General features: G+C 47.4%; 40 protein-coding genes (2 of these 40 cut by a window edge). 25 read left to right on the top strand and 15 right to left on the bottom strand.

Translation table 11 applies throughout. The features are described 5' to 3' along the window. Positions 1-61 carry the 3' end of a TPM domain-containing protein gene (locus tag PV783_RS30100; RefSeq protein WP_420990620.1) on the top strand. 1,571 nt of this gene lie to the left of the window's left edge, so the window shows 61 of its 1,632 coding nt (coding positions 1,572-1,632); the start codon falls outside the window, past its left edge; the stop codon is at positions 59-61. A gap of 54 nt (positions 62-115) precedes the next feature. On the opposite strand, the gene PV783_RS30095 is transcribed toward PV783_RS30100, so the two are convergent. Together PV783_RS30095 and PV783_RS30090 are read right to left on the bottom strand one after the other, a co-directional pair. Continuing rightward, positions 116-946, bottom strand: a complete 831-nt coding sequence (locus tag PV783_RS30095; protein ID WP_111577959.1) for a DUF6515 family protein — start codon at positions 944-946, stop codon at positions 116-118. A 131-nt stretch (positions 947-1,077) separates the two neighbouring features. Next, positions 1,078-2,031 (bottom strand): ADP-ribosylglycohydrolase family protein, encoded by a 954-nt coding sequence (locus PV783_RS30090; protein ID WP_420990619.1) that lies wholly within the window; start codon positions 2,029-2,031, stop codon positions 1,078-1,080. Positions 2,032-3,518: 1,487 nt separating this feature from the next. On the opposite strand from PV783_RS30090, the gene PV783_RS30085 reads away from it, so the two are divergent. Continuing rightward, on the top strand, positions 3,519-4,415 hold the full coding sequence (locus tag PV783_RS30085) for an aldo/keto reductase (protein WP_420990618.1): 897 nt from the start codon (positions 3,519-3,521) through the stop codon (positions 4,413-4,415). Between the two features lie 66 nt (positions 4,416-4,481). Continuing rightward, on the top strand, positions 4,482-5,186 hold the full coding sequence (locus tag PV783_RS30080; protein WP_420990617.1) for a DJ-1/PfpI family protein: 705 nt from the start codon (positions 4,482-4,484) through the stop codon (positions 5,184-5,186). Here PV783_RS30080 and PV783_RS30075 read toward each other — a convergent pair. Both PV783_RS30075 and PV783_RS30070 read right to left on the bottom strand, forming a co-directional pair. Beyond that, positions 5,134-6,165 (bottom strand): fatty acid desaturase family protein, encoded by a 1,032-nt coding sequence (locus PV783_RS30075; RefSeq protein WP_079470914.1) that lies wholly within the window; start codon positions 6,163-6,165, stop codon positions 5,134-5,136. The genes PV783_RS30080 and PV783_RS30075 overlap by 53 nt on opposite strands. Before the next feature lie 45 nt (positions 6,166-6,210). Then, entirely contained in the window at positions 6,211-7,092 is an 882-nt protein-coding gene (locus PV783_RS30070; protein WP_420990616.1) for a lysophospholipid acyltransferase family protein, read from the bottom strand. Between the two features lie 156 nt (positions 7,093-7,248). Between PV783_RS30070 and PV783_RS30065 the strand changes: the two genes are divergently transcribed. The 4 genes from PV783_RS30065 (at position 7,249) to PV783_RS30050 (ending at position 13,980) form a co-directional block, all read left to right on the top strand. Continuing rightward, entirely contained in the window at positions 7,249-8,082 is an 834-nt protein-coding gene (locus PV783_RS30065) for an N-acetylmuramoyl-L-alanine amidase (protein ID WP_420990615.1), read from the top strand. Between the two features lie 189 nt (positions 8,083-8,271). Beyond that, positions 8,272-8,658 (top strand): hypothetical protein, encoded by a 387-nt coding sequence (locus PV783_RS30060; RefSeq protein WP_079470911.1) that lies wholly within the window; start codon positions 8,272-8,274, stop codon positions 8,656-8,658. Between the two features lie 695 nt (positions 8,659-9,353). After that, positions 9,354-12,536: a SusC/RagA family TonB-linked outer membrane protein gene (locus PV783_RS30055; protein WP_420990614.1), complete on the top strand. Its 3,183-nt coding sequence runs from the start codon at positions 9,354-9,356 to the stop codon at positions 12,534-12,536. Between the two features lie 13 nt (positions 12,537-12,549). Further along, positions 12,550-13,980 (top strand): SusD/RagB family nutrient-binding outer membrane lipoprotein, encoded by a 1,431-nt coding sequence (locus PV783_RS30050; protein WP_111577952.1) that lies wholly within the window; start codon positions 12,550-12,552, stop codon positions 13,978-13,980. A gap of 60 nt (positions 13,981-14,040) precedes the next feature. Here PV783_RS30050 and PV783_RS30045 read toward each other — a convergent pair whose 3' ends face one another. Beyond that, positions 14,041-15,279, bottom strand: coding sequence for a glycoside hydrolase family 88/105 protein (locus tag PV783_RS30045; RefSeq protein ID WP_420990613.1), 1,239 nt, complete (start codon positions 15,277-15,279; stop codon positions 14,041-14,043). Positions 15,280-15,413: 134 nt separating this feature from the next. Here PV783_RS30045 and PV783_RS30040 point away from each other — a divergent pair, with 134 nt between their 5' ends. After that, positions 15,414-16,067 carry a hypothetical protein gene (locus PV783_RS30040; RefSeq protein WP_420990612.1) on the top strand — a complete coding sequence of 218 codons (654 nt, stop codon included), beginning with the start codon at positions 15,414-15,416 and terminating at the stop codon, positions 16,065-16,067. 4 nt (positions 16,068-16,071) lie between these two features. Here the strand turns inward: PV783_RS30040 and PV783_RS30035 are convergent, their stop codons facing one another. Continuing rightward, a complete protein-coding gene (locus PV783_RS30035; RefSeq protein ID WP_420990611.1) occupies positions 16,072-16,857 on the bottom strand; it encodes an SDR family oxidoreductase in 786 nt (261 codons plus the stop codon). Positions 16,858-16,962: 105 nt separating this feature from the next. Further along, positions 16,963-18,084: an acyltransferase family protein gene (locus tag PV783_RS30030; protein ID WP_111577948.1), complete on the bottom strand. Its 1,122-nt coding sequence runs from the start codon at positions 18,082-18,084 to the stop codon at positions 16,963-16,965. Between the two features lie 187 nt (positions 18,085-18,271). Between PV783_RS30030 and PV783_RS30025 the strand changes: the two genes are divergently transcribed. Next, positions 18,272-19,327 (top strand): 1,4-beta-xylanase, encoded by a 1,056-nt coding sequence (locus tag PV783_RS30025; protein WP_079470904.1) that lies wholly within the window; start codon positions 18,272-18,274, stop codon positions 19,325-19,327. A gap of 44 nt (positions 19,328-19,371) precedes the next feature. Here the strand turns inward: PV783_RS30025 and PV783_RS30020 are convergent, their stop codons facing one another. Continuing rightward, positions 19,372-20,202, bottom strand: coding sequence for a YitT family protein (locus PV783_RS30020; protein WP_079470903.1), 831 nt, complete (start codon positions 20,200-20,202; stop codon positions 19,372-19,374). 1,105 nt (positions 20,203-21,307) lie between these two features. Between PV783_RS30020 and PV783_RS30015 the strand changes: the two genes are divergently transcribed. The 6 genes from PV783_RS30015 to PV783_RS29990 all read left to right on the top strand — a co-directional run bounded on the left by PV783_RS30015 (position 21,308) and on the right by PV783_RS29990 (position 29,825). Beyond that, positions 21,308-22,150 carry an energy transducer TonB gene (locus PV783_RS30015; RefSeq protein WP_420990610.1) on the top strand — a complete coding sequence of 281 codons (843 nt, stop codon included), beginning with the start codon at positions 21,308-21,310 and terminating at the stop codon, positions 22,148-22,150. A gap of 353 nt (positions 22,151-22,503) precedes the next feature. Then, entirely contained in the window at positions 22,504-25,083 is a 2,580-nt protein-coding gene (locus PV783_RS30010) for a phosphoenolpyruvate carboxylase (protein WP_420990609.1), read from the top strand. Between the two features lie 148 nt (positions 25,084-25,231). Beyond that, positions 25,232-26,650, top strand: coding sequence for an NADP-dependent phosphogluconate dehydrogenase (gene gndA / locus PV783_RS30005; protein WP_420990608.1), 1,419 nt, complete (start codon positions 25,232-25,234; stop codon positions 26,648-26,650). Positions 26,651-26,674: 24 nt separating this feature from the next. Then, a complete protein-coding gene (gene zwf, locus PV783_RS30000; RefSeq protein WP_420990607.1) occupies positions 26,675-28,180 on the top strand; it encodes a glucose-6-phosphate dehydrogenase in 1,506 nt (501 codons plus the stop codon). Positions 28,181-28,225: 45 nt separating this feature from the next. Beyond that, positions 28,226-28,951 (top strand): 6-phosphogluconolactonase, encoded by a 726-nt coding sequence (gene pgl, locus PV783_RS29995; protein WP_111577944.1) that lies wholly within the window; start codon positions 28,226-28,228, stop codon positions 28,949-28,951. A 115-nt stretch (positions 28,952-29,066) separates the two neighbouring features. Continuing rightward, positions 29,067-29,825, top strand: coding sequence for an amidohydrolase family protein (locus PV783_RS29990; RefSeq protein ID WP_420990606.1), 759 nt, complete (start codon positions 29,067-29,069; stop codon positions 29,823-29,825). Positions 29,826-29,873: 48 nt separating this feature from the next. Here the strand turns inward: PV783_RS29990 and PV783_RS29985 are convergent, their stop codons facing one another. Beyond that, complete coding sequence (locus PV783_RS29985) at positions 29,874-31,457, bottom strand: FMN-binding glutamate synthase family protein (protein WP_420990605.1); 1,584 nt, start codon at positions 31,455-31,457, stop codon at positions 29,874-29,876. 379 nt (positions 31,458-31,836) lie between these two features. On the opposite strand from PV783_RS29985, the gene PV783_RS29980 reads away from it, so the two are divergent. The 4 genes from PV783_RS29980 (at position 31,837) to PV783_RS29965 (ending at position 40,009) form a co-directional block, all read left to right on the top strand. Next, a complete protein-coding gene (locus PV783_RS29980; protein WP_420990604.1) occupies positions 31,837-34,449 on the top strand; it encodes a family 20 glycosylhydrolase in 2,613 nt (870 codons plus the stop codon). Between the two features lie 174 nt (positions 34,450-34,623). After that, on the top strand, positions 34,624-36,807 hold the full coding sequence (locus PV783_RS29975) for a DUF5916 domain-containing protein (RefSeq protein WP_420990603.1): 2,184 nt from the start codon (positions 34,624-34,626) through the stop codon (positions 36,805-36,807). Positions 36,808-37,005: 198 nt separating this feature from the next. Beyond that, positions 37,006-38,373 (top strand): TlpA family protein disulfide reductase, encoded by a 1,368-nt coding sequence (locus PV783_RS29970; protein ID WP_420990602.1) that lies wholly within the window; start codon positions 37,006-37,008, stop codon positions 38,371-38,373. A 940-nt stretch (positions 38,374-39,313) separates the two neighbouring features. Continuing rightward, positions 39,314-40,009 (top strand): LytR/AlgR family response regulator transcription factor, encoded by a 696-nt coding sequence (locus PV783_RS29965; protein ID WP_079470890.1) that lies wholly within the window; start codon positions 39,314-39,316, stop codon positions 40,007-40,009. On the opposite strand, the gene PV783_RS29960 is transcribed toward PV783_RS29965, so the two are convergent. The 4 genes from PV783_RS29960 to PV783_RS29945 all read right to left on the bottom strand — a co-directional run bounded on the left by PV783_RS29960 (position 39,999) and on the right by PV783_RS29945 (position 44,659). Further along, positions 39,999-40,715, bottom strand: coding sequence for an AcvB/VirJ family lysyl-phosphatidylglycerol hydrolase (locus PV783_RS29960; RefSeq protein ID WP_420990601.1), 717 nt, complete (start codon positions 40,713-40,715; stop codon positions 39,999-40,001). The genes PV783_RS29965 and PV783_RS29960 overlap by 11 nt on opposite strands. 62 nt (positions 40,716-40,777) lie before the next feature. After that, entirely contained in the window at positions 40,778-43,357 is a 2,580-nt protein-coding gene (locus tag PV783_RS29955) for a phosphatidylglycerol lysyltransferase domain-containing protein (RefSeq protein WP_363440695.1), read from the bottom strand. A gap of 248 nt (positions 43,358-43,605) precedes the next feature. Beyond that, positions 43,606-44,046, bottom strand: coding sequence for a universal stress protein (locus PV783_RS29950; protein WP_079470887.1), 441 nt, complete (start codon positions 44,044-44,046; stop codon positions 43,606-43,608). Positions 44,047-44,086: 40 nt separating this feature from the next. Continuing rightward, positions 44,087-44,659: a TetR/AcrR family transcriptional regulator gene (locus PV783_RS29945; RefSeq protein WP_111577938.1), complete on the bottom strand. Its 573-nt coding sequence runs from the start codon at positions 44,657-44,659 to the stop codon at positions 44,087-44,089. Between the two features lie 667 nt (positions 44,660-45,326). Here PV783_RS29945 and PV783_RS29940 point away from each other — a divergent pair. The 5 genes from PV783_RS29940 (at position 45,327) to PV783_RS29920 (ending at position 53,240) form a co-directional block, all read left to right on the top strand. Continuing rightward, entirely contained in the window at positions 45,327-47,123 is a 1,797-nt protein-coding gene (locus tag PV783_RS29940; RefSeq protein ID WP_420990600.1) for an alpha-L-fucosidase, read from the top strand. A 23-nt stretch (positions 47,124-47,146) separates the two neighbouring features. Next, the gene (locus PV783_RS29935; RefSeq protein WP_420990599.1) at positions 47,147-49,306 is read left to right on the top strand and encodes an alpha-galactosidase; all 2,160 of its coding nucleotides are present in this window, start codon (positions 47,147-47,149) and stop codon (positions 49,304-49,306) included. A gap of 37 nt (positions 49,307-49,343) precedes the next feature. Then, positions 49,344-50,687, top strand: a complete 1,344-nt coding sequence (locus PV783_RS29930) for an alpha-L-fucosidase (protein WP_420990598.1) — start codon at positions 49,344-49,346, stop codon at positions 50,685-50,687. Between the two features lie 148 nt (positions 50,688-50,835). After that, positions 50,836-52,296, top strand: coding sequence for a sulfatase (locus PV783_RS29925; protein WP_420990597.1), 1,461 nt, complete (start codon positions 50,836-50,838; stop codon positions 52,294-52,296). A 341-nt stretch (positions 52,297-52,637) separates the two neighbouring features. Continuing rightward, on the top strand, positions 52,638-53,240 hold the full coding sequence (locus tag PV783_RS29920) for a DNA-binding response regulator (protein ID WP_420990596.1): 603 nt from the start codon (positions 52,638-52,640) through the stop codon (positions 53,238-53,240). An 11-nt stretch (positions 53,241-53,251) separates the two neighbouring features. On the opposite strand, the gene PV783_RS29915 is transcribed toward PV783_RS29920, so the two are convergent. Further along, the gene (locus tag PV783_RS29915; RefSeq protein WP_420990595.1) at positions 53,252-53,917 is read right to left on the bottom strand and encodes a siderophore-interacting protein; all 666 of its coding nucleotides are present in this window, start codon (positions 53,915-53,917) and stop codon (positions 53,252-53,254) included. A 229-nt stretch (positions 53,918-54,146) separates the two neighbouring features. Beyond that, the gene (locus tag PV783_RS29910; protein ID WP_079470880.1) at positions 54,147-55,028 is read right to left on the bottom strand and encodes a helix-turn-helix domain-containing protein; all 882 of its coding nucleotides are present in this window, start codon (positions 55,026-55,028) and stop codon (positions 54,147-54,149) included. Between the two features lie 460 nt (positions 55,029-55,488). On the opposite strand from PV783_RS29910, the gene PV783_RS29905 reads away from it, so the two are divergent. Continuing rightward, a protein-coding gene (locus tag PV783_RS29905; RefSeq protein ID WP_420990594.1) for a glycosyl hydrolase family 95 catalytic domain-containing protein crosses the window boundary here: on the top strand, positions 55,489-57,671 show its 5' portion. Its footprint extends 340 nt past the window's final position; 2,183 of the gene's 2,523 nt are visible here — the first part of the coding sequence; it begins with the start codon at positions 55,489-55,491; the stop codon falls past the right edge of the window.

Raw genomic sequence — 57,671 nt, 5'->3', positions numbered from 1 at the left:
CTCTTCTTCCAGCTGGGGTGGCGGATCTTCGGGCGGCGGTGGCGCCAGCAGCAGCTGGTAAAAAAAAGAGCCGGTATAATACCGGCTCCCTGTTAATCTGAATAACTATATTGTTTTAATTATCGGCATTCATTTTACCAACCACTTTATATCCTGCGATAGAATTATCGCTGTTCAGAACAGGCTGATAGTACATGCCGTCTGGTGATAAATAGTACTGCTGACCGTTGATATTTACGGAGCGGCTGTTATCCGGTAATTGTGAAATCATATCTGTATTACCTGTGCCGTTGTCGGGGTTGTTATTTCCCTGGTCATCAGTAATGGTCACTGTCTTATCGCCTATTTTACCATTTTTGCCCACTACTATATAACGTCTGCCGTTATCTGTCATGGACTCCTGGTAATAGGTACCATTCAGTTCGTAATAGGTGTTTCCGTCTACCTGTATTTCCTCTGCACCTTCCGGCAAATCCGGTACTGCTGCGCCGAGGGGAGCTTCTACCACTTTATAGCCTTTGGTATCGCCGGTCGACTGGTAATAAGTTCCTCCGTAGTAGTACATCGGACCAAAGGAGGCGCCCAGGGAGAAGTAACCAAAAGGCAGTGAAGAAACATATAATCCTAATGGCGGGAAGAACGGGTTGTAGTAAGGCCTGTACCAGGGACGTCCGTAATATACGCGTCCACCGTAAATGGGACCACGATAACCGTGATAATACCCCCTGTTTACAGGAGCCACTATACGGGGAGAATACATACGTTGGGAAGTGTATACCCTGCCACTACCGCCGCCGGAACGGAATCCTCCGCCACCGCCATAATGGGAGCCACCTCCACGGCCTCCGCCCTGGCCTGAACTAACACGTTGCGCGTAGGCGTTGCTTACTGTAAATGTGCCCAACAGGCCAACCAGCACAAACAGTATATAAATTCTGTTTTTCATTTTTTTAACATTTGGTAATCGTCTCTTCAGTTTCTCTTTCTCTGTCGTTTATTAGACGGTAAAAGGGGCTTGAAGTTTAACTGCATACCACTTATTGCAAAAATGCGGCCGGTTTGCTGAAATATGCCTGCTTATTGAGGGCTGGTAGTATTAATGGCTGCCATAAAGCGTTTGGCGAGATTCCCTATTTCGGCCGACTTTACCACCTGGCTTATCCATTGGGCAGGCAGCTGGTCATAGCCATAGTGGAGGCCCGCTGCGGCCCCGGCCACCGCACCGGTGGTATCGGTATCTCCTCCCAGGTTTACAGCGGTAAGCACGCAGGCAGGGTAATCCGGTGTATTGAGCAGGCACCAGAGGGCGCTTTCCAGGGTGTATACCACGTACCCGGAGCTGATGATCTGTTGTTCGGGTACGGCGGCTATATCCTGCTGTAATACGCGCTCATAGAGCTTTATTTCCGTGGGGTTGAAGGGCTGTGTGCCCAGGTAGGCATTTACGCTCCGCTGCATCTGCAAATAGGCTTCCCGGAGATCTTTCAGGGACAGCAGGGCACGGAGGAATTCCACGTAAATGAAGCAACCCAGTACCGAACGGAAATGCTGGTGCGTTATGCCGGACACTTCCCGGACGATCTGGTAGCGGATATGGATATCATTTTCGCTGGTGAGGAACAGGGCCAGCGGCATCATGCGCATTAAAGATCCATTGCCGTTTTCAAATTCCTCAAATCCGCCGCTCACCAGCGGGGAAGTGCCGCTACCCACCCTCAGCAACGCCCGGCGGGTGGTATGGCCAATATCAAATACTTCATTATGCGCGCCCCAGTAGCCTTCTGATGACCAGCGTACAAACGACTGCGCCAGGTTTTGAAGGTTGTAACCTGCTATGAGGCTTTCCGCCGTGCAGAAAGTGAGGGAGGAATCATCTGAAAAGGTGCCGGGAGGCTGATTCCAGCATCCGTACCCGGTGAGGGTGGTAATAGGATTTTCTGAGAGATAACTACGCGTTTTGAATTCTACCGGTACGCCCAGTGCATCGCCGATAGCAATACCGTAAAAAGCGCCTGTAATTTGTTGTTGCATGGGATAGAATATCTAACGTTAAAGTATGTATGAAATACGGTAATGAATATACGGTTGATTTGTTAATTCTGACAATCACGCTGCGATATTTATACAATAATTTTTTAAATCGCCGTTGTTCATTTTATTCAGCATTTTTGAGTTCCGTTCAGGATTGTTCATTGTTATAATGGCCATAGAACATGCTTTACGGTAATAATAACTTTCTACCTTTGCATTATCACGATGAACATATCGTTGAAAAGAATTACCGGAAATCTGTTTTTTAGTTTGTCAGGAGCATTATTATAACCTTGTTGTCACAGTTAACCCAGTCACAATAAAAAGGTTATTCAACCATTATTAGCAGCGCGAAACAGCTGGCTATTCCTTGCATTTATTTATTGAAAACGAAAATTAACCCACATGCAATCTTTTTTGTTCAACAGGCATTTTCAAACATGCACATTTCTTGGACATTACCATTACCAGTTATTTCTTTTTGTATTGAATTAGCGGAACAGCTGTTGCTTTCGGTAGGCCAGATCCTGATCAGGGCTAAAGAAGATCAGGCATAGGAAGAGCGTGACAGATCACCGGCATTGATACGCCGGTAACTGGTCAGACCTGGTATTACCAACGGCCGGCAGGGAACAACATGCACACTTGCAGCTTAAGGTATTCATTGTTTGTTCCCGGCTACAGTTAACCAATCAAATCCTATTCACATGGGGTGATAGTACATACAAGAACGGACCGTTTTTCCAGGCAGTCCGGTTTTTAAACATTGAGATGAACATTTAGTTGAAGTCTTTGCGACGCATGCTAAACGGGGCCACTTATTCAGGTAGTCCCCTGATTTTTAATCCCATAAAACTTTTATATGAAAACATTATTGGAGTGCAACATACACGATGGAAGCTTTATGCCCCGGACCGTTTTTCTAAGCGGTCCCCATTACCGGAATCACCAATATGAAGGCGCATACCCTGCATATTGTTTAAATATAAAGCCATACGTTAAAACGGTCAGTGTAGAAACGTGATCATTTATGCTGCGATTGATTCGGAAAACCGGGGGACTGTTTTTCCAGACGGTCCCCATCTTTAAAAACCAGGCTGGCAACAGTCTTACTCATAGAACGCTTTTTCATAGGTTCAATTTGATTTGGGAAAGGAAGGGACCATCTTTCCAGATGGTCCTGATTTCTTCCTCCGGATCATAAAACAAATAACATTCAACAATGGATCGGACATACTAAAAAACAGGGGCTATTTTTCCAGGCGGCCCCATCTCCTGACTAACACATGGTAACGCAGCGGTAATACCGCGCTTACTGCAACATAGCTCATTTTTGAGGTGGACGTAAATAGATACCGGGGCTGTTTATCAAAACAGCCCACTATTTTAAACCGGATTTATAGGAAAAATGAAAGTTTTGGTGATAACTTCGTTACCTGCACTTTCAAAGAAAGTGCCTGTTGATAACATCGTAAACCCGGAAACTCATGCAATATCATCTCCTCGGAAAATCAGACCTCTCTGTCAGTGAAATCGGATTCGGCTGTATGTCGCTCGGAAATGATGATGCCGCCAATGCAAGCCTCATTCATCACGCCTGCGACCAGGGAATCAATTTCTTTGATACCGCCGACCTGTATGAACACGGACAAAATGAAACCACCGTGGGCAAAGCCCTGAAGGACAGAAGATCGTCCGTGATCATAGCCACCAAAGTAGGGAATCAGTGGAAAGAAGATGGCAGCGGATGGGACTGGAATCCCCGCAAAGCATATATCATAGCCGCTGTGGAGGCGAGTTTACAGCGACTGCAAACAGATTATATTGATCTGTATCAGCTGCACGGCGGCACCATTGACGACCCGATAGATGAAACCATTGCTGCCTTTGAAACCCTGCAGCAGCAAGGAAAAATAAGGTACTATGGGATCTCTTCCATCCGGCCCAATGTGATCCGCGAATATGTACAGCGGTCAACCATCGTGAGCGTAATGATGCAGTACAGCCTGCTGGACCGGCGCCCGGAAGAAACAGCTTTCCCTTTGTTACAGGAAAACAACATCGGCGTGCTGGCGAGAGGAAGTGTGGCGAAAGGCTTGCTGGTAAACAAACCCGCCGCGCCTTACTTAAACTACACCGCGGAAGAAGTGGCTGTTGCCGCTGCTGCTGTAAAATCGGTAAGCAGCGCTTCACGGGATGCTGCGCAAACAGCACTGCGGTTTGTATTGCAGCAACCGGCTGTAACCAGCGCTGTTGTGGGCATCCGCACACCGGCGCAGTTGGAGGATGCACTGCGGGCTGTGCAAGCCATCGCATTATTGCCGGATGAAATAGAAAAACTGCAACAGGCAGTAGCCATCAACAGGTATGATCAGCACCGGTAGCAATATACGCTGCTCCCTGTCTTCATGCTGCCTGCATTATATTGTACCCCATTTAAAGCTGCTGTTATGCAAAAACTGAAAGTAGGAATGTTATTGTTCCCCGAGTTAACGGTCCTCGATTTTACAGGCCCTTACGATGTATTTGTAAAAGCGTCCTGTTTTGAGGTGGTTATTATCGGGGAAACAACGGATATCATCCGGGCGGAAGGCGGCTTACTGCTGCAGCCACAGGTGGCGTTGGCAAACTGTCCGCAGCTGGATATTATTTTCGTTCCCGGTGGAAGAGGTGTCAATGCATTGCTCACCAACCCGGTAGTATTACAGTTCCTGCGGGATCAGGCGGTAAAGGCAAAGTATGTTACATCGGTTTGTACGGGAGCATTGGTACTCGCGGCAGCAGGATTGCTGGATGGCTTCAAAGCCACTACGCACTGGCGTTCGCTGGAACTGTTACGGATGTTTGGCGTGGAAGCGGTGGAAGAAAGAGTAGTGCGGGACCGGAGCCGTATCACCGGTGGCGGCGTAACCGCCGGCATCGATTTCGGATTGGTGCTCACAGCCCTCGTAGGTGGAGATGAAGCGGCTAAAATTATTCAGCTGCAACTGGAGTATAACCCGGCGCCTCCGTTCAGGGAAGGATCGCCGCACACTGCCGGTTTGCCGGTATTACAGAAAACAAAAGAACTCACCGGGCTGATGCTGGAAACCAGGAAGAAAATTATCCGGCAACTATTGCAGGATCGCGCTCCCTCCGCAGCTGGGCCCTCCTGATAGTACGTACTTCACGCAGACTGATCATCCGGTTTTGTTCCGGGTCCCATACCTTCAGCCGGAAACAGGCGCATACATCCCGGAAGCCCAGGCTGGTAGTTTTAACACGCTGCATGGCCGGGATCTTTTGCATTACTTCTGGCAAACGGTAAAAGGGAATACGCGCATTCAGGTGATGAATATGATGATAGCCAATATTACCGGTAAACCATTTCATTACCGGATTCATCACCATATAGCTGGAAGATAACAGTGCCGCTTTATCATAGCACCATTCCTTATTTACATTAAACGTAACGCCCGGAAAGTTATGTTGCGCATAGAAAAGATAAGCACCCAGTCCGCACGCAATGGTAAACGGAATCAGGATAAACAGCAGCCAGCTTTCCCATCCGAGGAAATAAGCTACCGCTACGCTGCCACCAATATGGATGATCAGCGCCAGCAAAGAATCCAGGTGTTTACGCGGACTGCTTACAAAAGACTGCACACACATGCCAATCATAAACATCGACAGGTAGCCGGCTGCAATGGTTAGCGGGTGACGGCTGAACAAATAAGTTCTCCTCTCCGCCGGTGTGATGGATTCAAATTTCTTACGGGTAATGATAGGGTAGGAGCCGATGCTGGCGCTGAACAACTTTGAATTATGTTTATGGTGGTAATCGTGCGAACGCTTCCAGATACTGGAAGGCGCCAGTACATATATGCCGAAGGTAACCATGATCGCTTCCGCTAACCATGATTTATGCAGAATAGCATGATGCTGATGATCATGATAAATAACAAACATTCTTACAATCAGCAATCCAGAAAGGATACTGGACATTATTTTCAATACCAGGTAAGGTAATACCAGGGTACCTGTTAAGGCCAGCATCAACAGTAATAATGTTGATATTGTATAGAGCCAGCTTTTGGCTCTCTCTTCGCGCGCATATGGCTTGGTAGCCAGTATCAGTTCTTTACCTTCCAGCATATTGTTGTAGGATAATCTATCTAAAGTTGTTGTTGCGTAAAATGATTAAATAACGGCAGTGCGTTTGTGTTTCCATCTTTTATGCGACCAAAGCCACGTTGCCGGCTGGGAAACAATGTCCTCTTCCAGTTTGCGGGTATGTGCGGAGGTAATGGCGCCGTCTTTTTCTTCAGCGGGTGTGGCGGTCAGTAATTCTGCCGATACGGTGTAGTAGCCTCTCTTTTCGCGTTGCACGGTTACATACACCACCGGGTAATTCATTTTCTGTGCTATTTTTTCAGTACCCTTGAAAACAGGGGTATCCTGGTGCAGGAAGTTGAGCCATTGCGCTGTTTTAGGCTGTGGCGCCTGATCAGCGATAAAAGCAGTGGCATTTACTTCGCCACGGTTTTGCACCATGTCGCGGAAAGTATCCTGCATGGCAATCAGCTTGGTGCCAAAGCGGGTGCGCATGCGATACATGAGACCGTTAAAGTGTTTGTTAGCCAGCGGGTGATAGATCACATACAACTGCTGACGGCACAGGATACTGAATGTATTTCCGGCCCATTCCCAGTTGCCTTTATGTCCCATCACCAGTACTGCGCTCTTTTTCTCTGCTTCAAGCCGGTTAAAAAGCTCCAGTGTAGCCGGTGTAAAGCTACAATGCTTCACCATTGCTGTTTTGCTGATGGTGAGCGTTTTAAACGTTTCCAGGAAAAGATCACACAGGTAGTGATAGAAATCTTTACAGATGCGTTGGATCTCTGCGTCACTCTTTTCAGGAAAAGAATTCCGCAGATTCTGAAGAACCACCTTTTTGCGGTAGCCCATCACGTAATACAACAATACATATACTGCGTCAGAAACCAGGTAAAGCACACGAAATGGCAGCAGCGATAGCGCGTAAATCAGTGGTAACAGTAAGTAGTAGGCAATTGCAGACAATGTGGCACAGGTTTTTGATACTTCGAAAAGTATTATTGAAAATGTAAATGTATATCTTAAAGAACACTTTTCATAGCAGTATCCGTGAAAAAAACGATGCATCAGTTCATTTAGTATCTTTATCGGGTAGTGTTGTCTAAACTTTAACAGTTCCAGATGAAGACCATAGCCCGATTTGCGAGATACGGCTGCCTGCTGGCAGCGATTGGCGGCCTTTCTTATTGCGCCCGTAATCCATACGCCGGTACCAATAAGGTATACCGGCAGGAAGCTAAATCCTACGCGAAGGTGTTGCGTCAGCAACCGGGAGCGCTGAATGGCGCTGGTGGCGCAGAAGCTCCCTCCTGGGTAGGTACGGTGAACTTCAATATGCGGAAACCCAGTCTTGTTATCATACATCATACCGCTCAGAATTCATGTGAACAAACATTGAAAACGTTTACCCTGCAAAGAACACAGGTAAGCGCTCATTATGTGATATGCCGCAACGGAGCCATTCATCATATGCTGAACGATTATCTCCGAGCCTGGCATGGAGGCGTTGCCAAATGGGGCAACCTCACGGATATCAATTCTTCTTCCATCGGCATAGAGCTGGACAATAACGGCAAAGAACCCTTCGATTCCGCCCAGATCCGTAGCCTGCTGGTGTTGCTGGATACCTTGCAGCACCGCTACAATATCCCTGCGACCAATTTCATCGGTCATGGCGATATCGCCCCCGGCAGAAAGGTAGACCCCAGTGCCTGGTTCCCCTGGCAGCAACTGGCGGATAGAGGCTTTGGCCTCTGGTATAAAGACACCAGCACCACCATTGTACCTGCAACATTCGATCCGATACTATCGCTCCGGATTATCGGATACGATGTGAAAGACTCGTCAGCCGCTATCATGGCCTTTAAACGCCATTTTATGCCAGACGACAGCCTCCCCGGTCTTAATGATGCCGGCAGGAAAATAATGTTCAATCTGCAGCAGCAATACCAATGATCTGTTAAGAAGACACCCAACTTTACTTTTACCCCTACGTCTCCACAAGATTATTTTGTGATGTGAGATAAATGTCATATTTTAATAATGAGTTAAAAAGAGATATAAACCAAAATCAGCAATCAAAGAGATCATTTTCCCGGACTTGTTATTATACCTATTCTCCATGTTATACTAATCTTTCTTGTTATGAAACGTTCATTTAAATTCCCGTTACTGCTGGTAGCAGCCAGTGCCGCATTGCTATGCTGGCCACGTGAACAGGCTGCCGCCCAAACAGATCATCCCGTAAAAGATTCTTCCTGCCTGGTAAAAACAGATGTCAGCTACGATTTTGCAGATAATATGCATAAAAAAGTAAACGACATCATAGAAGATAAACTCGCCGGTGGTATCGAAGAAAATGGTAAGGTTACCTGGGAAAATTCTCCCGACGCCCCGGAATACTACCAGGTAGTGTTACGCAAAACAAAGGTGACCATCAAATACAAAGGCACCATCTGCGAAGACAGAATGATCTGGCAGAATATTGAAGACTGTAAAGCAGCCCTCAAAAAACTGCTGGAAGCGAAATAGAATGATCTTTTAATTTTAATAAGATGGAATTTACCGGGCTTTCCCGGTAAATTTCCTGAAGTCGTTGTACCTCTCGTCTCACCCGCTGCCCTCCCTAAAGGCCGCATAAGACTGCTGTCGCCCGCCGCCGAAACATGATCGCATACAGTTGTGCATTGATATGTAAAATCTGTTATTTGAACCGGTAACAGGATTAAAATGCTATGCGGCAACGGGGCTTATCCCTCTTATGCGTTACCCCTGTCATACCCATAAACCTGGATTATTCACATTGTACCTATAGAAAAGACAGTGATAAGCCGTATCTCTATAGGTACGGGTTATCTACGGCTTAGATACGGGTTATCTACGGCTTATCTACGGCTTATCCTATAATAGCGTACACCCAGGCACCAGGCAAGGCAGGTACTAATGATACCGTTTTAGCTTTACATACACGTACTCATAATACCGTTTAAACTTTACATCATTGCCTGCAAATCATCTCCGGACGGCCCTTTTCAGCTAAACATTTAGCAACAATGCAAAGCTGTTTTTACAATCTATATAGTCTATAAATTTTGTAGATTAATAATTGTGCCTTACTTTTGCCGCGATATCACCACTGATTATACACCAAAAAATAAATGCCAAAATCTGAACGGTGTAACCATCTCCGCAAAGATCTGAGTCAACTTATAAATCAAGTACAAAGCATGAATTACGTAAAAAGGCTGTTATGCCTGCTGCCCGGCTTACTGTGGCTGCAGCAGAGCGTTGCCCAGGAAATCAGGGTAAACGGGGTAGTAACATCCCGCTCAGACGCACAACGCATACCCGGCGCAATTATCCAGGTAAAAGGAACCGGACGCGGTACACAATCCGATCCGGATGGAAAATATTCGATCAGCGCCCAGGTAAATGATACGCTGCAATTTTCTTCACTAGGCTTTGAAACAACGTTTGCCGTAGTTGGAAACAATAAAGTGATCAACATCTCCCTGGAAAACAGTAACAGGAAACTGGAAGAAGTAGTGGTTACTGCACTGGGCATTTCCCGCGAAAAAAAATCACTCGGATATGCGGTACAGGAATTAAAATCAAAAGATATTGCTGAAGCAAAGGAAACCAACCTGGTAAATGCATTGTCCGGAAAGATAGCAGGGGTGCAGGTTACAAACAGCCAGGGCAACCTCGGTTCTTCCCGTATTGTGATCCGTGGTGAAACCTCCATCGCCGGTTATAACCAGCCACTGTTTGTACTGGATGGGGTACCGATAGACAACAGCCAGCTCGGTATTGGCACCGGCCGCGATTTTGCCAACGCCATTTCCGATATCAACCCGGACGACATCGCCTCCATCAGCGTGCTGAAAGGCCCGAATGCCGCGGCTTTGTACGGATCACGCGCTTCCTCCGGTGTAATTGTGATTAAAACAAAAACAGGAAAGGATACCAAAGGCGGCATGGGCGTTACCGTAAATTCCGGCGCCACCTTTGAAAAACTCCTGATCCTGCCCGACTTTCAGAACTCCTACGGACAAGGTACCGGCGGACAATTCTCCTATAAAGACGGTAAAGGCGGCGGTATCAACGACGGCGTAGATGAAAGCTGGGGGCCGAAAATGGACGGTCGCCTCATCCCGCAGTTCTTCTCCAACGGTGAAGCAGTACCGTTTGTAGCGCACCCTGATAACGTAAGGGATTTCTATGTAACCGGCTATACACTCAATAACGGCTTATCGGTAGGCGGTACCAACGAAAAACTGGATTACCGCTTCTCTTATAACAACACCAAACAAGGCGGTATTTTACCAAACACCGGTATTACCCGCAATACTTTCACCGCCAGTAATACTTTCCGTATTACACCAAAACTTACTCTCAGCACCTACGCCAATTATGTGCGCAGCGCTGCAGATAATCTGCCCGGTGTGGACGGCCGCCGTGGTAACAGCGTTACCCTCCAGTTCATCTGGTTTGGCCGCCAGGTAGATGTGAGCAAACTGAAAAACTATAAGAATGCAGATGGTACCGATTACAACTGGAACCATAGTTACTATAGCAACCCTTACTGGATCCAGAATGAGAACACAGTAGGTATGCTGCGCAACAGGTTCCTCGGTAATGCCCGGTTGTCGTACCAGATCCAGGACTGGCTCACCGCCAGCTTCCGCATCGGTACCGATTACTACCAGGACAGGCGCAAGTATAAAATTGCTTATTACACCAATGGTACACCATTCGGTTCTTACACGGAAGATGCCTACGCGGTTAGCGAAACCAATGGTGAATTTACATTGAACGCAAAGAAAAAGCTGAACAGCGATTTTGATATCGATGTACTGGCCGGCGCCAACCTCCGCTCCAATCAGCTGGAACAAAACTACCAGCAGGCGCCACGCCTGGCTGTGAAAGGCGTATACACGCTGAACAACTCCCGCGATCCGCTCATCTCTACCAGTTTACTCACCAGGCAAAAAGTATACAGCGGCTTTGCAGCAGCACAGGTAGGTTTCCGCAACTACGCGTTTGTGAATTTAACCGCGCGTAACGACTGGTCCTCCACACTCCCACGGGGTAGCAACTCCTATTTTTATCCTTCGGTAAATGCCAGCCTGGTATTGTCTGAAGCGCTGCATATCCAGGGCGATGTGCTTTCCCTGTTGAAGCTGCGTGGCGGATGGGCACAGGTGGGAAAGGATACAGATCCTTACCAGGAAATCAATACCTATCCTTTCAACCAGCCGTTTGGCTCGCTGCCGTTACTCACCGTATCGGATAAGTACCTGAATAAAGACCTCAAACCGGAAATCACCACTTCCACAGAAGTAGGCGTGGAAGCCGGGTTTATTGATAACCGCGTGCGACTGGATGTTACTTACTATAACTCCCGCAGCCGCAACCAGATCCTGCTGGCGGATGTAAGCTCCACTACCGGTTATCTGAAGAAATTACTCAACACAGGTGAACTCAGTAATCATGGTGTGGAAGTAATGCTGGGACTAACGCCTATCACTACACGCTCCGGGTTCCGCTGGGATGCGAACATCAATTATGCACGTAATGTGAGTAAAGTAATAGAACTGGATGCAGATGGATATCTCACAAACTATGTACTCGGCAGCTCCGGTAATATGCAGGTACTTGCCAGCAAAGGCCAGCGCTATGGCGCTCTTTATGGCACTGCTTATAAAAGAGACAGCGAGAACAGGATACTGGTAAATGCAGATGGTACGCCATCAGTAGATCCAAGTAAAAAAATATTAGGCTACTACACACCAAAATGGACTGGTAGCATCAACAATAATTTCTCCTTTAAAGGTTTTAACCTGAGCTTCCTGATAGACACCAAACAGGGTGGGTCCATCTGGTCGGGTACTAATGCCACCGGTATGAGTACCGGCGTGCTGGCGGCTACTATGCCGGGTCGTGACCAGGAAAATGGCGGGTTGCCTTACTATAACGATGGCACAAAAAATGTGCAGCTGCCGGATCATAACGCCACCGCACCAGGCGGCGCCACGGTAAAGCACGACGGGATCATCTTTGACGGCTACACGGCAGATGGCAAGAAGAACACCGCTATTCTTTCTGCACAAAACTATTACAAAGCCGTATACACCAGCAACCTGAACGAAAGTGCGGTGTATGACGCCTCCTTTGTTAAACTGCGTGAAATAAAAGTAGGTTATACTTTACCGGTTTCCCTGGTGAAGAAATGGGGATTACAGGCGGTGAATGTAGCGCTGGTAGGAAGAAACCTCGGATACCTGCACAAGAATACACCAAACATAGATCCTGAAACAGCCTTTAATACCGGTAATGGACAGGGACTGGAAACGCTGCAGATACCCACCACCCGCAGCTTTGGCTTTAACCTGAATGTTTCATTTTAATGATTGATTGATTATGAAAAAGTTGTTGATACCTTTCTCTTTAATATTCGCTACAGTATGGCTGGCCGGTTGCCAGAAAGACCTGGAGCGCACCAATATAAATCCGAACGAACCCACTGCCGTACAGCCGGATTACCTGCTGAGCAATGGTATTAAAGCCAACGTGGATACTTACTGGGGCAGCGATGCCACAATGGAAACATCCCTGCTGTATATCCAGTACTGGGCTAAAATCCAGTATCCGGATCCGGACCGTTATATTCCGGCCACTACCAACATCCAAACGGTGTGGAATAATTTCTATGCGCAGGGGATTGCTGATTTTACCAAGCTCGCGGAGCTGGGCGATACACTGCATAACCCCAATTATAAAGCCGTAGGCATTATCATGCGTTCGTGGATTTTCCAGGTGCTCACCGATTTGTATGGAGATATTCCTTACACACAGGCGGGCAATATTGATAAGTATCTTACACCGGTGTACGACAGTCAGCGGGTGGTATACAGAGGATTGCTGGCTGAACTGAAGAATGCTGCGAACACTATTTCGCCGTCAGACAATCCTATTCTCGGCGACTCTTTACTGGCCGGAAATATGAATGGCTGGAAGAAATTCGCTAACGGGCTGCGCTCACGCATTGCATTACGGCTGGCCGATCGTGACCCGGCTACCGCTAAAGCAGTGTTCGCAGAACTGGCAGCAGAAGGCAACTTTTTCCTCACTGCCAGCGATCGTGAAGTGAAACTGAACTATCTCACTTCTCCCAATCAGAACCCGGTTGGCAGAAACAGGGAAACACGGAACGACTACCGCATCAGTAAAACGGTAGTGGATAAACTGAAAGCGCTGAACGACCCACGGTTAAGCATATACGCAGCACTGCCGGCCGATACCAATGCATATATCGGCGTTACCAATGGATTGTCTGCCGACTCAGCCTCACGGTTGGGCTTCAGCAAAACTTCCGATGTGGGGGCTGCTTTCACCGCTACCCAGGCGCCCGCCTTTGTATTTACGTACGCAGAACAATTGTTTATCCTGGCGGAAGCGGCGCAGCGTAACCTGATCAGCGGCAATGCAGCCGATTTGTATGCACAGGCTATCCGTGCATCTTTCAAGCAATATGGCATTACCGGTACGCAGGTAGACACTTACCTCGCGCAACCTGCAGTGGCATATGACGCCAATAATTATAAGAAATCAATAGGAGAGCAGAAGTGGCTGGCGTTATTCAGTGAAGGTCTGGAGGCTTTTGCAGAATGGAGGAGACTGGATTATCCGCAGCTGAGGCCAGCTTACACCGGCGCGCTGCAGGGTAAAATGCCGCTGCGTTTAACGTATCCTTCCAGCGAGCAGGCGTTGAACGGCGCCAACTACAAAGCAGCGGTGGCCCGCCAGGGTGCGGATCTGCTGACTACAAAGGTTTGGTTTGATATGTACTAACAACCGTTATTATAAGAGAGGGATTTGCAGAAAATGATTTGCTGCAAATCCCTCTTTTATTTATTTTTTATTATTCGCGTGGTACCGCATAATCTCAATGCCTGCTTCTATCACCGGTCCGATACCGTGAAAATCGTTCAGCTCTGTAGGACGGTTATAGTAAAAAGACAGATCCGCTGAAGTGTTTGTGCCAATGCAAACATCTTTCAGTTGGCCATCTTCCTGAATTTTCTCCTTTACCAATCCTTCCCAACCCCTTTCTGCTATGGAGATATAGCGTTTATCGAGCCAGCCCTCATTTACGCCGCGTGCAATGGAATAAACAAACATTGCGGTGCAGGAAGTTTCCGTATAGGAATCGGTACGGTCCAGTACCTGGTGAAACAGGCCGCTGGCCGACTGGTATTTTGCGATGCCCAGGATTTGCCGGGTAACATCTGCAATCACTTCATTCCTGCCTGGATGATTGGCGGGCAGGTCGTTGAGCAACTGTACCTTTGCCAGCATGATCCAGCCGTTGGCGCGGCCCCAGTGGGCAACGCCCTGTCTTTTCAGGTCTTCGTAATAATAGTGCACATACAATTCATTCCGTTCATCCCAGAGGTAGTGCGAAAAATGTTTTACCTGGGCTACGGCATCATCAAAATAAGCGTTGTTGCCGGTGAGCTTACCCATACGCGCGAGGAAGGGAACACTCATGTACAGATCATCTCCCCAAAGGGTCCATTTATAAGGCGTTGGACGGCATAAGGTGCCATCTGCCAGTCTTTCCTGTACCTTGCTGATATGATTGGCTGCTTTATCGATATAGGCCCTGTAATCGCTTCTTTTTACTTTTTGGTAGACGTCTAACAGGCTGGCACCCATAGCGCCGCAATCGTCCAGTACGCGGGTATTGATTAGCTGATTGAACGGAAAACCTTTGTACTTCACGCCTTTCTTGCTGAGGGCTTCAAAGTAGGCGTAGTTGTCGAATGCAAAGGCAACATGTTGCTGCGCAAAGGCAGTGTATTTTTCGTCTTTCAGGTAATTGCCGAGGTCTGTCATGGCGATGTTCAATACCCCATTTGGATAATGCCATTCGCTCAGGTGGTCGGATATCCTGGCTGTTACGCCGGCTGGTATTTCCTTGCTGGTGTTCCAGGTTTGGTTGTTATCTCCTGTAAACCGGAAGGCGGCATGGGCAACAGCATAGTCTGCTACTTTTTTTACCACCGCTGCGTCAGCGGAATTATCCTGCGCCAGCCCGGCCAGTGGCAGGGTGATGCCCAGGAATAAGAGAAGGGTTTGCTTTTTCATATGTGGAACTTTGTGTGTACAATATAGGCTGCATTCGTCATTTATGCAAACGATTGCAATAAAAATAACTTGCTTCTTAATATAATTTATTTTAATTATGTGTTCTGGAATTAAGTTTAAATTTTATCGGGATCATGCGGAATATACGGTATCGGCTGAACGAAAACAGAAAGCGCGTGTTCAGTATCGTCATGTTGCTGTCGTTAACAGCTTGTCAGCAAAGCAGAACAGAAGAAACGGATAACATCGCAGTAGCGGCGCCCTCGGAAACTGTCCGGCCGCTTACGGAAGACGACGACTCCCTGCAGGAAATACAGCGGAACATTGCCTGGGAGCAGATAGAAGTTTTTCCCTTTGGCAAAGCACTCATCAATAACAAAGTGCCGTTATTTACCAGCAGGCAGCGACTGGAAGCAGCTATTGGAATGGCCGACAGCATTATATCTGCCAATGGCGAGGATATCTGCGGATCGCAGTTTGACGAGGATTTTGATTTTTTCTATAAAGACGGATCTACTTTCGAACACTGCAAAGATTCACTGGCCTGTGAAGAATTTGTTTTTACAGACAGTAATTCGCTGACCTCCGGTAAAATCACCCTTAGCCGCCATACCACCTGGGAAGACGTAAAACGGTTATATCCCAATGCCGTATTGCAGGCAGAAAATGAGGGTAAGAAAGATATGATCATCCTCCGTGATTCTTATAATAAAGACAGCGAAAGCAGCGTACAGTTATATTTTGAAAACGGCAGCCTGGTGCGTGTTGTAAATTTTATTCCCTGCTGATTAGTTACATCACTGGTGTTTTACCGCCGTCTACCGCGGTGCTGGTGCCTGTAATATAAGCCGCAGCGGGCGATGCCAGGAATGCGGCCAGCGCCGCTATTTCACGGGCTTCTCCAAAACGCTGCATCGGAATTTCTTTCAGCCATTCTGCTTCTATTACTTCCGGAGATACGTTACGGGCGGCAGCGCTGCTCTTAAATAATCCTTCCAGTCGCGCGGTAGAAGTAGAACCGGGCAATACATTGTTCACCGTAATGCCATGCGGCGCCAGTTCTGTGGCAAGCGTTTTAGACCAGGCAGCCACTGCCCACCGGGTAGTATTAGACACACCGAGATTTTTTATCGGTGCTTTTACAGAAGTGGAAATGATATTGATGATACGGCCAAAACCGGCACTGATCATACCCGGCACAAATATCTGCGCCAATGCCTGGTTACACAGCAGGTGTTGTGAAAAGGCCGCGGTAAATGCCGTTGCGGTGGCTTCTAAAATGGGGCCGCCTGCAGGCCCGCCGGTGTTGTTAATGAGTATATGCACGGGACCGCGAGCAGCTATTTTTTCCGCTGCTGTTGTAACCTGCGCTACATCTGAAAAATCAGCGATGGCATAACTGTGTTGTTGCCCGTTGGAAGTACTGAGTGTGGGCAGCACCGCTTTTAAGCTGTCTTCATTTCTTGCAAATAAAATACACGTAGCGCCTAACAATGCCAGTTCTGTTGCAGTGGCCAGTCCTATTCCCTGTGAGCTGCCGCACACCAGCGCTGTTCTTCCTTTGAGTGAGAGATCCATCCGTGATAGTTTTATGTACAATTTAGCGAAAAATGTTTGATGCATATAAAAGCAAAGGGAAGGCCATTAAGCCTCCCCTTTGCTTTTATATTTAGTAAGATAACGTTATACGCGGACGTAGATTTTTTTCCTGTCGAGAATAAATCCTACCACCCAGCACGTGAGCATGAAGGCCAGTGAAAACAGCAGCGATCCAAACTTGCCCGGCGACAGTGGCTGGAAGATAGTGTCGTTGATCCATTTATAGAGCGACACGCCATTGACCATAAAGAAATAGAACAGGATGGCCAGTACTTCCGATAGCAGATAGAGGAACAACGGGTTTTTACCGAACACCGTAAAGAAGCCGGTGCCTTTGGTAACGCTGAGGATATCTATCACAAAAATCAGGAGTGATAACAGCAGCAGGTCTATCCCGATGGTGAGCAATACATAGGAGCTGGTCCACAATTTTTTATTGATAGGGAATACCGTGTTCCATGCATATGCCAGCAGCAGGAATAATACGCCGGCGCCAACCATACGGAGTAAGCCGGGTTTTGTTCTGCCCTGTTGCTGAACAAACAGGCCGGTGTAATACCCTGCCACCACGTTTACTACAGCAGGAATGGTGCTGAGTATACCTTCCGGATCAAAGGCAATGCCTTCGCCATGATACATGTGGTTATCTCCCAAAATAAGTTTATCGAGCAGGATGCCGGCATTGCCGCCCATGCTGTACTGTTCGCCGGGAGTACCAAAATACCACATAACGCCCCAGTAACCCAGGAGGAATACGGCACTGACAATCCATACCACTTTCTTAGAGCAGTAGTGAATCAGGAGAGAAGCAATACAATAGCACAATGCAATACGTTGCAGCACACCCAGTATGCGGGTATGACTAAATGGTTTGAATTGAAGCCCGGTATCGGTATGTTCTACAAACGGGAACCAGTACATCAGGTACCCGAGCAGGAAAATGATCAAGGTGCGTTTGAAAATCTTTCCCAGCACCGCTGAATTTCCCAGTTGTTCGTATTTCCTCATGCTGAAGCTCATGGCGTTGCCCACAGCAAAAAGAAAAGAGGGAAATACCATATCGGTGGGTGTCCAGCCATGCCAGGCAGCATGGTCAAGTGGCCAGTAAGTTCCACCAGTGCCGCCTGTGTTCACTATGATCATGAAACAAACAGTCAGTCCGCGGAATACGTCCAGCGGTAAAAAGCGTTGAGAGCTTTGTGTCATTTCCCTTTAATTGTATTGGTTGATAAGATGGTAAGGATAGAAAAGAGCGTTGAGCTGCCTACAATATATACATCTAAATGTCAAAATCCAAATATGAATTCTTTCCGGAAAAACAAATTGAGACATATCGGCTAACGTGAGACACGTATAATCACTATTTTGGAGACTCCACTAAAAAAGTTACGTTATGAATTACAGATTTATTGCGTTGTGCGTGGCCGTGCTTGTTCAGATGAGCTGTAAGCAGCCCGAAAAGGGGCTGTGGTCAAAGGAAAGGGCCAATGCCTGGTATGCGGGTAAAGACTGGATCAGGGGAAGCGATTTCATTCCCAGCACCGCTATCAACCAGCTGGAAATGTGGCAGGCCGCTACTTTTGATACCGCTACAATTAACCGGGAACTGGGTTATGCAGAAGGGATCGGGCTGAACACCATGCGGGTATATTTGCATCATGTGCCCTGGGTGGTTGACTCCGCGGGGTTTAAGCAGCGGATCAGCACCTACCTGGATATTGCAGACAGGCACCACATCTCCACTTTATTTGTGTTTTTTGATGATTGCTGGGACAGTACTTACCAGGCCGGCCCGCAGCGGGCGCCAAGACCGGGCATCCACAATTCCGGCTGGGTACAGGACCCGGGATTAGCTATCCACCAGCGTCCTGCGCTTGTGGATACATTGGAGAGATATGTGAAAGATGTCATGACTTCTTTTGCCGACGACAAGCGAATCCTGTTATGGGACTTGTATAATGAACCCGGTAACTCCGGTCATGGTAACAAAAGTTTGCCCCTGCTGGAAAAAGTATTTGCCTGGGGCCGGGAGGTAAATCCTTCACAGCCATTATCCGCCGGGATATGGGACTGGAAGCTGAAGGAGCTCTCCAAATTCCAGGAAACCCATTCCGATGTAATTACCTATCACAACTATTCCCCGCCGGAAGAGCATCAGCGGGATATTGATACCCTGCGTCCGTTGGGAAGGCCGCTTATTTGTACGGAATATATGGCCCGTACGCGCAGCAGCCGTTTTGATAATATTATGCCGTTGCTGAAAAAGGAAAATATCGGCGCCATTAACTGGGGGCTGGTAGCGGGTAAAACCAATACCAAATATGCCTGGAGCACGCCTATGCCGGATGGCAGCGAGCCTCCTACCTGGTTTCATGATATTTTCCGGCCGGATGGAACGCCTTATAGTGAAGAAGAAGTGAAAGTGATCCGCGGGTTAACCGGTAAGTAATGATGGTTGCCGGCTTTCCTGGTACAGGAAGCCGGCAGCTAATACTATTTTGAAAATCCTCTTCCCAGTACTTCATGTACTTCGTGTATTACCACAAAGGCCTCCGGGTCGGTTTCCTGCACCAGTGATTTAAGTCGCATCAGCTCCTGTTTGCCGATCACTACATACAACACTTCTTTGGGCGCGCCGGTATAGGCGCCATGCCCGTGCAATACGGTGGCGCCGCGTTTCATTTCGCCGGTGATTTTTGCCGCAATGGCTTCCGTGCGTGCGGAAATAATGGTGATGGCGCGTTTGGTGTTAAGACCATCCACGATATAATCCACCGTTCTGGCGCCAATGTATACGGCAATAAAAGTGTACATGGTTTTTTCTATGCCTATAATAAAGGAAGAAGCCATGATCACAACAATGTCGAAAATGAGCATGGCGTTGCCCAGTGTCCATCCGAAATACTTGTTAAATAGCCGGGCTACAATAGCCGACCCGCCGGTGGTGCCGCCGGACAGGAATACCAGGCCAATACCAATACCTACCAGCAGCCCCGCAAAAATAGCCGCCAGCAAAGGATTGGTGGTAACCGGGGCGAGTTTGTTTTCTGTGAGATACAGGAACAGGGAACAGAACAGGATGCCGAGGATGGTATATACCATACTTCTTTTATCCAGGAGCCGGTATCCCGTTACAATGAGGATAGCATTGATGATGAAGTTGGTTACACCCGGTGACCATCCCCAATAGTAGTAGGTTACAATGGTGATACCGATTACGCCTCCCTCAGATAATTTGTTGGGGATGGCCAGGTAGTTGATGCCTGCTGCAAAGATGAAGGCACCTGCTATAATGAGTAAAATGTTTTTCACATGCTCTTTCATGCCGCAAAAATACACTTTTGTCGTACGCGGGCGCTGACTCCCCCCTCCGGGATAAAACAAAAAATCACAAAAAAAATTGCGCAATTATTTGGAATTAATAAAACTCGATGTATATTTGTCTACCAAATCAGTAGACTAATAAGATCTACCACCACAGGGAAGCATCAGGCAAACGCTTCCGGCATCCTTTGACCACCAGCAAGGTGTTGCTGCCATCATTATTGAAAATGTGTAAATAAAAAATACACTATGAAAAGGCACACGCTAACTAGTGGAATGCGTTACCACACGCAAAATATCGTGGTAAATATCACCTGTCCCCGTTACATTCAAATGGCGGGCTGTTATTGCAGCCGCTGTTGAAAAGAAAATCTTGCGTTCTGTAAGCTGTAAATAGAATGCCTGGTCAGGCTTGCGGGAAAGGTGTGCTGCAAATTTATTGGTGGTAAATTTATCAGCAACGTACCTCCCCGCATCCTCCTGGCATTTATCAACTGAAATCTTAAACCGGTCTCTCTCATTTTATTTAACATGAAAACAATCATCAACTGTTCAGCCTTGATGCCTTTACCCGGCAGACCGGTAATAACAGCTGTGTAAGATAATATAACGTATACGGATACACGTATTACGAGTGTATTGGTAACGGAATAGAATTGGGTTACTATCCATTGAAATTAAACGATCAACTTCAGTTCAAAAGGGGCGTTGTCTCAAACAATACTGGTGGGTTTTGTCGGCAATTGCCCCACGGACTGAAGCCATCATCGGATCATTAAAGACTGCTTCCAAACCAACTGTTATTAAGATATTATCCGGAAGCGGTCGGGCAACATACGAAGTAACGTATACGCCTATACTTTTTTCGGAAAGCCTAATTAAAATGAAGGAACCACTTGTTTTCAGGTAAGGTCCCCAGTGCCAGCAAGTCCCGACACGTGTCGGGACTTCTATTTTTAATACTATCTCCATTATATATATTATAGCCTGTTCCATTACCCCGGTTTCATATACCCCGCCCCGTTATCCATCTCCCTGAAAATATATTTTCAGAAACCTTATGGAAAATATTTTACTATCTCATCTAATTAAAAAACATATTACCATGGACTCAGCTAAAATCCCGGGGAATGATTTCCTCGACATTCTCTTCTATGGAAGGAACAAAGATTATGGGGCCTATGAATTACGCAGTCGCTACGACCGGCGTGTTCGCAACGCAGTAATGGGCACCGCTTCTATTATGCTGGTAATGATCGGCGGCTACGTGTTGAACAACACATTGATGGCCGCAGAAAATGTACACCGGCCTGTATTGGCAGAGAAGAAAATTGAATTACAGGCATTGGAGATCCCACCGGAACCTCCTGTTACCATTCCTCCTCCGCCAGTAACTTCAGCACCACCGCCATTAGCTGCTTCTGTCAGGGTAACTACACCGGTGATTGTTGATTCGGATGTTCCACCGGACGAAATGCCTCCGAAGAATGCCGATATTGGAACCAAAGTAGTAGGCTTTACTACCTCAGAAGGAGTGGAAGGAGGTATGGACATTGATCTGAACGCCAGTGGTAACGGCAATTCCGGCGTAATAACAGTAGCAAACAAAGCTGCCGATGCCGACGGCCCGCTTATTACCGTGGAAATCATGCCCGAATTCCCAGGTGGTGAACGTGCATTAGCAAAATATCTCGGTAATAATATCCGGTATCCACACCTCGCCCAGGAAAATGAAATACAGGGAATCGTATATATCCAGTTTGTGGTAAACCGTGATGGCACTATTTCACAGGTAAAAACAACAGGCGCAGCTAAAGGCGGTGGGCTTGAAGAAGAAGCGATCCGCGTAATCAGCAAAATGCCGAAGTGGAAGCCTGGTAGACAGAACGGACAATATGTGGCGGTATATTTTAACCTGCCGGTCAACTTCAAATTAAGCGGCAACTAAGTATCCAGGTAGTTTCACGTTTCTTTCATTTCAATAAACACTTTTATTAATAACCCGGAAAGTTCTGTCATCGTTTGACGGAGTGACTTCCTATATTATTATCTCTTTAATTCTTAATTCCTGTTTATCCGGCTTACATCCATTTAACCTGCGCATTCTGATTCCTGATACCAGTCCCGGCCCGCATATAGCGGCCGGGATTGCTTTTTAATCCCCCTGCTTCTTATTAGATAATATTCAAACATTATCACTTTCTGTAAAACAAAAATCAAAAATCTAAGAAATTAACATAATAATTATTAATTTAACAGCCGCTTAGTCTTCTTCTTTAGCACTATAAACGGATAATTAGTATGGAAGCGCCGGTAAATAATTCGCTGCAACAGTTCAAAAACCTTGTTGGGACCAAGTTTCAGCTGTATAATAGCCTCTTCACCTCTTTGCCTTTCCACCGGGTGGAAAAGACAGGGATCTTCCTGTCCCTGTTCCTGCTTCACTGTGAAGAAGGATATGCCAAAGGCAACAGCCCCCAGGAAATTATGGACTCCTTTTTTTCCCAGTATACCACCTATACGGATGAAAAGCAACGAACAGACCTGTTGTTCCGCTTTGTGCAATACGCTGAAAGACAGGTAGTACTGTTTGATGCACTGGAAGATGCAGCGTTCCGGAATATCCGCGACCTGCAGGGCGCCGGTACTTTGCGCCACCTGCAGTCTGAAGTGATCCAGGAACAAGCCCAGGATAAACTAAAGGATAAACTGAAGGATTTTTCCGTGAGACTGGTGCTGACCGCGCATCCTACACAATTTTACCCCAGCGAGGTACTGGGTATTATCAACGATCTGTCTAAAGCCCTCATCGACGAAAATACCAGCCAGGTAAATATGTACCTGCAACAGCTGGGGAAAACACCGTTCTTCAAAAAAGAAAAACCCACCCCGTATGATGAAGCCATCAGCCTGGTGTGGTTTCTTGAAAATATATTTTACCAGTCGGCCGGCCGCATCCTGTCGTCCATCCGGGCGCAGTTTCCAGGCGCCATCAGCAGCGAGAACTCCGTGATCCGTATGGGCTTCTGGCCCGGTGGTGACCGTGACGGGAACCCGTTTGTGAAAGCGCCCACCACTGTAGAAGTAGCCGCCGCCCTGCGGGCATCTATTATGAAATGCTACTTCCGGGAAGTACGCAATCTGCGCCGCCGCCTTACTTTTAAAGGCGTGGAAAACGTAGTAGCTGCACTGGAATCAAAATTATCCCGCAACCTCTTTATTCCCGGGCACAAAGCAGATATCAGCCGCCAGGAAATACTGGACACGTTGTCGGATATACGAAATACTATTATTGCCGATCTGAACGGGTTGTTTGTACATCTCGTAGATAACCTGATCAGCAAAGTGGAAATATTCGGATTGTTCTTTGCTTCCCTGGATATCCGCCAGGACAGCTCTGTTCATGAAGCCGTACTGGAAGCGGTAGCCGCTAAAACAACCGCACTGCCGGATAATTATACTTCCCTGGGAGATAAAGAAAAGATCAGTGCATTACTGAATATAAAAGAAGCCGCAGATCCAATGGCACTGGAAAACCCACTGCACCAGGATACCCTTCAAACCATTGCTTCCATTAAGGAAATACAGGCTGCCAATGGGGAAGAAGGCTGCAACCGTTATATTATCAGTCATAGTACCAGTGTACTCAATGTAATGGAAGTATACGGTTTGTTTCTCCTGAGCGGCTGGAAAAAAGAAGAGATGACGGTAGATATTGTACCGCTGTTTGAAACCATTGATGACCTGCGTCATGCAGGACAGGTGATGAAAGAGCTGTACGAAAACGCCGAATACCGCGAGCACCTGCGTCGCCGCCAGTGCAAACAAACCATTATGCTCGGCTTCTCGGATGGCACCAAAGACGGTGGCTATCTCATGGCCAACTGGAGCATCTATAAAGCAAAAGAAGAACTCACTACTATCTCCAAAGAATATGGAATCAACGTGGTGTTCTTTGACGGCAGGGGAGGTCCCCCGGCCCGTGGCGGCGGAAAAACGCACCAGTTCTATGCTTCTATGGGCAGGAACATTGCCAATAAAGAAATACAACAAACCATACAGGGGCAAACCATCAGCTCCAACTTTGGTACCGTGGATGCAGCACAGTTCAATATGGAACAACTGATACACGCGGGCATCAGCAATGAACTGTTCTCTTCCCGTGAAGTAACACTGAGCAAATCGGAAGAAGATTTGCTGCAATCACTTGCGGATGAAGGGTATAAATCTTACAATAAATTAAAAACACATCCTCATTTCCTGGCTTACCTCGATCATGCCAGCCCGCTGCGTTACTATGCGGAGGCTAATATCGGCAGCCGTCCCAGCAAACGTAATGCCTCTGCCAAACTCAATCTCAACGATCTGAGAGCAGTGCCTTATGTAGGTGCGTGGAGCCAGCTGAAACAGAATGTACCGGGCTATTATGGCGTGGGCAGTGCGCTGGAACAGCTGGAAAAACAAGGTAAATGGGAGGAAGTTCAGGCATTATACGTGCACTCCCTGTTTTTCAGGACATTGCTCGATAACTGTGTAATGGCGATGAAGAAGAGCTATTTCCCGCTTACTGCTTACCTGGCTAAACATCCGCAATACGGCGAAGTATGGCAGATGATCTATAATGAATTTGAGCTGACAAAGAAATACCTGCTGTTGCTGACCAATGAGCCGGAACTGATGGCTGGCAGCCCGATTGACCTGCTGTCTATCCAGATGAGGGAAAGAATTGTGCTGCCTTTGCTCACTACCCAACAGTATGCGCTTACTCGCATCCGGGAGCTGGATTCACATCCCGACAACGGGCATGGCAGGGAAACCTACGAAAAGCTCATCATGCGTTGCTCTTTTGGTATTATCAATGCCGGCAGAAACTCGGCATAAAAATTATTCATAAATACAACTACGGAGTTATGTGGAAATAGTGACGGTGAACAACATCAGCTGCTATCTCCATATAACTCCGTAATTCGTAATTTGTATTTCGTAATTCTTCCCTACTTTTACACCTCCTTAAGTAACTTCTCTATATATGGCAAACAGCTTATATGACTTTGGAATGATCGGCCTCGGCGTAATGGGCAGAAACCTGTTACTGAATATGGCGGATCATGGCTTTTCCGTTATCGGCTTTGATAAAGACGCTGCCAAGAACAGCGCACTGGAAGCAGCCGCTACCCCCGGTACTACCGTTAAAGGTGTTGCAGAGCTGGCCACTATGGTACAGTTGCTGGAACGTCCCCGCAAATTAATGATGCTGGTACCCGCCGGTCAGCCGGTAGATGACGTGATAGCTTCCCTGTTGCCGCTGCTGGAGCAGGGCGACGTAGTAATAGATGGTGGTAACTCCCACTATACGGACACTTTACGCCGTGTGAAACAACTCCGTGAAAAAGGTATCCATTTTATGGGTATTGGCGTTTCCGGTGGTGAGCAGGGCGCGCGTACCGGTCCGAGCATTATGCCCGGTGGCGACCTCGATGCCTATGCAAAGGTACAACCCATGCTGGAAGCGATTTCCGCCAAAGTAAAAGGTACGCCTTGCGTAGCTTACCTGGGTAAAGAAGGCGCCGGCCATTATGTGAAAATGGTGCATAACGGTATTGAATATGCTATTATGCAACTGATCAGTGAAAGCTATACCCTGTTGCAAAAGGGGGCTGGCCTCAACAATGATCAACTGCACGAAGTATTCAAAAGCTGGAACCAGGGCGCATTACAATCGTTCCTGGTGGAAATTACCGCAGATATCTTCCTCCAGAACGACGATAAATCAGACAAACGCCTGGTAGACGTGATCTCCGATAAAGCAGGTTCCAAAGGAACCGGTAAATGGACCTCACAGGATGCGATGGAATTGCCGGTAGCCGTTCCCGTGATTGATACCGCGGTAGCTATGCGTACCCTCTCCGGTTACAAAGAACAGCGCCTGGAAGCAGAAGCGATCTATAAAGCACCGGAAAATACCATTCATGCCGACGCGGAAATGTGGATCAAACAGGTACACGATGCCCTCTACTTTGCCACCATCCTGAGCTATGCACAGGGACTGGCCATGCTGAGAGAAGCCTCTACCGACCTGAAAATGGAAATCCCGTTACCGGAAGTGGTGAAAGTATGGAGAGGTGGTTGTATCATCCGTTCTTCCCTGCTGGAAATATTTACACAGGCTTACCAGAAAAATGCTGATCTGGCCAACATCCTGCTGGATGAAGGCGTAGCTTATCTCGTACAATCAGTTGAAAGCAACACCCGCAGCGTAATTGCGCAGGCCGCCTCCGCAGGTATCCCTGTAGGCGGATTCATGTCTGCTTTATCTTATTTCGATGCGTTCCGTACGGGTCGCATGGCTACCAACCTGATTCAGGCACAGCGCGATTACTTCGGCGCACACACCTATCAGCGTATTGATATGCCAGGCACTTTCCATACGGAATGGCAGCAGCACTAAAAATGTTCATCTTTAATTAAACATATGCAGATCCATAAACGCCCGCCTGCATCCATCCTGTTCATATTCGGAGGCAGTGGCGATTTAAACTACCGGAAACTAACGCCTGCGTTATATAATCTCTTTTTAGATGAGTGGATGCCGGAACAATTTGCTATTGCAGGTTTAGGCCGTAGTCCATACAGCAACGAAGACTATAATAAACACCTGCTGGAAGGAATCAGCAAGTTTTCCCGCCGGAAGGGCGAGCAGAATGGTCACTGGCAAGATTTCAGTAATCATGTTACTTATCTGCAGATGGATGCGGAAGATCCTGCATCTTACAGCAAGATCACCGATTTTGTAACGCAGAAGGAACAAGAGTGGGGCGTACATCCAACCGTTATCTTTTACCTGGCCGTAGCGCCGCAACTGGTACCGAATATAGCTACCCGTTTGGGTGAGCTGAACCTTTGCTCCGATAAGCATTGCACCCGCATTGTAGTGGAAAAACCATTTGGTCATGACCTGCAAAGTGCGCATGAACTGAATGAACTGCTGGCGAAGAAATTTACAGAAGAGCAGATCTATCGTATTGATCACTACCTCGGTAAAGAAACCATTCAGAATATCCTGGCTTTCCGCTTCGCAAACGCATTGTTTGAACCGGTGTGGAACCGCAACTATATCGATAACATCCAGATCACTGCGGCTGAAAGCGTGGGACTGGAAGGTCGTGGCGGTTACTACGAAAGGGCAGGAGCGCTGCGCGATATGGTGCAGAACCATATCCTGCAGATCATGTGCATCCTGGCAATGGAAGCGCCGGTATCTTTTGATGCCAATGAAGTGCGTAATAAGAAAGTGGATGTGCTCAACGCTATCCGCCGTATTACACCGGATAAGGTGCATGAGCATGCCGTACGCGGACAATATTCTGCCGGCTGGATGAAAGGAAATAAAGTGGCCGGCTACCGTGAGGAAAAAGGTGTAGATCCCAAATCCAATATCGATACTTACGCTGCCGTTAAATTTTATATCGACAACTGGCGCTGGCAGGGCGTTCCGATCTATGTGCGGACCGGTAAGTACCTTCACCAGAAAGCTACCAATATCATTATCACCTTTAAGGAAGCACCTCCTTATTCTTTCCCGATAGAAGCTGCACAAACATGGCGCCCTAACAGGCTCACCATCAGCATTCAACCGGAAATGGATATACGGATCCGCTTCCAGGCGAAACGTCCCGGACAAACCATGACGCTGGACCCGGTAGACATGACCTTTAACTACGATGCCGCCAATGGCGAGCATGCACCGGAAGCATACGAAACTTTGCTGCTGGATGTAATGGAAGGCGATGCTACCCTGTTCATGCGCGGCGACCAGGTAGATGCTGCCTGGAAAGTGATCATGCCTATCCTGGAAACATGGGAAAACCGCACCCCGCAGGACTTCCCGAACTATGCACCCGATTCATGGGGCCCCGACGATGCAGACGCACTCGTTGCCCGCGACGGTCATACCTGGATTAATTTACCTACTAAATAATAATTACGGACCATTTGTGAAAATGGTCCGTAACTTTTTTATCTTATGGAACTACATATCGCAAAAGATCCTGCCCAGCTGAGTGAAAATGTAGCCGCGTGGATCAGCAACTACATACTGGAAGTATTACAAACACAGGAACGGTTTACGTTTGTACTGTCTGGTGGTAATACGCCAAAGCAGCTATACAGCCTGCTGGCGAAAGCTCCCTACAACATGGTGATACCCTGGGAGAAAATACATTTTTTCTGGGGAGATGAAAGAGATGTGCCCTTTGAAGATGAGCGTAACAACGCCCGCATGGCATTTGAATCATTACTGGATAAAGTAAGTGTAAATCCTGAAAATATCCATGTAATGCGTACCGATATCGGCCCGGAAGAATCGGCTGCCGAATATGAAAAGATCCTGAAATCGTATTTCGGAAAGGATGATACCACGTTTGACCTGGTGTTACTGGGTATGGGAGACGATGGGCACACCCTGTCACTGTTCCCCGGATTGCCTATTGTACACGAAAAGAAAGCCTGGGTGAAATCATTTTTCCTGGAAGCACAGAATATGTACCGCATTACCTTAACGGCACCGGTAGTCAATAAAGCTGCCTGTGTGCTGTTCCTCACCACCGGCGCCAACAAAGCCATTACGCTGAAAAGCGTGATCGAAGGCACTTTCGATGCTGAGAAATATCCTTCCCAGCTGATCAGACCGGAAGAAGGCGAGCTGCATTGGTTTGTAGACGAAGCTGCTGCCGGCGCAATGGAAATTTAACAAAACATAAAGCAATTGCTGTAAAGGGCTGAGCGGATTAAGAGATCTACTCAGCCCTTCTGCTTTCTGCTTTCAGCTATTTTCTGTAGCTTGTGATTGTAACAACGATGAGATTATGTTTGATAAGCCCATATTCGACGCACACCTGCATATCATTGATCACCGGTTTCCTTTGCAACCAAACGAAGGCTTTTTGCCATCGGAATTTTCAGTAGCCGACTACCAGCAACAGGTAGCGCCGCTGAACATCGCCGGCGGGGCAGTGGTTTCCGGCTCTTTCCAGGGATTTGATCAGGGATACCTGCTGGAAGCGCTGAAGCAGCTGGGGGCCGGTTATGTTGGCGTAACGCAGATACCAGCCGGTACCAGCGACGAAGAAATTATAGCCCTGCATGAAGCAGGTGTACGCGCCGTAAGATTTAATGTACAGCGCGGCGGTTCCGAAAGTGTAAAACACCTCGAACGGCTGGCGTTACGTGTATATGAACTGGTGAAATGGCATGTGGAGTTGTATGTGGATTCCCGGCAACTTCCCGGGCTGTCTACCACCCTGCATAAACTGCCTGCCGTGGTAATTGATCACCTGGGTTTGTCAAAAGCCGGGTTCAAATATTTATTGCCATTGGTGGAGAAAGGAGCGAGGGTAAAAGCAACGGGTTTCAGTCGTTGTGATTTTGATGTATTAACCGCCATGCGCCAGATTACGGCTATTAATGCAGGCGCTTTATTATTCGGTACCGATTTGCCCTCTACCCGGGCGCCGCGGCCATTTGCTGCCTCGGATCTGCAACTGATCCTCCAGAATTTCCCGGCAGATATTGCCGCTAAAATATGCAGGGAAAACGCACTGGCGTTGTACCGGCCACGTGGTTAAGCATTCCGGCTTTTATCTCTAGCGGGATAGAAGCCGGAATCTTTTGTATTAAATCCAGGTGTCAATTCCCACTGTTTCCATTTCTCTTTTCAGATGTTCCGGCATTAGTCCGTTTAACAATGCACCCGGCGCAGTACTCGGGTATATGTCTTCAAAAGTTTTCACCTGGTTCATAAATACCCGGCGGAAAATATGCCGCCTGGTAATATCATGCGGATCCTTCAAACCTGCTGCACCAGCAAGTTCTATAGCGCTTTCAATAGTATCACGGTGGTAGTTGGCTACGCGGTGTTTTTTGTCGTCCACCACCAGGCCGGCAGATAACCATTTATCCTGTGTAGCCACCCCGGTAGGACATTTATTGGTGTTACATACCAATGCCTGTATGCATCCCAGTGCCATCATCATAGCACGGGCGCTGTTGCAGGTATCGGCGCCCAGGGCCATTGCCCGCAGCATGTGATAGCCCGTGAGTATTTTACCCGATGCAATGATCTTCATATGATGACGGATATTGAACCCGGTAAGCGTGTCGTGTACGAAGGAAAGTCCATCCATGAGCGGCATACCCACAGAGTTGGAAAATTCCGGCGGAGCTGCGCCGGTGCCGCCTTCTCCACCATCTACCGTAATAAAATCAGGATAGATATCCGTTTCTATCATCGCTTTGCAGATAGCGTAGAATTCACGCTGCTGGCCAATGCATAGCTTGAATCCAACCGGTTTGCCTTTGCTGAGATCGCGCAGGCGCTGAATAAACAGCATCATTTCCCGCGGACTGTTAAATGCTTTATGATAAGGAGGAGAGAATACAGTGGTATGTGGTTTTACATGACGGATGGCTGCAATTTCGGGCGTGTTTTTAGCCGCCGGCAATATGCCGCCATGGCCGGGTTTGGCGCCCTGCGAAATTTTCAGTTCTATCATTCTGACTTGTGGTAATGCGCTTTTTTCTGCAAACAAACTATCGGAGAAATTGCCATCATCATCGCGGCAACCGAAATAGCCGGTACCTATTTGCCAGATGATGTCGCCACCCTGTTTGAGGTGAGCTTCACTGATACCGCCTTCGCCGGTGTTATGCGCGAAGTTGCCTATTTTGGCGCCTCCGTTTAAAGCCTGCACCGCGTTGTTGCTGAGCGATCCGTAGCTCATGGCGCTCACATTCAGGATGCTGCCGGAATAAGGTTGTTTACAGTCTTTCCCGCCAAAGGTTACACGCGGGTCCTTCTCCAGGTGATCAAAATTCTGTGGCTGAATGGAATGCGCCATCCATTCATATCCTTCCGCGTATACATTAAACTGGGTGCCAAATGGCTGGGAATCCAGTTCCCGCTTGGCACGCTGGTAAATGGTGGAACGGTCTACCCGGTTGATCGGGCTGCCATCAATATCGCTTTCCACAAAGTACTGGTAGATTTTGGGTCGCAATGCTTCCATCCAGTAGCGCATCCGTCCCACTACCGGGTAGTTGCGGATAATAGCGTGTTTGGTTTGCAGGAGGTCAAGCACGCCCATCACAACAATGGGCAATACCAACACCAGTAACCAGAATACCCAGGGGAAAAATAATCCTAAAACGATGATAACACCTAAACTCACACATGAAAATCCGATAAATGCTTTAACCATAGACTTTAATTTTTTGATTTTTTGATGCTCCTGGTTGCAGGAGATTGCCGAATACTTCCTTAGCTATTGTTCTTATAAATCTACTTAACGTATGGCAGATAAATTTGTTAAATCTTGCGGAGGTTGTCTTTCTCAGGATTAAACTTATTACACTGATTAGCTTGATTTTATTTTTTGGGATTTTTAAAAGATTTGGGGAGATATAAGCGAATATCCGCTTATATCTCCCCAAATCTTTTAAAATCAAAAGTGATCAAATCCCTAAATCAATGTAATAAGTTTAATCCTGAGAAAGACAACCTCCGCAAAAATCTCTGCCTCAGTTTTTAAATTATTTTATTATCTTTCAAAATAAGCCAATCTTCAATCAATCCACCACATGAAAAGATACATTCATCCTGGTAAGCTGGTAGCAACTTGCCTGTTCTTATTTAGTACTGTAGCAGGTGTCCGGGCACAACAATCCACGCCTTATGATGCCGCCCGGCTGAAAACCAGTTGGGAAGTGGTAGAAAACCACTACCAGGGCCGCGACAATTTTCAGTCGGCCTTCACCTTTGTAAATACAGCCGGTAAACCGTTTCCCTCCAAAGGATGGCAGTTGTATTTTAATTTTATCAGGATGGTTACACCGGGCGAATTGCCGGGGCATGTGAAAGTGGAACATATCAACGGTGACCTGTACCGTTTTACACCGGCAGATGGCTTTAATGGTATCGCCGCCGGCGACTCCCTGAAACTTGCCATTACCGGCGATGCCTGGGCGGTGAACTTCACAGATGCGCCTACCGGGTTGTACCTGGTATGGGAGGAACAACCGGAAAAAGGGTTCTCTATTAAAGACTATAGTATCCGTCCTTCAACCACCGCAAAACAACTGATGCGTTACCCCGGTGATAAAACCGCGGTAGTAACGCCAACGGATATATTTAAACAGAATGCTGTAGTGAAAGATATCCCGGCATCGCAGCTGCCGCTGGTTTTCCCTACACCAAAATCATATACAGCTACCGGTAAAAGCCTGGTGCTGGATGCTTTCCCGGAAGTGAAAGCCGATCCGCAGTTGTCTGCCAGTGCTGCTGCACTGGATGCTGAATTGCTAACGTTACTGGGTAAACGAAAAAAAGGGACAACCGTTATCAACCTGGTGTATGACGCCGCTATTACTGCGCCGGAAGGTTACCGTTTGAAAGTAGCGCCCGAAGGAATTACCATTACTGCGGGTACTGAAACCGGCGCTTTCTACGGCATTCAATCTTTAAAAACACTGATTCCTCCGGCCGCATTCGCAGGCAACCAGAAAGCCATCACCATACCGGGAGCAGAGGTTACAGATGAACCCCGCTTTGGCTACCGTGCCTTCATGATAGATGTGGCCCGTAACTTTCATAACAAGCGCGATATGTTACGCATCATCGACCTGATGGCGTTGTATAAATTAAACGTATTACATTTTCATTTCAGCGATGATGAAGGTTGGCGCCTGGAAATCCCTTCCCTGCCGGAACTCACTACTGTAGGCGCTAAACGTGGTCATAGCAGCGATTGGAAAAATATGTTGCCGCCATCTTATGGCTCCGGTCCGGATACTACCAACACCGCAGGCAGTGGCTATTTTTCACGCAACGATTTTATAGAGATCCTCCGTTATGCAACGGCAAGGCATATACGTGTTTTACCGGAAATAGAAAGTCCGGGTCACGCCCGCGCTGCGGTAAAAGCAATGGAATCCCGCTACTACCGCCTGAAAGCGGCAGGCCGCGATCAGGAAGCCAACGAATACCTACTCACCGATTTGCAGGATAAATCTGAATACCATTCTGTTCAATATTGGAACGACAATGTGATGAATGTAGCGTTGCCTTCTACTTATCACTTCCTCGATAAAGTGGTGGAAGAATTGCAGTCGATGTATAAAGAAGCCGGTGCCCCACTTGAATCCGTGCATATGGGTGGTGATGAAGTGCCGGGCGGCGTGTTTGAAAAATCACCTGCCTGTATCGCATTGATGCAGCAGGATAAATCACTGAAAGATGTAAATGATCTCTGGTATTATTACTACCGGAAAGTGAATGACCTGCTGAAAACCCGTGGTTTATCAGTAGCCGGATGGGAAGAAGCCGGAATGCGTAAAACAACTGTCAGTGGCGCATCGCAGAGCATTCCTAACCCTGATTTTGTAAACGACCACTTCCAGCTGAATGTATGGAATAACGTGATTGGCGGCGGACAGGAAGATTTATCCTATCGCCTGGCAAATGCAGGATATAAAGTAATACTGTCTGGTGTAAGCAACTTTTATTTTGATATGGCTTATATGAAATCTTTTGACGAACCCGGATTTTACTGGGGTGGTTTTGTAGATGTGGATAAGCCGTTTTATTTTATTCCTTTCGACTATTACAAAAATTCAAAAGTAGATGGCAGGGGCAATCCCGTTACGCCGGAGTTGTTTGTGGGTAAAGACCGGTTAACAGGTTTTGGCGCATCCAATATTCCGGGTATCCAGGGATTGTTGTGGAGTGAAACAGTAACCAGTTCCGATCGCATGGAATATATGATGTTGCCTAAGTTGCTGGGCCTCGCAGAACGGGCATGGGCGCAGGATCCGGAGTGGGCTACCGAAAATGATTCCGCAAAGGCCGAAGCACTGTATGCGCAGGCGTGGAGTGTATTCAGCAATGTAATGGGCAAACGCGAAATGCCGCGCCTGGATTATTACGAGGGCGGTTTCAACTGGCGCATTCCTACTGCAGGCGCGAAAGTGGAAAATGGTGTATTGAGCGCCAACATCCAGATGCCGGGTTTGGTGATAAGGTACACTACTAACGGTGACGAACCTACGTTGAAGAGCCCGGTATATACTACACCGGTTGCAGCGGGTGGTAAAACAGTGAAGCTGAAAGTATTCAGTACCAAAGGCCGCAGCAGCAGAACCACCACTGTAAAAGTGCCGGTAGCTGATACACAGATGAAGAATAATAAATTATAATTTTCCGGGAGAAAGGAAGACGGTGAGCAACGTGGATCTCCTGTTGCTCACCGTTTTCATTTACCTTCTTATCCCGGCAGGATCATGTAAATCCGCCGCATTTACCCTTCATCCATTTTCTTCTTCCTCCTTTTGCAATTTTTGTATTTTGTTCGTTAAACCCATATCAACCTGATGTTTCGCATAATTCCACTTATTATTAGCTGTTGCGTTGTTGGTTTCTCCGTGTGTGCACAAAAGAAAAATGATGCTTATCAATTGCAGATCCGCAAGGCGGTTTCCCCTGTTAAGATAGATGGCGTAATAGACGAAGCCGCGTGGCTGCAGGCCGATGTTGCTACCGGTTTTCATATGGTGCTGCCAATGGATACCAGCGCCGCCAGGTTGCGTACGGATGTGCGTATGACTTACGACGATAAGAACCTGTACCTGGTAGTGGAAAACTATACGAGTGGCGACGGGCCGTATATGGTGGAATCATTGCGCCGCGATTTTGCTTTTCTGAAGAACGATAACTTCCTTTTATTCATGGACCCGTTTGATGATCAGACCAATGGCTTTTCGTTTGGCGCCAACGCTGCCGGAGCGCAATGGGACGGTTTAATGTACGATGGCGGAAAGGTGGACCTGAGCTGGGATAACAAGTGGACATCAGTAGTAAAAAACTATCCGGATAAATGGGTTTTTGAAGCAGTGATACCTTTTAAAACCATCCGTTATAAAAAAGGAATCACCAAATGGGGAATTAACTTCAGCCGGAACGATCTGAAAACAACCGAGAAGTCGGCCTGGGCGCCGGTACCGCGGCAGTTTCCCACGGCTTCGCTGGCCTATACGGGCAACCTGGTATGGGATGCCGCTCCTCCGGCAGCAGGTGCAAATGTATCGCTGATCCCGTACCTGCTGGGAGGCATGTTAAAGGATTATGATAAGGCTACTCCCACCAAATACCGGCGGGATGCTGGTTTGGACGCTAAAGTGGCGGTTACTTCTTCACTGAACCTCGACCTTACAGTGAACCCCGATTTCTCGCAGGTAGATGTGGATAAACAGGTAACCAATCTTGATCGCTTTGAATTGTTTTACCCGGAGAAGCGGCAGTTCTTCCTCGAAAACGGCGACCAGTTTTCCAACTTCGGCTATTCTACGATCCGTCCTTTTTTCTCGAGGCGTATTGGTCTTGGCGGTGTGCCAATCCGTTTTGGCGCGAGGCTGAGTGGTAAGCTTAATAAAGACTGGCGTTTGGGCGTAATGAATATGCAAACCGGGAAACAGGAGGAGACCGGGCTGCCGGCGCAAAACTTTACGGTGGCGGCTTTACAGCGCCGGGTATTTTCCCGCTCCAACCTGGGTTTTATCTTTATTAATAAGGAGTCGGTAAATTATGATCCGGCGAAAGTAACAGATAAGCCTGTTTACAACAGGTATAACCGGAACATGGGACTGGAGTATAACCTGGCATCTTCCAATAATTTCTGGACAGGAAAGGCCATGCTGCTGAAGTCGTACACGCCGAATAAAACCGGCCATGATGTTGCGCATGCGGCCAACCTGCAATACACCAGTAAACAGTGGAATATTGGCTGGCAGCATGAGTATGTGGGGCGCAATTATAATGCGGAAGTGGGATATGTGCCACGCCAGGGATATATCAAGATAGCGCCGCAGGTGACCCGTCTTTTCTTCCCGTTATCGGGTTCTGTATTGAGCCATGGGCCGCAGGTAACCAGCACCTGGTTTTTTGATGAGGCGAATATGCATCGTACGGATAATGAAACCATGCTCAACTACGGCATTGTGTTCCGGAAGCGGAACACGCTCAACGTATGGGCGTCCAATACCTATATCAAACTGCTGCAACCTTTTGATCCGACCAACACCGGTAAGGATAGCCTGGTAAACGGGAGTCAGCATAATTGGAACACCGTGGGTGCTGATTACGTGTCCAAGCCACAAAGCTTGTTTACCTATTCATTGTCGGCCCGCTATGGAGGCTATTATGCGGATGGCAGCCGGCTGATGACCAATACCGAACTGGGATATCGTTTCCAGCCGTATGTGAGCATTGCATTGAGTGCTAACTATAACAATATCAATTTACCAAAGCCCTGGGGTAATAATTCTTTCTGGCTGGTTGGGCCACGGTTGGATGTAACGATGACCAACACTTTGTTCTTTACGGGGTTTATGCAGTACAATGGTCAGCAGAAGAATATGAACCTGAATACCCGCTTCCAGTGGCGCTACCGGCCGGCGTCCGACCTTTTTATTGTTTATACCGACAATTATCTTCCTGAGCCGTTTTATGTAAGGAACCGGGCTTTAGTGCTGAAGCTGGTGTATTGGTTTAATCTCTAATAAATTCCGTTTCGTATTAACAGTTAAGATTCGATTAACACTTTCCAGTTTTATACCACTTAACATTGCACCACAAGTTTGGCGTAAGGAACGGGTATGTCCGTTAAGATATATATAAAGTTTTCATTTACTATCGTTGTGAATATTATCTCCCTGTGGTTTTTACTACGGGGATTTTCACCATTTTAAAATCTAATTATGAACCGTCCTCCTATGATGAAGCAGCTGCTGCGTATCAGCTGTATTTTTCTGATGCTGGCAGGAACAGCTGCAGCACAATCCGCCACGGTGATTACGGGCAGGGTAGTGGACCGTCCTGTAAGGAAGGTATCATTGTCTTACTGGTATGACCCGGGAATATCTCCGGCAGTTACGCAGGACACCTTATTAAAAACGGATTCTTTTTATTTCCGTGTATCCGTTCCGGTTGAACGGATGATATTTTTTTATGCAGATGCCGGTAATGGATATAATTTTTATGGGATGATCCGTGGGGGAGATAGTTTGCGGATGATAATGCAGGGCGACAGTATCCTGTTTGGCGGCAGTGCCGCGGTGCTGAACAGGGCGGTTTATACGGCTAAGCGGGAGCAGGCCGCAGTGGCGATGCCTGAATTGCCTGATGCGTTACGGCTGGCAACGGCTTACCGGCAGCGGTTACAGGTGGCGGGCAGGGTATTGGCTGTTTACCGCGATAGTATAAATACTGCCACATGGGCGCTGGCGAGAACACATGTGCTGGCGGAAGCGGCATCCGGGTTGGTGAGTACTTTATGGAAAGTGGCTGCTGCGCCGGATAGTACGCTGGAAGAGAGACAGGTGCTTTTTTATAAGGATAACATACTACCTGCATTACCGCAGCTCATTTCTTCGGATACAACGGTAACGTCTATACGTTATTTAAGTTACCTGCTGCATAAAGCAGAGGCAGATTATTTTATTCAGCATCGTTATGAATGTAATAACAGGGCGATTTATGAATGGCTTAAAACGCATTACAGTGGCCGGTTGCGCGACAGGTTACTGGCGCATTCACTGATGCTGGGTTTTGCAGCAGGCAATTCGCCGGAGGAACAGGAGTGGTGTGTACGCGATTACCTGGAAGTGGTGCAGGATGAAGCATGTAAACAGGCCATCGCAAAGCTTTACGGACGATCCAGGAAAGGAATCAGCAAAGGTGTAATGGCGCCGGCTTTTAGTTTCCAGGATACGCAGGGCAACCTGGTGAGCCTGCGGCAATTCAGCGGAAAGGTAGTACTGCTGCATTTTTACAGTGCAACAGATCCGCTGCAGCCTGTGCTTGCAGAAATAAAAAATTGCTTTGATGATAACGTTACGTTTGTGAATATATGCTGCAATGGCAATGCTGTAAAGGGTTTTCCGGGATGGTTATGGCAGCTGGATGAACAACATCGGGATGTGCTTACGCAATACAGTATTAGTAAGTATCCCTCATTTATTATCATTGGAAAGAATGGTAAAGTGTATGCTACGAGGCCTCCGGATCCCGCAGTGGATCACGGTACAGCCCTCACCAACATTATCTATGAAGCATTATTGCAGTGAGTTTTTTTCAGGCTTTTGAGCCAATAAAACCGATGTAAGAACGTTTAGTAAAAGTACGCAGCTAATCCGCATCAGCGCCATTGTTCCGCAGCTAAATTTTCGAAAACCCGTTTAAACCAGATTGTTAATATTTACGTTTAAATATATATATGATAATGCTGGTTTAATAAAGACACAAATCGTATATTCAGTAAATAACCGTTAAGACCCCTCTATGCCACATGCCAAAGCGTTATTTTGACAGACTACAGACCATTGATTACCTCATTAGGATCAAAGGGACCGGTAAGCCCGCTCAGTTAGCCAAGCGGCTTCGTATTTCCGAAAGAACACTCTATGAATTCCTCAAAATGATGAAGGAGTTAGGTGCTCCCATTGAGTACGACCGGTACAAAGAAAGTTACTTCTACTCAGAAAAAGGCGGCTTCAACGTCAGGTTCTCAAAAAACCTGATCGCCGCGAGTACGATGTTTCTTTTATGCTTCCTTATTTGGTAAACATGGTCCGCGCACTGACCAGTTAACCGGCCTCCCTGTTAGCTCTCCCTGCGCCCACGCTGCCCTTTCAGGGCCTTAGATCTGTTGCACAGCTGTGACGCAGCTGTTCCAGGATCTTTTATGTAATCTTCCTTAATGGGTGGACAGGGAAAGTATTGTCTTTCGGGACAGTGGCTTTATCTGTCCACTTTTCTTTTTCCAAAATACTTAACATTCGATTAACTGTTGTCCCCCGGAATAGATCCAATTTTACGACTGAAATTATTGTCAGCTTTGATGAAGATCTTATGTGAACAATAACTTTTTTTTCATAACGCGGTTTAGATTAGATTTTAGATTATACGCGGGTTTCTGTTCAGTCACCTGCCCTACTTGAATCGTCTGCTTCCGTGGCAACTGACTGGAGTAAATTTACGTACCCATATTTGACTTAAATCAGCTCTATGGTACTAAACTGTATTATTTTGGGTAATAACCCGGAGGGATTTGAAGAGCTGGAGGATTTTTTGTCTGCTATCCCCTATGTTTACCTGGTTTGCAGAAGCCGGACGATGGCCGAAGCACGTTTTTGGCTGGAAACGCAAACCATTCATGTACTGATAGCAGGAGATTATGACGATCCGCTTTCCCTTCCAATGACCATTACGGGCGTGTTGCCCGTTTTGATAATGGCGTACAATGATACACCACCCGGTGGATTTGATTTCCTCCCGGCGGCACTTATGCACCTGCCATTTACCGCCGAAGCCTTAAACAATGTGTTCTCTAAAATTTATAAGACTATAGAAATGAACGCAATCACTTACCCCACCAAATATTCAGCGGATTACTTCACGCTGAAAACACAGCACAGCTTTGAAAAAGTATTTTATGAGGATCTGCAATACGTAGAAGTAATGGATGATCATATCATGCTTCACCTCCGCGATCAGAAACTGGTTACCACCGAGAAACTGGACTGGATCATTTCACAGCTGCCAGCCAGCGCTTTTATGCGGGTGCATCACTGGTTTGTGATAGGATTCCGCCATATTACATCACTGGCCGATGATCATGTGATGATCGGAGCAGCCAGGATTGCCCTGACTAAAGAAATGAGAAAGGAACTGGCTAAAAGATATCAGCTGCCTATGGAGTAACACCTGTGCGTAACGCCGCTAGTATCTTACCCGCCACGCCACCGGCATCTTCGTCGTAAGCATGCCCGCCAGGCAGGATCATCTTTTCATACCGGACATTCAACGCTGAAAGGTTGAAGTCTTTTTCTTCTGCCCCAAATACCAGCAGTAATGGTTTATTGATAATTTTATTGATCTCAGCCGGAACACTCATCCCTTTATTACCGGATCTGCCCAGCATATCCGAAAGATGTACTTCGAGATCTGTATAAAGAGACGGCGACAGGAATACCAGGTGTTTTACTTCCCCGGCTATTTCCGGTGGCAGGCTGGTGTAAATAAACGGCAGCACATCAGCGCCCAGCGAATACCCCACCAACACCACTCCGCGGTTACTGCCCCACTGCGCCTGGTAATACGTAATCAGCGAGGTTATATCCTTTGCCGCCTGCTGCGGTGATTTTTTACTCCAGAAATATTTCAGCGCATTCAATGCCACTACGGGGTAATTCTGCTGACGGAACGATTCAATCACGTTCGCAGAAAACTTCTTCATGCCTCCGTCCCCGGTTATATACACGATCAATGGCGCGGTACTGCCTGCGGGAGGCGCTTTGATCACCACCGGCAGGTTATTAACCCCGCTTTGTGCCTTTAACTGAAACGCGGTAAAGAAGAGAAAAAAACTGAGCAGCTTTGCTGCATGAAATAATTTACCTGGTATCATATACTCAACTCAATTAACGCCTCTCTGTAAAACAAAATCCGTTCCGCTATTGTTCGTCGGCCTCAGGGCTGCATTACCTTACTGAGTGCAGAAGGTAATTGTATCAGGTCGAAATCATGTTCGTATACGAGGTATTTATTAGTCCACTCGGTGGCATATTTCTCTTTAAACTCCCGTAAACCCTGGTAATGCCGGAAGAAGCGCAACTTCTCATATGCATACTTCACCATTTTTTCCGCGGTATTTTCCGGCTGGATAATGCCGGACATCGGTACCATGCCCAGGTTCAGGTAATGCAGTTCTTTTTGCTGCGCATCCTGGATCAGTGCAATGATCAGCGCATCCATTACGCCACCCGGTGCATCGGCACGTTTGCGGATCAGGTCATAGGTGCATTCCCCCGGGGCATAGTCAGGGATAATATTGAGGAACGCCGCTACTTTTCCTTCTGCATCAGTTACGGTAATGATGTCCTGGTTACGGATCACATCTTCATCAAATAATCCCTGTGAAAAAGTGAGTTCCTTTACTTCATACTGATGCAGCCATTCATCGCTCACTGCTTTTAAAGCATGCAGCATAGCGGGCGATTGCGGCGCCGCGTGAAAAGCAGTAACATAGCCCTTGTTAGCGAGACTGTTCAAGCCATTACGCAGTGATTTCTTGTCTTTGCCGCTCAGCGTGAAGTCCCGTATATCCATAATCGCTTCCTGTCCGATCAGCATCTTTTTCTTTTTAAGATGACTGAAATAATAGGTACTGTCTTCATCCACCCGGTAGAAAGCAGGCCGCAGGCCCATCTTCCTGCATTGGTGTTCAAATTCTTCCAATACCAGCAGCTTATTATCTTCGCTGCATACCGGTTCTTCCAGTACAATAGCAAAACTGCCTGCCACGCGGTAAGCGATGAAACCTTCGTATTGTTCAGACATAAACAACAGTTTGTCCTGTCCTATTTTGAAGTAATCCATTGGTGAATCGCCATACTGGCTCAGGTAGAACCGCGCTTTCTCCAAACTGGTATTGGTTTGCTGCGTTACATGCAGGTAAGGGCGTATAATGGTATAAAAGAGGAAAGCCCATGCACTTACGCCTAACACCCGGATCGCCGACATAAATTCCTTTCCGAACCGGGTAACGGGTTGCAGGCCGTCGTCTTCCAGCAACATAAAACAATGGAAAGCATGACGGATAGATTGCTGCCAGGTGAAATCGATCCCAAAATGTCTCACATCTAAAAAATAAAAACCGATGGTGCCAAAAATAAGGACGACGAACAGTGTAGCCAATGCCGTTACCACGCCGATATTCACCAGCTGCGGATTACTCTTTACCCGGTATTGCCGCGAAGTGATGAGCAATATTATGCTGGTAACCAGTGCCAGCGAAGCTTCTTCATAATCCAGCGCCTTCCCGATATGACCAAATACCGATAACAGGGAAACCGCCAGCGCCACGATCCAGGCGCTGCGTAAGCCCCGGAATAAAAAGGTGGCGGTTACCAGCAGCACCAGTCCCAGGAATACCACCAGTAAGTTGGTGGCATGGATGGAAGTACCGGGAATATAAGCGCGCAACAGATGCATACGGTTGGCAAGGGGAGGGGTGAGTACAGAAAAAATATTCACCATGCCCAGCAGGAAGATCAGGATAGGAGGCAATAACCGTAATACCAGCTCTCTTCCTTTCAGGGCAAAGGCTATCATCCCTGCAATCAGCGGCAGCCAGAATTCAAACAACCGGAATAATAAAGTGATTTCCAGCGCTTCCAGCGTACTGAATCCATAGTTGCTGAGGATATAGGCCAGCGATAATTCGATGGCGCCCAGTCCGCGGAGAAAAGGGGAAATAATTAGAAAGATGGTAGCTACTATATATCCCACACAAGCCGCTTCCAGCGACGGTGTAACGCCCACTGCCAGCATGCTCAGGTAAAGATGCCCTACGCCGGCCACTTCTATCAGTACAGACGCGAGTACGGTATTCATAAAAGAGGGGACCGACAATTGAAATGTAAATATTTCATCTGCCTGCCGTGCTGCTCCAGGAAAATATTTTACCAGCCACTGATAGGCTTTGCCTTTCAATTGCATGGAACGTACCAGCCATACCACGCCGAGCAGCAGTGCACAGATAGCAATGAGTCCCCACAAAGCATCTTTCATGGTGGCTGCGTGCAACATGGCATAGGCTACTACCGGAATGCCCACCAGGAAAACAGAGAGGATCCCTACAAAGCCATAGATACCGGAAGCCTGGTGGATCTGTTGTTTATGTAAACCGGTGCGGCGTAAGCTTTGTGGCAGATAAGCCAGTGAGCTGATACCGCCTGCCGGGAGGAATACGGATAAAAGATTGCGCTTCAGGAATAGTTCGGTGCTTCTGCCGGTATCCAGTTTTGCGCCCACTGCACGGAAACTGAATACATACATGGCTGCCTGTAATAAAATATAGGCCATCGTTACCACCACTCCCAATACTACCCAGCTTCTGTGTGCTTTTTCAATAGCGGGGATCAGGGAATATAATTCATGACGCTGTGAGCGGAAAAAATAGATGGCCAGTAATATGAATAACACCGCCAACAGCTCTTTCAGGTGGAGCTTACGCAAAAACGCTGCAGTAAAAAATTTCTTTTTCAAAGGTTCGTGGGTTTCGTTAGATCTGTTGTTCGCATTGAACACAAAGGTATACCAACTTTTAAACGAATTCCTGTAGCTGCGGGGAGTTTAAGGGTATTTTAATCTCCCGGCACCAGGTATAATTTTGCGGGAGTGATGTTTTTTCATAGTAATGGTTTAAAAATGAGGAGAAGCGTTTAGTGCATAAAAAAACTCCCGGTAGCACCGGGAGTTTTCCACTGTTGAGTATCAATTGTTGCGTGTTGTGCTTAGTGTTCTTCCTGGTTATAGGGAACAACCAATACGGGTATACGGGAGTGGCGGATGATATATTCCGCATTGCTGCCCAGCAGCATATGATCCAGGCCGGTTCGCCCGTGGGTACCTACCACCAGCATAGTGGCGTTGCTTTCATGCGCCTGTACCAGTGTTTCATTTTTAGGATTCCCGGTGCCTACCACAATGCTGATGTTCTTGTTATCCGGGTAATTTTGTTTGTAGGCTTCCAGTCTTTCCTCCACTTCCCGGATACGTGCCGGAATATCGTCGGTAAATACCGGTCCGCCTTCCGGCAGGCCTATGCCGATGCCTATTTCTACTACGGAGAAAAGGGTAACGGAAGCATTCATTTTATCGGCCAGTTCCAGGCCGGTCCTGATCAGGTTTTCTGAAAAGCTGCTCAGGTCTACTGCGATCATGATGTCTGACATATGCAGAGGTATTAATTTGTGAACATTTATTCATTTATCATTATGCTTTCAGGGCATCCCAGCAAAGGTCGAAAGTACTGTTGATCCGGCTTCTGTTAAGAGTGATGCCACTGTAGTGCGTTTGTTTTACCAGTTCATTCATGGCGCCCAGCATAAAGATGAGCAATAGCCCCGTATCTGTTTGCTTGATAAGTTGTTCTTTCTGCCCTCTTTCCATCAAAGCGTAGAAGGGGGCGGACAGTTGCTGGGCCTTTTCCCTTGTACCGGCAGTGATAAAGGGAGAATGATAACATTGCTCCATAAAAATCACTTCTTCAAAGTGTTGCAGCTTATAGCGCAGGATATTCAGCCAGATATTTTTAAACCCGGGTTTGAAGGGTAATTGCGGGTTGTAACCTTTAAAAGATACCTGTACCGAGTTTTCCCTGCAGGCGGCGAATAAGGCATTGATCAGTTCATCTTTGCCTTTGAAGTAAACGTAGAGAGTCCCTGTGGCAATGCCGGCTTCCCGGGAGATGTCGCCCATTGTAACGCCGGACAAACCTTTTTTAGCCACCAGCTTGAGGGCTGCCTGGAAAATCTGGACTACTTTTTTATCGTCTTTCAGTTTCACCCTACAAAGATAAGCGAATAAATATTCATTTTCAATATCAAAAAAAGCCTCCGCAGTGGAAACCGCAGAGGCGCTGTAGCTAGATGATGATTAAATCAAAAACCCATTGATCGTGAAACCGGTGGGTGATTGTTTAAACGCAACCGGTGTTTACAAAGTGCACCGTCGGCCTGAAAAGGCCAACAGGTAAGATATTTGTTAGTTGTATGCATTTCAGATACTACTGAACATAAAACGGTAAAACAATATTAGCCGGATAGCTGGTGCAGAGCGTTAATTAAACCCAAACAAGAATTGAAATAACGGGGGATGGGTTAAAAAAAGAAACCCCTGCTGATGACATACAGCAGAGGTCTTTAAAACATTCACATGGCACCTGCGGCATTGCGTCAGATGCTGATAACACATTATAGCCTGTTATTAAGCTAAATAAGATGATTGCTGAATTTGGAAAGTTACCATAATGCTTAGTTATTGTAACTTGTCTGGTATCGAAATTAAATATTACTACCCGGAATAATCGTTAATCATTGGTTAATGACGCGATGAGCCCGCCCATTACCTTTGATTGTAGCATTTTCCCTTTCCCTGATACCATTTTCCATGCATTTGCATATGCCACGGGATATGTATATTTTTTACGGGTTGTACTACTAAACTTAGCTATATGTTTCACCGGATTCCAACGTTATTGCTATTCCTATGCCTGCTCACCCCGCTAAAAGGGAATGCCCAGGACATGCCGGATATGTGGAATAAAGGTGCCGTAGCCAATAAGCTCCACCCGGGGCTGAAATGGTTCGGGGAAGCAAAATTCGGATTGTTCATTCACTGGGGACTTTACTCTAAACTCGGCGGCCGCTGGAAAGACAGCAGCTACTACGGCAGTGGCGAATGGATCATGAACCGCGCAAAAGCGCCGGCATCAGAATATGCCAAAGTAGCGCAATCATTCAACCCTACCGGGTTTAATGCAGAAGAATGGGCGGAAACAGCCCGGCAATCCGGGATTAAATATATGGTGATCACCGCCAAACACCACGAAGGCTTCAGCATGTACGATTCCAAAGTAACAGACTTTGATATTGTAGATGCGTCTCCCTATAAAAAAGACCCCATGAAGGCGCTATCCGACGCCTGCCGTGCAAAAGGCATACAATTCGGATTCTATTACTCCCAGTTCCTCGACTGGCACGAACCTGACGGCGGAGGCAATAACTGGGATTTTAAAAATAAAGAGAAAGATTACCAGCAATACTATCGCACCAAATCGATCCCGCAGCTGAAAGAACTATTAACCAATTACGGCCCGCTGGGCCTCGTTTGGTTTGATATGCCCGGCGGGTTAACCTCAGCGCAAACGAAACAAATGATCGATAGTCTCCGGTTACTGCAGCCAGGCTGCTTATTCAGCAGCCGCGTAGGTCATGATCTTGGCGATTACCGCGACTTTGGCGATTCTGAAGTGCCCCCGGTTCCCATCCCCGGCGCCTGGGAATCCATTTATACACATAACGACTCCTGGGGCTATATCCGGCACGACCTGAACTTTAAATCACCTGAGCAAATCATCCGGCTCCTCGGTAATGTGGCCTCCAAAGGAGGAAACCTCATGCTGAATGTTGGTCCCGATGGCAATGGCCAATGGCCCGCCTATTCCATAACATACCTGAAAGCCACCGGTAAATGGCTGCAAACCTACGGCGAAAGCATTTACGGCACTACCTGGGGACTGATCCCGGCACAGCCCTGGGGCGTAACCACCAGTAAGCCCGGAAAGTTATTCCTGCATATCTGGCAAATGCCCGCCAACAGGCAATTACGGGTACCCGGACTCACCGCCAAAATTAAATCGGTGAAAATTATGGGCACTAAAAACCTGCTTGTATGGAAACAGCTGCCGGAAGAAACCATTATCCACCTGCCGGTAACGTTGCCGGATACACGAAGCACCGTGTTGGAAGTGGAATATACGGGGCCGCAAACCGACTTATCACAGCTTCGCACGCAAACCGTGAGCAGCGAATATCCGCAGGCGGAAATCCCCGCTGTATGGGCCGTTTTCAATGGCGCCGCCAAAAGCAAACTCTTTACTTATTCTCATTACTTTGGCGACTGGAAACATGATAACTGCATCACCGGTATGGTAACCCCGGATGATGCCATCGTATTTCCGCTGGAAGTGCAGGACGCAGGCGACTATAAAATTATACTGGATTACGCATGCGAACCAGGCAGCGCCTCGCAACAGGGACTGGTAACCCTCGGCGGACAACAACTGCCTTTCCTCACGCTGGTAACCGGTAGCTACGACAGCCACAAACCCATGAACTTTATTCAACACGCAATAGGCATTATACATATCGATAAGGAAGGAAAACAAAACCTGACAGTGAAACCGGTTTCCGGTAACAAAAATGAACTATGCTGGTTACGGAAAGTAATCCTGCAACCAGTGAAATAATAATTTATCAGAAGAACAAGAACATGAAAAACACACAACTCCTGTTTGGACTGGTTATCAGTCTTTATTCCGGTATAGCGATCGCACAGGTGAAAGCCCCTGCGACCGACTGGCTCATCAGCCACCAGTCGTATACCGCCATGGTAACTGAAAAAGATAAGGAAATTACGCTCAGCAACGGGTTGCTGAGCCGGAGTTTTCGTATAACCCCTAACGTGATATGCACCGACTACCGCAACCTGGTCAGCGGTGAACAGTTGCTGCGCGCCATTAAACCGGAAGCCTGGCTTACTATTAACGGGCACGACTATATGATTGGCGGCGCACAAGGGCAGAAACAACAGGCGTACCTGCTCCCCGCGTGGCTGGACAACCTGAAAGCCGGTTCAACAGATTTTATATACAGCGGCCACCAGGTAACCTCCATCTCTCCCTATTTAAAATGGCAGGCAAACGGCTGGTGCAGCAATCCAAAGCAGCCCACCGGCAAGGAGCTTACCTTTTTCTATGAAGCGCAGGCGCCTGAGCTGAAAGGGATCCATGTTAAAGTACACTACGATATATTTGATGCTATTCCACTCATCTCGAAATGGCTGGAGATCACCAACCAGGGCGGGCAACCCGTAAAGCTGCAACAGGTAGTGAATGAAATACTGGCAACACCGGAAGAAGAATCTGCAGTAGTAGGCGGTGTGAATAAAATGCAGGTGCCGCACGGAATTTATATTGAAAGTAATTATGCTTTCAATAATGCCATGAAGGCAAATCTCAGTGATCAAACCACGCACTGGAAAGCAGATAGCACCTACACCTCCCAGGTAAACTATGATCTGCAAACGCCCTGCCTGCTGGAAGTATACCCGATTGTACCGGTAGGCATTACCTTAGCTGCCGGTGAACATTTTGAATCTATCCGCACCTACGAACTGTTGTTTGATAGTTACGACCGCGAAAGAAATGGATTGGCTAAAAGAAGATTTTACCGCACCATTGCACCCTGGACCACAGAGAATCCCATTTTTATGCACCTGGTAAGTACCGACCCGGTGAAGGTAAAGGCGATTATTGACCAGTGTGCTGCAACCGGCTATGAAGGCGTGATCCTTAGCTTTGGCAGTGGTTTGAATATGGAAGATACCGGTGCTGCCAACATCGCTAAGTTCAAAGCACTGGCGGATTATGCACATAGTAAAAAGATACTGCTGGGCGGTTACTCCCTGTTTTCGAGCAGGCGTATCAGTGAGGAAGATGACGTAATTAACCCGGCTACCGGCAAAACAGGCGGCGCATTTTTTGGCAATGCTCCCTGTATGGGAAGTAAATGGGGCCTGGGTTATCTGCAGAAAATTAAAAGTTTTATCAGCGCTACCGGCTTCGATATTTTTGAAAACGATGGCCCTTATCCGGGAGATGTTTGCGCATCCACCACACACCCCGGTCATACCGGCCTGGAAGATTCCCAGTGGAAGCAAATGCAGCTACAGAAAGGACTTTATCACTGGCTCAATGAAAAAGGCGTGTATGTAAATGCGCCCGACTGGTACTTCATGGATGGTACCAACAAAATAGCATTGGGTTACCGGGAAGTGAACTTTTCCCTGCCGCGCGAAGAACAACTGATCCTAAACAGGCAGAATATTTTTGACGGCACCTGGGAGAAAACCCCTTCCATGGGCTGGGGCTTTGTACCGCTCAGCGAATACCAGGGCGGTGGCGCAGCTGCTACCCTTGAACCGCTGAAAGATCACCTGGACGCGTACGACCAGCTGATGGCACAGTACTACGGCGCCGGCGTTCAGGCGTGCTACCGCGGTCCGCGTTTATACGACACCGATAGTACCAAAAACCTGGTGAAGAATATGATCAGCTGGTATAAAAAATACCGTAACATTCTTAATACTGATATCATTCACCTGCGCAGGGCTGATGGCCGCGACTGGGACGGGATTATGCACGTAAGCGCACAATTGCCGCAAAAGGCCCTGGTGATGCTGTATAATCCAACTCAACAGGCCATTACCCGTGAAGTGGCTTTGCCCTTGTATTACAGCGGGCTCACACAAAGCGTACGTATCCGGGAAAAAGAAGGGCTACTAAAAACGTATACCCTTGACCGTAGTTATAACGCGCATGTTAAAGTAACTATCCCGGCAAATGGTTACACCTGGCTGGTAGCCGAATAACCTTGTATCAAACCAAATTTGTATAATTTATTTAGTTATGAAGAAACTATCGCTTTGTATCCTCACTTTCCTGGTTTTCCTGTCGGCAGTAAATGCACAGGAGAAGAAAATATTCAATGAAACGGATGCACAAAAAGAACAGCGGCTGGCGTGGTGGGTGAACGACCGCTTTGGCATGTTTATTCACTGGGGACTGTATTCCATGCCTTCCCGCCATGAATGGGTAAAGAGCAATGAGCATATCACCGACAGCGCTTATCAGAAATATTTTGATCTCTACAATCCTGATCTGTACAATCCACGTGAATGGGCCCGGCAGGCGAAAGCTGCAGGTATGAAGTATGCGGTGATTACCACTAAGCATCATGAAGGCTTCTGCCTGTTTGATTCCAAATACACCGATTATAAAGCGCCTAACACCGCAGCTAAAAGAGATCTGATCAAAGAATGGGTCGACGCTTTCCGGGCAGAAGGATTGAAAGTAGGCTTTTACTATTCGCTGATCGATTGGCATCATCCGGATTATACCATTGATCGGGTGCATCCGCAGCGCCCTTCCGATCCAAAGGATTATGAGCAGCTGAATAAAGGCCGTGATATGGAAAAATACCGTACTTACCTGAAGAACCAGGTGAAGGAACTGATGACCAATTATGGAAAGATAGATATCCTCTGGACTGACTTCTCTTTTCCCGGTGAACATGGGAAAGATCATAACGACTGGAATTCGCTGGATCTTATTAAAATGATCCGCAAACTGCAACCGGGTATTATCATCAACGACCGCCTGGACCTGGGCGAGTACGAAGATGGTGGTGATTTTGCCACGCCGGAGCAATATAAAGTATCTGAATGGCCTACCCGCAACGGTAAACGTATCCATTGGGAAACCTGTCAGACTTTCTCCGGTTCGTGGGGGTATTACCGTGATGAAACATCCTGGAAAGATAACAAGCAGTTACTGGTGCTGCTGATTGAGTCCGTGAGCAAAGGCGGTAACCTGCTGCTGAATGTAGGGCCAACCTCCCGTGGTACTTTTGATGCCCGCGCACAGGACAGGCTGAAAGGAATGGGCGAGTGGATGCAGGTGAATGGCCGTTCCATTTACGGTTGTACCGAAGCTCCCGCAGAGTTCAAACGTCCGGATAACAGTTTGCTTACTTACAACCCAACTACCAAACGTTTATACGTGCATCTGCTGGATTATCCGTTACAGCGTTTCGAGCTGCCGGGCATGAAAGGCAAAGTGAAATACGCGCAGTTACTGAATGATGGTTCGGAAGTGAAGATGCGTGGCACTGATAAAGGCGACCTGGCGCTGGAACTGCCGGTGCGCAAGCCTGATGTGGAGATTCCGGTGATAGAATTGATTTTGCAGTAAGCGAAGGTTGTCCTGGTTCAGGAAAATCAGCCTAATCCTGAACCAGGACAATTTACCATCGCCGAAGGCGATCTCATAAATTTTTCTAGAAAATCTCAGGAAGATGTATATTTTTATACTCACCATCTTTTATTGTTAAACGTCCCGGATGAAAAAAGCTTTTTTTTGCCTGAGTACATTAATACTGGCGGCTGTATTATTCAGCTTTGCAGCACCGCCGCCGGTAGCAAAAAAGCCGAATATTGTAATCATCTTCATGGATGACATGGGTTATGGTGACCTTGAATGTTATGCCGGTACTCCCTGGCACACACCTAATATCAACCGTATGGCCGCACAGGGCATGCGTTTCACTTATTTTTATGCGGCGCAGGCAGTTTGTTCTGCATCAAGGGCGGGGTTACTCACCGGCTGTTATCCGAACAGGGTAGGCATTAATGGCGCCTTGTTTCCAATGTCTCCTATTGCGCTGGACACGGCCGAACAAACCATTGCATCTGTTTTAAAAGCACAGGGTTATCACACCGGGATGGTAGGCAAGTGGCATTTGGGTAGCAAGGAACCGTGGCTGCCTTTGCAGCATGGATTTGATGAGTACCTGGGGCTGCCTTATTCCAATGATATGTGGCCGGTGCATTATGATGGGAAGCCTTATTCGGATACCTCTACACATCCGCGGAGCAAGTTTCCGCCGCTTCCGCTGATAGAAGGTAACAAGCCACTGAGATATATTAAAACACTGGAAGATCAGTCGCAGCTCACCATGCTTTATACGGAAAGGGCCTGCCGTTTTATAAAGAATAACCGGCAGCAACCGTTTTTCCTGTACCTGGCGCACAGCATGCCGCATGTGCCTATTGCGGTTTCAGAGAAACATAAAGGAAAGAGTAAGGATGGACTTTTTGGAGATGTGATAACAGAAATAGACTGGTCTGTTGGCCAGGTATTAAAAACGCTGGAAGAGAATGGTTTATCTGATAACACCCTGGTGATTTTTACCAGTGATAATGGTCCGTGGTTGTCTTATGGTAATCATGCCGGAAACACTGGTGGCTTGCGGGAAGGGAAAGGTACTTCCTGGGAAGGAGGTACGCGGGTGCCGTGCATTATGCGGTGGCCCGGGAAAATTCCTGCCGGTACTGTTTGCAATAAGATGGCTGCTACTATTGACCTGCTCCCCACTGTGGCCAATTTATGCGGGGCTGCATTGCCGGTCCGCAAAATTGATGGAGTGGATATGAAGTCATTATTATTTAATGAACCGGAAGCAAACCCGCGGGATGAACTGGCCGTATATTACCAGGTGAATAGTTTGGAGGCCATCCGGAAGGGGCCGTGGAAACTGGTACTCCCGCACAAAGGCAGAACGTATAAATTAAATCTGCCGGGATATGATGGTTTCCCCGGGGCACAACCGGAAGTAGATGTGCCTATGGCACTGTATGATATGCGACGCGATCCGGGTGAGACATTAGACGTGCAGAAGCAGTTTCCGGAGGTGGTGAAATCCTTGCAGGAAATAGCAGAAAAGTACCGGTTAGCGCTCGGAGACGACCTCACCGGCGCAAAGGGAACTGAGCGAAGAGCAGCCGGAAAGGTACAAATGTAATATATATGCTAAAGTATAATTTGTTTTAAATGAGAGAAGTGCCGACTTTTAAATAGTTGATTAGTAATTGATTGTATTCCCGTTAATCCTTTAAAAGACTACCAGATACCACGTTATATTTTCGTTTTATTGCTAATATAAAAGGAATTGTATATTAATATTTATTGAAAAACCATATATGTATCCGATTGACTGCTGCATCTAATTGTTTCAAATTTGTTACGGGTATGGGAACCGTGTAATCTTTCCATTTATAATTTATCAACCATACCAGCTTCCGGGAACTTGCAGTTATCAATGGGAGATTTCATATGAATTATATATAACCCAAAAGGAATATTATGAAAAAAGTGCGGCCTATAAGTCCTGGTAGTCTAGGAGGAGCGCGTGTTTTGGAAGTTTCAGGATTGCACAGCGAATCATCAGAAACGTTACAACAATTAGCAAAAGATATCTGCAACCTGGTTTTTATGGATATAGAGATACCCGGATTGACCGCGATAGAAGCCGCCAGCATAGTAAAAGCAGCTTACCCTGATATAAATGTGCTATTGCTTACCCTGAACGAAACGGAACAGGGATTAACGCAGGTGCCGGCAACAACCGAGGCGTTTAAAATGGATCATGTACCGCCGGTCTCCCTGACTGAGTTTATTTCTCAGATTTATGAGACGGCCCTGCAGTCGAATTTAGTGGCGGTTAACAAAGTACTGGCCTTTTTCCGTAAAGAGAAACAGGTTTATCAGGATCCCTATGGATTGTCGCCGCGGGAGAAGGAAATTTTACGTTGCCTGGTAGATGGCGACACTTACAAGCAGATAGCCGAAGGGTGTCATATCAGTGTGGGAACAGTTCGTTCCCATATCATGAATATTTATCGCAAGCTTGATGTAAATTCCCGCTCCAACGCTATTGTAAAGGCAATGAAAGAACACCTGGTCTGATGCCATATGCTTTAGCCCCAGAAACCCTGCGCCTTTACTTGCTTGCCTTGCTGACGTAACGATTTACGCACCTGTACCACCATCTGCTGGTTACCTGCCACATAATAAGTTGTATCTGCCACCGGGAAATCATAATGGTACAACCATTCATGCAGATCGGTGAAATAATGTCCGTTATTGGAAAGCGGTTGCACCTGCATTTGTAATAACTGCTTCGTAGCCGGATCTTCCAATTGCAGGAAACAATGAAATTGCTGTTGGGCGGTTTTACGCAGATACAAAGAATGGAAGTGCCCTGCGGCGCTGGCATCGCCTATGCATACCAGGTGTTGTGCGCCGGAGGGCTGATGCAGGCCACCACCGGGCCCTGCATAATACACTTCATCACCCGGCTGAAGCCCCAGCGCCCAGGAGCTGCCCGCCCCTTCATGTCCGCAATCCACTATCAATGTGGCGGTTTGTGCAATGGTATTCCAGGATGCAACGGTATAGTCGCGGTAAGTATATGGAGCCACCTCACATTTGAGGTGCTGGGTGCTGCGTTCGGGCAATGCCTGCGGCAGCTGCAGCTCTATCTTCAATAAAAAATTTCCTATGCGCGCTACGCTTAGTACGTGCGCAGTTTTCCCTATGCGCGACATCAGTAAACTGGTCGCCCTGTCTTTAATTGAAGGCATTTATTAAATGTATTTGATGATGATAATGCGCCGGCTTGCGGCGGGGTAAGCTTGCAGAACAAAGAGGCTGATATTTCCCGGGGCCAGTGGAAAACCGTTACAACGCTTCTTCCGGGGTTTGCCCGTTTATTTCCGCAGGGCTAGCATCGGCTATAAAAAGTACTGATGGTTTCATAAGTCAAAAATTATTTCTGCAAAACTACCGGACCCGCGCTTCTCCGTTATTACACTATTCCGGGTTATAGTTATACTTTTCCCGGCTCGAGATCCGGAAGGCTACCGGCGTTTGACCGGTATGCTGTTTAAAGAAACGGTTGAAGTACGTGACTTCGTTGAACTGCAGGTACCAGGCTATTTCCTTGATGCCGTGCGTGGAATGCAGTAACATCCGCTTCGCCTCCAGTATCCGTCTTGCAGCCAGTAAAGCAGAAACCGTTTGTCCCGTTTCCTGTTTTACTACTTCATTCAAATGGTCTGTGGTTACATGCAACGCCCGCGCATAGTCTCCCGGGCTGCTCCAGCTCAATAAGTGCTGCTCCATCAGTTCACGGTAACGGGTTAATAACTCCGGTTGTAAGGAGGATCTCCGGGTACTTTCCGGAAGATAACGCATAAACTGGGTCAGCAATACCGCCAGGTAATGCTGTAGCACCTGCTCCTGCAGCGCCTTGCGCGTATTGAATTCCCGCAGCAGCTGCGCGCACAAATGCCATATTTCCTGGTAAGCAACACTGTCGGGCGTTACCGGGTGCTCCATACATAGAGGCAATGCAGGGAAGCCGGCAGGTAAAAAATCAGTAGTGAAAGAAATCAGGTACACATCCAGCACCTGGTCTTCATCCGTTGACAGGTGCACCTGCCACGGCGCCAATAAAAACATGCTCTCCGGTGGCATGTCTATCAGTCTGAAATCTACCATATGCCGGCTCCGCTGTTTGCCTGTTACCGCCAATGTGTAAAACTCGTGCCGGTGGGCCATTGTGAAATCAGCATTGGGGTGGTGGACCGGTTCCCCGGCCCGTTTATAATGAACATCTATCATCAACCCCGGAACAACCAAAAGCTCTTCCAGCCGGTATGATGCAATGATGGATTGTTTTCCTTTTTTCATAATAACATCCTCACCCTATTATCTGACGATTGAACAAAACAATTATTGTATAATTTTATTTTTTTGCTTTTGCAGAACAGAAAGATTACCCGATCTCTTCTTTTTTGCGCTGTCTTAAAAAGATACCTGAAATGGGTAAAATTGCATACATTTATTTGCAACCGATTGCATAGTTTCGGACTATATTAGCACAACAAAGTTTTGGAATACCTGTAGAAGTGATAGTAATGCTGATTTAAGATGCTCAACGGTATTGCAAACGTTTGCTGAAAACCAATGAATTCCATGATGAAAGAACGAATGTCAGGTAACTGATACACATTCCCCTTTCTCCAACATACCACGAAAAGAATTAATAAAGAATACCCACCTGCCTGATCATCATAGTTGGATGGTACAAAATCCGGCTGGTGCAGGGGAATGGAAACAGGCAGGATTCAACCTGAAAAATAATATATTGATGATAAAGTATCTGTTAGCAGTTTCACTGATGTTCCTGGCCGGAAACACCGGCGCGGCCACCCCGGCAGATTCCCTGCTAAAGCTCTGGTACCGGCAACCAGCCAAACAGTGGGTAGAAGCGCTGCCCGTAGGAAATGGCCGTATTGGCGCCATGATCTTTGGAGGCGTACAGGAGGAAGAACTGCAGCTTAATGAAGGCTATCTCTGGTCCAGTGTTCCCCGCGATGGTAATAATCCGTCCGCTAAAGAACTGCTGCCTGTTATCCGCCGGCTATTGACTGAAGAAAAATACATGGAAGCAGACCAGGTGGCCCGTAAAATGATGGGTACCTACAGCGCCCGGTATCTCACACTGGGAAGTCTTTTTATAAGTAATGATATACCGCAGGAAGCCACACAATATAAACGTGAACTGGACCTGAACAATGGAATAGCCCGCGTTAGTTACCTTGCTAACGGTATTGCCTATACGAGAGAAGTGTTTTGCAGTTACCCGGCGCAATTGCTGGTAATACGCTATACCGCCGGCAAAGCCGGGCAGCTTAGTTTCAGCACCCGCTTTGCTAACCCGATGCCACATACCAGCAGTGTAGTGAACCCGCATTACCTGGTAATGAAAGGCAGATGCCCGGAATACGTGGCTGCAAGGGCTTATGAGCCAAAGCAGATTGTTTATGGCGATAAAGGGATCAATTACGAAGTACATCTCGATGCCCGCGTAAGTGGGGGACAAGTGAAAACAGATACCGCCGGCATACACATTTCCGGCGCAACGGAAGCGATGCTCCTGTTATCCATAGGAACCAGTTTTAAAGAGGGATTGCCCAACGGGAAAGATCCGCATATGGCGGCTGTGGCGCCTTTGCAGAAAGCAGGCAATTACCCGCAACTAATGAGTGGACACGTAAACGACTATACGTCGTTGTTTAACCGGGTGTCGCTCAACCTCGGAAGCGACACCTCCGCATCGTTGCCAACAGATGAAAGGCTGCAGGTATATACCCTCCACGGTGGCAACCGCGATCCGCAACTCACCATCCTGTTATACCAGTACGGCCGCTACCTGATGATATCCGGTTCCCGCAAAGGCGGGCCAGCCATGAACTTACAGGGGTTGTGGAATAAAGAAATGCAGCCGCCCTGGGGCTCCAACTATACCATCAATATCAATACGGAAATGAATTACTGGCCGTCCGAAACAGCGAATTTATCGGATTGCGGTAGTCCTTTGTTTGATTTTATTGGCCAGCTGGCGCAACACGGACGTGTAACCGCTGCCGTTAATTATGGCGCAAAAGGCTGGACGGCGCATCATAACTCAGATATCTGGGGTATGACCAACCCGGCCGGTGGCATTGATTTTTCAGACCCAAGTGGTAACCCCAAATGGGCAATATGGCCAATGGGCGGGGCCTGGCTAAGCCGCCACCTGTGGGAGCACTACCAGTTTACCGGCGATAAAAAAATGCTGCAACAGGTATATCCCGATCTGAAAGGCGCTGCGCTGTTTATGCTCGACTGGCTGGTGAAAAACAAAGACGGTCAATGGGTAACCAGTCCTTCTACCACGCCGGAAAACAATTTTATGGTGAACGGCAAGCGCGAAGGCTCTGTAAGTATTGCCACCACAATGGACCTATCTATCATTCACGACCTGTTTAGCAATACAATTCAGGCAGCCGAGGTGTTGCATCAGGATGCGGCGCTGGTGGCCCGCATCAGGCAAACCATGAAGGAAATGTATCCTTTCCATACCGGTCAGTACGGACAGTTGCAGGAGTGGTACAAAGACTGGGACGATCCAAAAGATTCCCACCGCCATGTATCTCACCTGTATGGCCTGTTTCCCGGAAATTTCATTTCGCCACGAAGGGATAAGGTACTATCGGCAGCGGCTACACGTAGTTTGCTGCTGCGCGGCGATGGCGGAACCGGCTGGTCTAAATCGTGGAAAATAAACTGGTGGGCGCGTCTTGAAGATGGCAATCATGCGTATACCATGTTGAATAAGCAGTTGTTTCTGGCTGGTGGTCAAACCATGAGCGTAGCCGATAACAGCGGCGGATCTTATCCCAACCTGTTTGACGCGCATCCCCCGTTCCAGATAGATGGCAACTTTGGAGTAACTTCAGGCATTACGGAAATGTTGCTGCAAAGCCATGATGGCGTATTACACCTGCT

Source organism: Chitinophaga sp. CC14, from assembly GCF_048957795.1.
Taxonomy (GTDB): Bacteria; Bacteroidota; Bacteroidia; order Chitinophagales; family Chitinophagaceae; genus Chitinophaga; species Chitinophaga ginsengisegetis.
Note: the sequence above shows the minus strand (reverse complement) of the source record. Positions and strands in the feature narration are given on the sequence as shown.

Bases quoted from the DNA above. Each gene is read 5' to 3' on its own strand.
- PV783_RS30095 (WP_111577959.1), bottom strand. From the start codon at position 946: ATGAAAAACAGAATTTATATACTGTTTGTGCTGGTTGGCCTGTTGGGC.
- PV783_RS30090 (WP_420990619.1), bottom strand. From the start codon at position 2,031: ATGCAACAACAAATTACAGGCGCTTTTTACGGTATTGCTATCGGCGAT.
- PV783_RS30085 (WP_420990618.1), top strand. From the start codon at position 3,519: ATGCAATATCATCTCCTCGGAAAATCAGACCTCTCTGTCAGTGAAATC.
- PV783_RS30080 (WP_420990617.1), top strand. From the start codon at position 4,482: ATGCAAAAACTGAAAGTAGGAATGTTATTGTTCCCCGAGTTAACGGTC.
- PV783_RS30075 (WP_079470914.1), bottom strand. From the start codon at position 6,165: ATGCTGGAAGGTAAAGAACTGATACTGGCTACCAAGCCATATGCGCGC.
- PV783_RS30065 (WP_420990615.1), top strand. From the start codon at position 7,249: ATGAAGACCATAGCCCGATTTGCGAGATACGGCTGCCTGCTGGCAGCG.
- PV783_RS30060 (WP_079470911.1), top strand. From the start codon at position 8,272: ATGAAACGTTCATTTAAATTCCCGTTACTGCTGGTAGCAGCCAGTGCC.
- PV783_RS30055 (WP_420990614.1), top strand. From the start codon at position 9,354: ATGAATTACGTAAAAAGGCTGTTATGCCTGCTGCCCGGCTTACTGTGG.
- PV783_RS30050 (WP_111577952.1), top strand. From the start codon at position 12,550: ATGAAAAAGTTGTTGATACCTTTCTCTTTAATATTCGCTACAGTATGG.
- PV783_RS30045 (WP_420990613.1), bottom strand. From the start codon at position 15,279: ATGAAAAAGCAAACCCTTCTCTTATTCCTGGGCATCACCCTGCCACTG.
- PV783_RS30040 (WP_420990612.1), top strand. From the start codon at position 15,414: ATGCGGAATATACGGTATCGGCTGAACGAAAACAGAAAGCGCGTGTTC.
- PV783_RS30035 (WP_420990611.1), bottom strand. From the start codon at position 16,857: ATGGATCTCTCACTCAAAGGAAGAACAGCGCTGGTGTGCGGCAGCTCA.
- PV783_RS30030 (WP_111577948.1), bottom strand. From the start codon at position 18,084: ATGACACAAAGCTCTCAACGCTTTTTACCGCTGGACGTATTCCGCGGA.
- PV783_RS30025 (WP_079470904.1), top strand. From the start codon at position 18,272: ATGAATTACAGATTTATTGCGTTGTGCGTGGCCGTGCTTGTTCAGATG.
- PV783_RS30020 (WP_079470903.1), bottom strand. From the start codon at position 20,202: ATGAAAGAGCATGTGAAAAACATTTTACTCATTATAGCAGGTGCCTTC.
- PV783_RS30015 (WP_420990610.1), top strand. From the start codon at position 21,308: ATGGACTCAGCTAAAATCCCGGGGAATGATTTCCTCGACATTCTCTTC.
- PV783_RS30010 (WP_420990609.1), top strand. From the start codon at position 22,504: ATGGAAGCGCCGGTAAATAATTCGCTGCAACAGTTCAAAAACCTTGTT.
- gndA (WP_420990608.1), top strand. From the start codon at position 25,232: ATGGCAAACAGCTTATATGACTTTGGAATGATCGGCCTCGGCGTAATG.
- zwf (WP_420990607.1), top strand. From the start codon at position 26,675: ATGCAGATCCATAAACGCCCGCCTGCATCCATCCTGTTCATATTCGGA.
- pgl (WP_111577944.1), top strand. From the start codon at position 28,226: ATGGAACTACATATCGCAAAAGATCCTGCCCAGCTGAGTGAAAATGTA.
- PV783_RS29990 (WP_420990606.1), top strand. From the start codon at position 29,067: ATGTTTGATAAGCCCATATTCGACGCACACCTGCATATCATTGATCAC.
- PV783_RS29985 (WP_420990605.1), bottom strand. From the start codon at position 31,457: ATGGTTAAAGCATTTATCGGATTTTCATGTGTGAGTTTAGGTGTTATC.
- PV783_RS29980 (WP_420990604.1), top strand. From the start codon at position 31,837: ATGAAAAGATACATTCATCCTGGTAAGCTGGTAGCAACTTGCCTGTTC.
- PV783_RS29975 (WP_420990603.1), top strand. From the start codon at position 34,624: ATGTTTCGCATAATTCCACTTATTATTAGCTGTTGCGTTGTTGGTTTC.
- PV783_RS29970 (WP_420990602.1), top strand. From the start codon at position 37,006: ATGAACCGTCCTCCTATGATGAAGCAGCTGCTGCGTATCAGCTGTATT.
- PV783_RS29965 (WP_079470890.1), top strand. From the start codon at position 39,314: ATGGTACTAAACTGTATTATTTTGGGTAATAACCCGGAGGGATTTGAA.
- PV783_RS29960 (WP_420990601.1), bottom strand. From the start codon at position 40,715: ATGATACCAGGTAAATTATTTCATGCAGCAAAGCTGCTCAGTTTTTTT.
- PV783_RS29950 (WP_079470887.1), bottom strand. From the start codon at position 44,046: ATGTCAGACATCATGATCGCAGTAGACCTGAGCAGCTTTTCAGAAAAC.
- PV783_RS29940 (WP_420990600.1), top strand. From the start codon at position 45,327: ATGTTTCACCGGATTCCAACGTTATTGCTATTCCTATGCCTGCTCACC.
- PV783_RS29935 (WP_420990599.1), top strand. From the start codon at position 47,147: ATGAAAAACACACAACTCCTGTTTGGACTGGTTATCAGTCTTTATTCC.
- PV783_RS29930 (WP_420990598.1), top strand. From the start codon at position 49,344: ATGAAGAAACTATCGCTTTGTATCCTCACTTTCCTGGTTTTCCTGTCG.
- PV783_RS29925 (WP_420990597.1), top strand. From the start codon at position 50,836: ATGAAAAAAGCTTTTTTTTGCCTGAGTACATTAATACTGGCGGCTGTA.
- PV783_RS29920 (WP_420990596.1), top strand. From the start codon at position 52,638: ATGAAAAAAGTGCGGCCTATAAGTCCTGGTAGTCTAGGAGGAGCGCGT.
- PV783_RS29915 (WP_420990595.1), bottom strand. From the start codon at position 53,917: ATGCCTTCAATTAAAGACAGGGCGACCAGTTTACTGATGTCGCGCATA.
- PV783_RS29910 (WP_079470880.1), bottom strand. From the start codon at position 55,028: ATGAAAAAAGGAAAACAATCCATCATTGCATCATACCGGCTGGAAGAG.